At 65.0% G+C, this 56,009-nt stretch carries 55 protein-coding genes (1 of these 55 running past the window's edge); 29 read left to right on the top strand and 26 right to left on the bottom strand.

Annotated elements, in window-relative coordinates; translation table 11 throughout:
- Positions 1 to 139: 139 nt before the first annotated feature.
- From LY284_RS06815 to LY284_RS06790, 6 genes are all read left to right on the top strand, one after another.
- Positions 140 to 631 (top strand): hypothetical protein, encoded by a 492-nt coding sequence (locus LY284_RS06815; RefSeq protein ID WP_233385367.1) that lies wholly within the window; start codon positions 140 to 142, stop codon positions 629 to 631.
- A gap of 12 nt (positions 632 to 643) precedes the next feature.
- Positions 644 to 886, top strand: a complete 243-nt coding sequence (locus LY284_RS06810) for a hypothetical protein (protein WP_233385359.1) — start codon at positions 644 to 646, stop codon at positions 884 to 886.
- Entirely contained in the window at positions 883 to 1,455 is a 573-nt protein-coding gene (locus LY284_RS06805; protein ID WP_233385357.1) for a hypothetical protein, read from the top strand. The genes LY284_RS06810 and LY284_RS06805 overlap by 4 nt, the downstream gene beginning before the upstream one ends.
- Before the next feature lie 10 nt (positions 1,456 to 1,465).
- Entirely contained in the window at positions 1,466 to 1,717 is a 252-nt protein-coding gene (locus LY284_RS06800) for a hypothetical protein (RefSeq protein WP_233385354.1), read from the top strand.
- 11 nt (positions 1,718 to 1,728) lie between these two features.
- Positions 1,729 to 2,670, top strand: coding sequence for a hypothetical protein (locus tag LY284_RS06795; RefSeq protein ID WP_233385346.1), 942 nt, complete (start codon positions 1,729 to 1,731; stop codon positions 2,668 to 2,670).
- 74 nt (positions 2,671 to 2,744) lie between these two features.
- Positions 2,745 to 5,066, top strand: a complete 2,322-nt coding sequence (locus LY284_RS06790; protein WP_233385344.1) for a hypothetical protein — start codon at positions 2,745 to 2,747, stop codon at positions 5,064 to 5,066.
- 54 nt (positions 5,067 to 5,120) lie between these two features.
- Here LY284_RS06790 and LY284_RS06785 read toward each other — a convergent pair whose 3' ends face one another.
- A complete protein-coding gene (locus tag LY284_RS06785) occupies positions 5,121 to 6,125 on the bottom strand; it encodes a site-specific integrase (protein ID WP_233385336.1) in 1,005 nt (334 codons plus the stop codon).
- A gap of 127 nt (positions 6,126 to 6,252) precedes the next feature.
- Between LY284_RS06785 and LY284_RS06780 the strand changes: the two genes are divergently transcribed.
- Positions 6,253 to 6,726 carry an HNH endonuclease gene (locus LY284_RS06780; protein ID WP_233385334.1) on the top strand — a complete coding sequence of 158 codons (474 nt, stop codon included), beginning with the start codon at positions 6,253 to 6,255 and terminating at the stop codon, positions 6,724 to 6,726.
- Positions 6,727 to 6,873: 147 nt separating this feature from the next.
- Here LY284_RS06780 and LY284_RS06775 read toward each other — a convergent pair whose 3' ends face one another.
- From LY284_RS06775 to LY284_RS06765, 3 genes are all read right to left on the bottom strand, one after another.
- Positions 6,874 to 8,130: a site-specific integrase gene (locus tag LY284_RS06775; RefSeq protein ID WP_233385325.1), complete on the bottom strand. Its 1,257-nt coding sequence runs from the start codon at positions 8,128 to 8,130 to the stop codon at positions 6,874 to 6,876.
- A gap of 232 nt (positions 8,131 to 8,362) precedes the next feature.
- The gene (locus LY284_RS06770) at positions 8,363 to 8,779 is read right to left on the bottom strand and encodes a hypothetical protein (RefSeq protein WP_014191074.1); all 417 of its coding nucleotides are present in this window, start codon (positions 8,777 to 8,779) and stop codon (positions 8,363 to 8,365) included.
- A gap of 142 nt (positions 8,780 to 8,921) precedes the next feature.
- Positions 8,922 to 9,812: a LysR family transcriptional regulator gene (locus LY284_RS06765; RefSeq protein WP_014191075.1), complete on the bottom strand. Its 891-nt coding sequence runs from the start codon at positions 9,810 to 9,812 to the stop codon at positions 8,922 to 8,924.
- A gap of 102 nt (positions 9,813 to 9,914) precedes the next feature.
- Between LY284_RS06765 and LY284_RS06760 the strand changes: the two genes are divergently transcribed.
- Complete coding sequence (locus LY284_RS06760; protein ID WP_014191076.1) at positions 9,915 to 10,328, top strand: DoxX family protein; 414 nt, start codon at positions 9,915 to 9,917, stop codon at positions 10,326 to 10,328.
- Between the two features lie 3 nt (positions 10,329 to 10,331).
- Here the strand turns inward: LY284_RS06760 and LY284_RS06755 are convergent, their stop codons facing one another.
- The gene (locus tag LY284_RS06755; protein ID WP_014191077.1) at positions 10,332 to 11,255 is read right to left on the bottom strand and encodes a LysR family transcriptional regulator; all 924 of its coding nucleotides are present in this window, start codon (positions 11,253 to 11,255) and stop codon (positions 10,332 to 10,334) included.
- 24 nt (positions 11,256 to 11,279) lie between these two features.
- Positions 11,280 to 12,095, bottom strand: coding sequence for an IclR family transcriptional regulator (locus LY284_RS06750; protein WP_014191078.1), 816 nt, complete (start codon positions 12,093 to 12,095; stop codon positions 11,280 to 11,282).
- Positions 12,096 to 12,276: 181 nt separating this feature from the next.
- Between LY284_RS06750 and LY284_RS06745 the strand changes: the two genes are divergently transcribed.
- Genes LY284_RS06745 through pcaC form a run of 6 tightly spaced genes read left to right on the top strand, consistent with a single transcriptional unit; the run spans position 12,277 to position 17,418 of the window.
- Entirely contained in the window at positions 12,277 to 12,981 is a 705-nt protein-coding gene (locus tag LY284_RS06745; RefSeq protein ID WP_014191079.1) for a 3-oxoacid CoA-transferase subunit A, read from the top strand.
- A gap of 11 nt (positions 12,982 to 12,992) precedes the next feature.
- Positions 12,993 to 13,649, top strand: coding sequence for a 3-oxoacid CoA-transferase subunit B (locus LY284_RS06740; RefSeq protein WP_014191080.1), 657 nt, complete (start codon positions 12,993 to 12,995; stop codon positions 13,647 to 13,649).
- 20 nt (positions 13,650 to 13,669) lie between these two features.
- Complete coding sequence (pcaF, locus tag LY284_RS06735; protein WP_045450449.1) at positions 13,670 to 14,872, top strand: 3-oxoadipyl-CoA thiolase; 1,203 nt, start codon at positions 13,670 to 13,672, stop codon at positions 14,870 to 14,872.
- Positions 14,873 to 14,876: 4 nt separating this feature from the next.
- Complete coding sequence (locus LY284_RS06730; protein WP_014191082.1) at positions 14,877 to 16,238, top strand: 3-carboxy-cis,cis-muconate cycloisomerase; 1,362 nt, start codon at positions 14,877 to 14,879, stop codon at positions 16,236 to 16,238.
- A 5-nt stretch (positions 16,239 to 16,243) separates the two neighbouring features.
- Positions 16,244 to 17,032 carry a 3-oxoadipate enol-lactonase gene (pcaD, locus tag LY284_RS06725; protein WP_014191083.1) on the top strand — a complete coding sequence of 263 codons (789 nt, stop codon included), beginning with the start codon at positions 16,244 to 16,246 and terminating at the stop codon, positions 17,030 to 17,032.
- Between the two features lie 2 nt (positions 17,033 to 17,034).
- On the top strand, positions 17,035 to 17,418 hold the full coding sequence (gene pcaC, locus LY284_RS06720) for a 4-carboxymuconolactone decarboxylase (RefSeq protein WP_014191084.1): 384 nt from the start codon (positions 17,035 to 17,037) through the stop codon (positions 17,416 to 17,418).
- A gap of 64 nt (positions 17,419 to 17,482) precedes the next feature.
- Here pcaC and LY284_RS06715 read toward each other — a convergent pair whose 3' ends face one another.
- Together LY284_RS06715 and LY284_RS06710 are read right to left on the bottom strand one after the other, a co-directional pair.
- Positions 17,483 to 18,769, bottom strand: a complete 1,287-nt coding sequence (locus LY284_RS06715) for a DUF3443 domain-containing protein (RefSeq protein ID WP_014191085.1) — start codon at positions 18,767 to 18,769, stop codon at positions 17,483 to 17,485.
- Positions 18,770 to 18,779: 10 nt separating this feature from the next.
- Complete coding sequence (locus tag LY284_RS06710) at positions 18,780 to 19,241, bottom strand: DUF2844 domain-containing protein (RefSeq protein WP_014191086.1); 462 nt, start codon at positions 19,239 to 19,241, stop codon at positions 18,780 to 18,782.
- Between the two features lie 405 nt (positions 19,242 to 19,646).
- Between LY284_RS06710 and bamC the strand changes: the two genes are divergently transcribed.
- Entirely contained in the window at positions 19,647 to 20,858 is a 1,212-nt protein-coding gene (bamC, locus tag LY284_RS06705) for an outer membrane protein assembly factor BamC (RefSeq protein ID WP_014191087.1), read from the top strand.
- Positions 20,859 to 21,325: 467 nt separating this feature from the next.
- Positions 21,326 to 21,616, top strand: coding sequence for a putative quinol monooxygenase (locus LY284_RS06700; RefSeq protein WP_014191088.1), 291 nt, complete (start codon positions 21,326 to 21,328; stop codon positions 21,614 to 21,616).
- On the opposite strand, the gene LY284_RS06695 is transcribed toward LY284_RS06700, so the two are convergent.
- The 3 genes from LY284_RS06695 to LY284_RS06685 form a co-directional block, all read right to left on the bottom strand.
- Positions 21,617 to 21,877, bottom strand: coding sequence for a hypothetical protein (locus LY284_RS06695; protein WP_014191089.1), 261 nt, complete (start codon positions 21,875 to 21,877; stop codon positions 21,617 to 21,619).
- Between the two features lie 163 nt (positions 21,878 to 22,040).
- Positions 22,041 to 23,651, bottom strand: a complete 1,611-nt coding sequence (gene aceB / locus LY284_RS06690; protein WP_014191090.1) for a malate synthase A — start codon at positions 23,649 to 23,651, stop codon at positions 22,041 to 22,043.
- Positions 23,648 to 24,475: a haloacid dehalogenase type II gene (locus tag LY284_RS06685; RefSeq protein ID WP_045450450.1), complete on the bottom strand. Its 828-nt coding sequence runs from the start codon at positions 24,473 to 24,475 to the stop codon at positions 23,648 to 23,650. Before LY284_RS06685 ends, aceB begins: the two co-directional genes overlap by 4 nt.
- 137 nt (positions 24,476 to 24,612) lie before the next feature.
- Here LY284_RS06685 and LY284_RS06680 point away from each other — a divergent pair, with 137 nt between their 5' ends.
- Entirely contained in the window at positions 24,613 to 25,518 is a 906-nt protein-coding gene (locus tag LY284_RS06680) for a LysR family transcriptional regulator (RefSeq protein WP_014191092.1), read from the top strand.
- A gap of 76 nt (positions 25,519 to 25,594) precedes the next feature.
- On the top strand, positions 25,595 to 26,029 hold the full coding sequence (locus tag LY284_RS06675) for a universal stress protein (RefSeq protein ID WP_014191093.1): 435 nt from the start codon (positions 25,595 to 25,597) through the stop codon (positions 26,027 to 26,029).
- A gap of 115 nt (positions 26,030 to 26,144) precedes the next feature.
- Here the strand turns inward: LY284_RS06675 and aceA are convergent, their stop codons facing one another.
- From aceA to LY284_RS06660, 3 genes are all read right to left on the bottom strand, one after another.
- Positions 26,145 to 27,452, bottom strand: coding sequence for an isocitrate lyase (aceA, locus tag LY284_RS06670; protein WP_014191094.1), 1,308 nt, complete (start codon positions 27,450 to 27,452; stop codon positions 26,145 to 26,147).
- 393 nt (positions 27,453 to 27,845) lie between these two features.
- The gene (locus tag LY284_RS06665) at positions 27,846 to 29,486 is read right to left on the bottom strand and encodes a DEAD/DEAH box helicase (protein WP_014191095.1); all 1,641 of its coding nucleotides are present in this window, start codon (positions 29,484 to 29,486) and stop codon (positions 27,846 to 27,848) included.
- A 468-nt stretch (positions 29,487 to 29,954) separates the two neighbouring features.
- Positions 29,955 to 30,224 (bottom strand): acyl-CoA-binding protein, encoded by a 270-nt coding sequence (locus tag LY284_RS06660; RefSeq protein WP_014191096.1) that lies wholly within the window; start codon positions 30,222 to 30,224, stop codon positions 29,955 to 29,957.
- A 176-nt stretch (positions 30,225 to 30,400) separates the two neighbouring features.
- Between LY284_RS06660 and tsaB the strand changes: the two genes are divergently transcribed.
- The 4 genes from tsaB to LY284_RS06640 are packed head-to-tail and all read left to right on the top strand — an operon-like array spanning position 30,401 to position 33,576.
- A complete protein-coding gene (gene tsaB / locus LY284_RS06655) occupies positions 30,401 to 31,204 on the top strand; it encodes a tRNA (adenosine(37)-N6)-threonylcarbamoyltransferase complex dimerization subunit type 1 TsaB (RefSeq protein WP_014191097.1) in 804 nt (267 codons plus the stop codon).
- Positions 31,201 to 31,695 carry a ribosomal protein S18-alanine N-acetyltransferase gene (gene rimI / locus LY284_RS06650; RefSeq protein WP_014191098.1) on the top strand — a complete coding sequence of 165 codons (495 nt, stop codon included), beginning with the start codon at positions 31,201 to 31,203 and terminating at the stop codon, positions 31,693 to 31,695. Before tsaB ends, rimI begins: the two co-directional genes overlap by 4 nt.
- Positions 31,682 to 32,599 (top strand): uracil-DNA glycosylase family protein, encoded by a 918-nt coding sequence (locus LY284_RS06645; RefSeq protein ID WP_014191099.1) that lies wholly within the window; start codon positions 31,682 to 31,684, stop codon positions 32,597 to 32,599. The genes rimI and LY284_RS06645 overlap by 14 nt, the downstream gene beginning before the upstream one ends.
- The gene (locus tag LY284_RS06640) at positions 32,599 to 33,576 is read left to right on the top strand and encodes a DUF1853 family protein (protein WP_014191100.1); all 978 of its coding nucleotides are present in this window, start codon (positions 32,599 to 32,601) and stop codon (positions 33,574 to 33,576) included. The genes LY284_RS06645 and LY284_RS06640 overlap by 1 nt, the downstream gene beginning before the upstream one ends.
- A 12-nt stretch (positions 33,577 to 33,588) precedes the next feature.
- Here the strand turns inward: LY284_RS06640 and thiD are convergent, their stop codons facing one another.
- The 4 genes from thiD to lplT are packed head-to-tail and all read right to left on the bottom strand — an operon-like array spanning position 33,589 to position 37,210.
- The gene (gene thiD / locus LY284_RS06635; RefSeq protein WP_309243193.1) at positions 33,589 to 34,395 is read right to left on the bottom strand and encodes a bifunctional hydroxymethylpyrimidine kinase/phosphomethylpyrimidine kinase; all 807 of its coding nucleotides are present in this window, start codon (positions 34,393 to 34,395) and stop codon (positions 33,589 to 33,591) included.
- A gap of 10 nt (positions 34,396 to 34,405) precedes the next feature.
- A complete protein-coding gene (thiE, locus tag LY284_RS06630) occupies positions 34,406 to 35,053 on the bottom strand; it encodes a thiamine phosphate synthase (RefSeq protein WP_233385313.1) in 648 nt (215 codons plus the stop codon).
- A 2-nt stretch (positions 35,054 to 35,055) separates the two neighbouring features.
- Positions 35,056 to 35,868 carry a hydroxyethylthiazole kinase gene (gene thiM / locus LY284_RS06625; RefSeq protein ID WP_014191103.1) on the bottom strand — a complete coding sequence of 271 codons (813 nt, stop codon included), beginning with the start codon at positions 35,866 to 35,868 and terminating at the stop codon, positions 35,056 to 35,058.
- Between the two features lie 34 nt (positions 35,869 to 35,902).
- The gene (lplT, locus tag LY284_RS06620; RefSeq protein WP_014191104.1) at positions 35,903 to 37,210 is read right to left on the bottom strand and encodes a lysophospholipid transporter LplT; all 1,308 of its coding nucleotides are present in this window, start codon (positions 37,208 to 37,210) and stop codon (positions 35,903 to 35,905) included.
- Positions 37,211 to 37,491: 281 nt separating this feature from the next.
- Between lplT and alr the strand changes: the two genes are divergently transcribed.
- The 3 genes from alr (at position 37,492) to LY284_RS06605 (ending at position 40,441) form a co-directional block, all read left to right on the top strand.
- Positions 37,492 to 38,562: an alanine racemase gene (gene alr / locus LY284_RS06615; protein WP_014191105.1), complete on the top strand. Its 1,071-nt coding sequence runs from the start codon at positions 37,492 to 37,494 to the stop codon at positions 38,560 to 38,562.
- 52 nt (positions 38,563 to 38,614) lie between these two features.
- The gene (radA, locus tag LY284_RS06610; RefSeq protein WP_014191106.1) at positions 38,615 to 40,000 is read left to right on the top strand and encodes a DNA repair protein RadA; all 1,386 of its coding nucleotides are present in this window, start codon (positions 38,615 to 38,617) and stop codon (positions 39,998 to 40,000) included.
- A gap of 177 nt (positions 40,001 to 40,177) precedes the next feature.
- On the top strand, positions 40,178 to 40,441 hold the full coding sequence (locus LY284_RS06605; RefSeq protein ID WP_014191107.1) for a DUF2866 domain-containing protein: 264 nt from the start codon (positions 40,178 to 40,180) through the stop codon (positions 40,439 to 40,441).
- Here the strand turns inward: LY284_RS06605 and LY284_RS06600 are convergent, their stop codons facing one another.
- Positions 40,442 to 41,458: a CaiB/BaiF CoA-transferase family protein gene (locus tag LY284_RS06600; RefSeq protein WP_014191108.1), complete on the bottom strand. Its 1,017-nt coding sequence runs from the start codon at positions 41,456 to 41,458 to the stop codon at positions 40,442 to 40,444.
- Between the two features lie 14 nt (positions 41,459 to 41,472).
- Positions 41,473 to 43,398: an ATP-binding cassette domain-containing protein gene (locus tag LY284_RS06595; protein ID WP_014191109.1), complete on the bottom strand. Its 1,926-nt coding sequence runs from the start codon at positions 43,396 to 43,398 to the stop codon at positions 41,473 to 41,475.
- Between the two features lie 158 nt (positions 43,399 to 43,556).
- Between LY284_RS06595 and LY284_RS06590 the strand changes: the two genes are divergently transcribed.
- Positions 43,557 to 44,039: a glutathione peroxidase gene (locus LY284_RS06590; RefSeq protein ID WP_014191110.1), complete on the top strand. Its 483-nt coding sequence runs from the start codon at positions 43,557 to 43,559 to the stop codon at positions 44,037 to 44,039.
- A gap of 6 nt (positions 44,040 to 44,045) precedes the next feature.
- On the opposite strand, the gene cls is transcribed toward LY284_RS06590, so the two are convergent.
- From cls to dapC, 6 genes are all read right to left on the bottom strand, one after another.
- Complete coding sequence (gene cls, locus LY284_RS06585; RefSeq protein ID WP_014191111.1) at positions 44,046 to 45,536, bottom strand: cardiolipin synthase; 1,491 nt, start codon at positions 45,534 to 45,536, stop codon at positions 44,046 to 44,048.
- Between the two features lie 126 nt (positions 45,537 to 45,662).
- Complete coding sequence (prmB, locus tag LY284_RS06580) at positions 45,663 to 46,547, bottom strand: 50S ribosomal protein L3 N(5)-glutamine methyltransferase (protein WP_014191112.1); 885 nt, start codon at positions 46,545 to 46,547, stop codon at positions 45,663 to 45,665.
- 29 nt (positions 46,548 to 46,576) lie between these two features.
- Positions 46,577 to 47,713, bottom strand: a complete 1,137-nt coding sequence (gene dapE / locus LY284_RS06575) for a succinyl-diaminopimelate desuccinylase (protein ID WP_014191113.1) — start codon at positions 47,711 to 47,713, stop codon at positions 46,577 to 46,579.
- 95 nt (positions 47,714 to 47,808) lie between these two features.
- Complete coding sequence (locus LY284_RS06570) at positions 47,809 to 48,180, bottom strand: ArsC family reductase (protein ID WP_014191114.1); 372 nt, start codon at positions 48,178 to 48,180, stop codon at positions 47,809 to 47,811.
- A 1-nt stretch (position 48,181) separates the two neighbouring features.
- Positions 48,182 to 49,009, bottom strand: a complete 828-nt coding sequence (dapD, locus tag LY284_RS06565) for a 2,3,4,5-tetrahydropyridine-2,6-dicarboxylate N-succinyltransferase (RefSeq protein ID WP_014191115.1) — start codon at positions 49,007 to 49,009, stop codon at positions 48,182 to 48,184.
- 41 nt (positions 49,010 to 49,050) lie between these two features.
- Complete coding sequence (dapC, locus tag LY284_RS06560) at positions 49,051 to 50,268, bottom strand: succinyldiaminopimelate transaminase (protein WP_014191116.1); 1,218 nt, start codon at positions 50,266 to 50,268, stop codon at positions 49,051 to 49,053.
- 192 nt (positions 50,269 to 50,460) lie between these two features.
- Between dapC and LY284_RS06555 the strand changes: the two genes are divergently transcribed.
- From LY284_RS06555 to LY284_RS06545, 3 genes are all read left to right on the top strand, one after another.
- Entirely contained in the window at positions 50,461 to 51,447 is a 987-nt protein-coding gene (locus LY284_RS06555) for a DMT family transporter (RefSeq protein WP_014191117.1), read from the top strand.
- Between the two features lie 130 nt (positions 51,448 to 51,577).
- Positions 51,578 to 55,093: a chromosome segregation protein SMC gene (smc, locus tag LY284_RS06550; RefSeq protein ID WP_014191118.1), complete on the top strand. Its 3,516-nt coding sequence runs from the start codon at positions 51,578 to 51,580 to the stop codon at positions 55,091 to 55,093.
- A gap of 149 nt (positions 55,094 to 55,242) precedes the next feature.
- Positions 55,243 to 56,009 carry the 5' portion of a cell division protein ZipA C-terminal FtsZ-binding domain-containing protein gene (locus LY284_RS06545; protein WP_014191119.1) on the top strand. The gene runs 505 nt beyond the window's last position, so only the first 767 of its 1,272 coding nucleotides appear in the window; the start codon lies at positions 55,243 to 55,245; its stop codon lies beyond the right edge, outside the window.

Genomic DNA, 56,009 nt, shown 5'->3' with positions numbered 1-56,009 from the left:
GGCAAGGCTGCGCAGCCCGCACCGCCGAGGAAGAAGCCGCTGACCGTACAGCAGGTGAGTCGCCCGTCATCGTGTGATGGCCGCAGGCCCGGAGCGACATCCGGGCATTCCAACCAACAGACAATCTAAGGAACATCACATGGCACGCAAGCCCGAACTGAATTTCAATCTCCCGAGCGACGAGGCGGCAGCGCGGCAACGCATGATCGAACTCGGCACCATCATCAACGATACGAAGCCGCTGGCGGAACAGCTTAAGCGCCTGCTGGACGCTGCGGACGTGCTTCGCGCAGCGGAGGCGGAAGCAGCCTTCATCAATGAAAATCTCGACGGCATCCGGCGCAACGACTTCGAACGTGCGGCATCCGGCTATCAGATCGAGCGCATCGAGTACGCCCCGCCGCAGTCTGATGCGCTGGCGAATGCCCTGCGGCAGTACCGAGTCGTCGGCACCTACAAGGGCGTCCCTCTCGACGGCAAGCTGCTCAGTAGCGGCGACCGTGTGATGTGGGCGGCTGTGGCCGCACAGCCCGCGCTTATCCCGGCTGACGTGCGCGGGCGCGATGCTGACCCCATGACCGCGTTGGAGAAGCATTATCGCGACCACGCTCGCGGATACATCAGCGCCTAAGCGGGGCTCGGAATGACAAACAAGAGTGACGAAAACATGCCGACTCGCACCGAACCTGACCGGATGCTGGTTACGCGCTTGTTCCTATGTGGCGCGAGTGTCGCGACCATCGCAGCGACCGTTGACATCGAAGCCAGTGAGGTAGAGGCCATTCTGAGGCTGGCCCTAGTCTTCGCGCAGGTGGAACAGGCGATGACGCTCCCGCAGGCCGAAGGCGCTCCCGGCATTGCCGAGTCACTGGCGGCGATTCCGTGAGCCTGCCTCCCGGCGCAAGGCGGCACCGCGAGCGCGGCCTGTGGCAGATCGCGCCGTACGCTGCCAAGCTGACGCGCCAACACCGAGACGCGGCCCGCGCTGACCATGCCTTCGAGCGGGCGCTGCGTGAGCAGACACGCTACCCGGAGCGCATCGACGCGCTGATCGCAGGCCGCACATGGTTCGACGGGAAGCTGTGCGAGCGGTGCGACACGACCCGGCGAAGGGTCTACGACTCCGCGTGCTGGACTTGCCAGCGGAAGCGCACGCACTTCGAGACGGACGGGCGTGGTCGATGCGTGACGCGCTGGACGGCGAGCCAATCCCGCGACGGCTATCTAGCACGACAAGACGAGCGACGCCGCGAGCGCGCTGGCGATTTCATCGAGTACCACAGCGGCGGATGGCGCGCACGCTCCTATCCCGGTGGACGCCTTGCCGTGCGATGCGAGCACGCGCACATCAACAACGAAGACTTTCGCGACGTTCCCGGCTGGCGTGTCTTCGAGCTTTGCAACCAATATCCCGACCTGATCGCATTGCTTCGGCTGGCGGGTTGGTCAATCTAATGAGGAAACAATGAGCATCAACTACATCGGAGAGCCTTCGCGCATGCCAGTAGGTCGGACGCTTGTCGAACTTGCAACCGAGGCGAACAAGCACGCTCGCAATACCGCAGAAGGCGAAGCGAAGCTGGCCGAATTCATGGGCTTGGTAATCATCCGACCCGGACATCCAGCGCGCCCCGAAGTGCTGGCGTACCTAACGCAATACGGACGCGGCGCGATGCTAGGGCTTATCCCGGTGATCGCGTCCGCGACAATTCATTAAAGGAGAACCTTATGTGTCAATTCGTTCAGATGATCGTGGGCGCTGTGTCCGGCGTCTATCAAGGCACGATCCTGAATGCGCAGAACAATGCGCAGTACACGGTGGACTCAGCCAAGACCGACGCCGCTAACCTGCTCTCGCAGGATCAGGCGGCTAACGCCAACAAGCTGCGCGAGGCCGGTAACGGCTTTGCAGCAGCGCAGGCGAATCTGGCGAACACGCAGCGCTCGATCAGCAACAGTGCCAAGGCAGCGGCGGCTGGTGCGCAATGGAACACCGCGCAGGTGAATCAAGCCCGCGTTCTAGACTCGATGATCCGGGGCAACGTCGAGCAGCAGATTCAGGCTGCACAGGCACTCGGCGCGATCAACGCAGACAACGCAGCACGCGGCGTCGGCGGCACCAGCGCAGACATCATGCGCGCCACGATGAAGGGTCGCAATGCGCGCCTCACGACCGGGCAGGCCACGAAGATGCAGCAACAGACGTTCGACAACGTGATGATGAATAACGGGCTGCGCTCGAATCTCATCATGTCACAGGACTACGGCGAGACGGTGGCGAACATGAACTACCAAGCCGCGATTCCTACTACCTACATCAAGCCCGCGAAGCAGCCCGACCTCACGGCGGCGCAGATGGCCCTGATGGGCGCGGCTGGCGGCGGTGGCTTCAGCCAGTTCCGAAACAGCGGAGGCGGCGGCACGTCAGTCGGCTACGGCTCGGACAACAGCACCGGCAGCGGCGGCGTCGGGCAGACGAACGGCTACTCGTCCAACGCGGTCATCAACGGCGTCAACTCCGTGGGCGACACATGGACGAGCACGAACGCGAGCGGCGGCAACAGCTACGGCTTCAACAGCGGCCAGTCCAGCGGCAACGATTGGAACCTCGGCGGTAGCGACAGCAGTAGCAGCGGCGGCTTCAACTTCACATTGTCGGGCGACGTTTGATCGGGTAGCGGCTTGCGCCGTCGCTCACCTTCTGAACGTTTCAATCAACAGACTAACGATAAGGAGTACCATGTATGGGAATGAATTTTAGCCTCGACAACAACGGCGGCGTAGTCGTCCAGCAAGGCAGTGGTGTGACCGGAAGCTCCACCACGTTCAGCGGCGGCGGGTCGTACGCGCAGCAGTCCAGCGGACAGGTGGCGCAGGGCGGCACGGACATCGCCGCGTTCGCCAACGCGCAGCGGCGGCAGGGCGTGCTTGGATCAGGCATCGACATCGACAGCCTTAACAAGCTGACGAACGGTGCTATCCAGCCGTACATCGACCGGGCCAAGAAGGAGCAGTACGCGGACGGTATGGCGCAGGCCGCGCAGGGCAAGTCGCTTATCGAGATCGAGAACGACCAGCCGTGGTACACGAAGCTGTACGGCCCGGACGCCACGGTGCAGGGCGCGCAGATGTTCAACGTCAATGCGGCGATGAACGATGCGCAGACTCAATTCATGCAGGCCATGCCGCAGTTGCGCGAGAAGTCGCCGGATCAGGTGCGGGCGTACGTCGTGCAGAAGATGTCGCAGGTGCCGCAAACGGGCGACCAGTGGACGGACGCGATGGTGCAGCAGAAGCTCGCGGAGCAGATGCCGCAGATGCTCTCGCAGCACATGCAGCAGTACGTGCAGTACACGCAGGAGCAGAACTACAACGGTTTCACGAACATGGCGACGACTGCGGCCAAGGCAATGCAGACGACGGCAGGTGCCAGTTCCAACCTGACGGACGACGACATTGCGCAGATGCACGAGAACTACCGCCAGCAGATTCAGCGCCCGGAGAACATGGACCTGTCCTCGTACCAACGAGCGCTGCGAGACGTTACGGTATCCAACGCAATGACCGGGAACTGGCAGGCCGTGCGCGCTATCAAGCAGCAGCCTGAGTACCAGTCCCTCGACGCAGGCATGAAGGCGGAACTGGAGGACAAGATTCCGCGCCTTGAGGCGCAGTGGGCCATGAAGAACCCGGACAACGTACGCACGCTCGATGATGTTCATACGTTGGAGTTCCGCATGACGCAGGGCATCAGTCCGTACGCTACCTCGGCGGAAGGACATGCAGCCGCGATTGCTCAGATGGATAAGGTGAACGCGGACTGGAAGCTGAAGAATGGCGACGCCACTGTTCCCTTCACGCCCGAGAAGATCGCGCAGACCTTGCAGAAGATGGACGTGAACAATCTGCGGCAGCAGCGCGTTTTGCAGCGAGCGCAGTTGGGGCTGCTCAACTACGAGCAGGGACAGACGCTCGTCGGCAACGCATGGGCCTCGGACAAGCCAGAAGCGCTGAAGGGATTCCCGATCCCGGAAGGCGCGCAGGTGACGATGCTGAATGGTGCATGGCAGGACGCGCTGAAGGCGAAGCTGGCGAACGGTGACGGCGATCCGACGTGGAACACCTTCATGGCGCACGCCAGCGCTAACGCCAAGGAGAAGGACATGCACCCGCCGATGCTGCAAGGCTACATCGACAGCACGATGGGGAACATGTTCGACGGCGTAGGCCCGGCGACACCGCAGCAGCGCGACGTTATGGGGCTGGCGCAGAAGCTCCGCGAAGGGCCGGGCGGTGCAGGGGCGGTCAAGGCGTACTTCGGTGATAACGCGGAGTCCGTACTTTCCATCCTCGACAGTAACGCGGACCTCACGGACCCGCAGCAGTTCGACATGATCCGGGCACAGCGCAATCGCGGGCGGCTCGCGCAGGCGAACGCAGCCGACAAGAAGGAAGCGCTCACGTACGTGAACAGCCAGTCGGGTCCGTGGTGGAATCCGTTCCGGCAGGGCAGTCTGTCGGCATGGGACATCAGCGACGGCAACAAGAGCCTTCTCGCAGGCAAGATCGCTGACCGCATGGCGCAGAAGAAGGCGGCGTTCGGTCTGTCGGACGATGACGCGGCGCGCATGGCGTATCAGGAGGTGGTCGGCTCGGCCACGGCTGTACCCGGCGCTCTGATCCCTGAAGACAAGGGCAAGTGGGGCAAGGGCCAACTGTTCAAGGACTACGTGACGAAGGTTCCCGGCGCTACCGCGTCGCAGGACTCGAAGCTCTACCAAGACTCGATGCGCGAGGAGATCGCTGACCTCTCGCGTGAGGCAGTCAAGGGGCAGGGAGGCGACATGTCGAACTTCAATCCCGACGACTGGCATGTGCAGTGGGGCCAGTACATCGGCGGCGGCAACTTGAACCTCAACCTCTACCGCAAGGGCGACCACGCACCGTTGAACATCACGGTGGACGCGGCGAGCTTCGGTAAGCGTATGGCGAAGAAGTCGCTGGACTCGTCGTACGGCAACAAACCCGGCGATGTGCTTGGCGACCCGGTAGCGGGCGTCTTCTAACAGCGCGGCGTGGCAGTGGCTTCTCACGAGGCTGCTGCCGCGCCAGCGTTGCGATTATCCGAGCTTCTTCACAAGCTCCCTAGCGCGAAGGTGCGTGTACCGGTGGAGCATGGAAAGCGTCTTGTGGCCGGTAATAGCGGCTACTTCGACCGGATTCAGGCCGAGTTCGGTTAGCCGCGATGTCGCCTCATGCCGCGTATCGTGAAAGCGAAAGTCTGAAAGACCGGCGCGCTTCCTCGCCCTCCTAAATGCCAGCTTGACGGCGTTGCGTGTGACTCCGGGAAATACCGGCCCGCGTTTCGGCACGCCTTGCTTACGGTGAAGCGCTTCGAGCACCGACATGCATTTCGTATCTAGCGGTACGGTCCGCGTGGTCAGAGTCTTCGTTGCAGCGGCAGGCAGGAGGGCGGTGTGGTCCGTCCAATTGACGTTCTCCCATTGCAACGTCCTAATCTCCGACTGCCGCATACCCGTCTGGAGAGCCAGTTCGACCATCGACGCGAGCCACCACGACCGGGCGCGGTGACATTCCGTCATCAGCACGGTTTGCTCGTCGGCAGGAAGGCGACGCTCGCGTGGTGGATTCGACCTTGGACGCCGTACGTCGTCAACAGGATTCTTACGCAGCGCGACATCCCACTCTTTCCGGGCAACCTCAATGACATGCCGCAGGATCGTTAGCTCGCGATTTACGGTCGATCCAGAGACGGCGCGCAGTCGCCTATCCCGCCACGCTGCGATGACTGAGGCCTTCAGCGCCGCGAAGGAGTAGTCCGCTAATGGATCACGCTGCATCGCTGCCAGCCGTATGCGCTCGTCGGCAGCGCCGCGCTTCGGCGTTGATACCTCCTCGGCATAACGTGCGAAGGCTTCCCGCAGAATCATTTTGCGGGCGAGCGTTGTGTCAACGAAGCAGTCCCGCGATATCTCGGCTTCTGTCTCCGTGATCCAGCGCTGTGCGTCTTTCTTCGTAAGGAATGTCCTCGACTGGGCGGGATAGCCGTGCCGACGAATCTTGCCAGTCCAATTGCCGTTCGGACGTTTCTGAAGCGTACCCATACCTTGCTCTCCGATAGTTGATCGAATGCAGGTACTAGGGCGGTCAGTGTCCCCGTTCCTCGGCGGAGACAGTGTGGCACGGACAGATGCTGACCATCAATCACAACCTAATAAGGAGAATTTCTAGTTGCAAATCCTGACAATTAAGGACATCGAATCACGCTGTATCCAGAACGAAAGCGGCTGCTGGCTCTGGAGCGGCTATCGGAATCGGCATGGTTATGGCTGCGCGAAGCACGAGGGCCGCGCAACCGAATTGCATCGCCTCGTGCTGACGCTGGCTGAAGGCCCGCCGCCCACGTCCGAATATCAGGCGGCGCACGGTGCCTGTCACACGCGGCATTGCTGTAACCCGGCGCACTTGACGTGGAAGACGCCGAGCGAGAATCAGCGCGACCGTGCTCGCGACGGAACCGACAGCCGGGGCGAACGCAGTACTCACGCGAAACTGACCGCCGAACAGGTCAGATACATCCGGTCCGTCTACACGCCGTACAGCCGCGAGTACGGCCCTGCTGCGTTGGCGCGCAAGTTCGGTGTCTCCGCGAACGCGGTGAGCACTGCGGGACGCGGCCTTCACTGGCGACACCTAACAGCTTAGGCTATCCTGCTGACGAGAGGACAATGACATGCAACCACCTTTACTGAATGAAGGGCAGCGACTATGCCCGCGCTGCGGCGGGCGGGGCTTCCTCGACTCGCTTATGCAGCAAGTGTGCCAACGCTGCAAGGGCGGCGGCGCAGTCGCTCAGGCGCGCCAGCGGTCGGGCAACGTCAAGCCGTGCACGCGGTAACGCTGCATTGCATCGACCAGGGGCGCGAGCGGATACAACGTCGCGCCGTACCTGCGCCCCACTGATCCCGACGCATGGCCCGTGATCGCGTCGGACACCTCCTCACTGATACCGCACTCGCGCATCGTATGCTTGAGCAGATGGCGGAAGGAATGGAACACCATTCGTCTGTCCGAGATACCGAGCTTGCGAATCTGCTTGCCGAACCACTTGCCGAACAGCCCGCCCTCGCGCCCATCAGAATCCATCTTGAGCAGGGGAAAGAGCCGCGCACCCTGCACGCTTTGCGCATAGTCGATGAAGCCGAGCGAGATCAGGTCAGCATGTACAGGCACGCGGCGGCGAGATGTCGCCGTTTTCACCTCTTGCCCTTCGCCAATGTCGCTGATGCGTACGATCCACGCGCTCTGCTGCGTGCCGCTGGCGTCGATGTACGTCGCCTGCTGAATGTCGTCGGGGCTTAGTTGCGCAAGTTCTTCGAGCCGTGCGCCGGTGTAGAGGGCGAGCAGTGGCATCCAGTACGTCGCCGCGCCGCCGCCACCTGCGGGATGAATGCGTTCCGTGTACACAGGCGACGAGAAGATGCGCTTCAGGGCGGGGAGATCGAACGGTAGACGGACCGCCTTTGCGTTGCGCCTCTCTCCAACACGCACACCCTTGGACGGGTCCGCCGGTATCCACCCTTGGTTCATGGCGTACGCCATCATCGTGCGCAGCATCGTCAGTTGCTTGTCGGTATTCACCGCAGTCTGTCCGGACTCAAGCAGCGCGTTCTTGAAGGCGATGACGTGCTTGCGCTGGATGTCCGAGACAAGCATTTTCCCGACCATCTGGCGAAATCGGTTAATGGTCTTCTCGACCATAGCGACCGTGCGCGGCTGCGGCTTGCGCTCCTTCGCCCACGCGTCCACAACATCTGCGAGATCGCGCACATCGGCGGTTGCATGGCGGGGCTGTTTGGCAGGCTTCGAAGCCGCTGGCGTCGAGACGGTGACGGTGAGCCTTTCCGGGCGGTGCGGCTTGCCTCGCAGTGCGTCCCATTCGGCATCCATGCGTACACCTTCCAGACGGCAGCGCAAGACTGCTTCAGCGCGATTGGACGTGCCAAGGGCGCGCATGACCTCTTGCTTTCCGACGATGGCGACTAGATCGGCAGGGACGCGGCGGCGGATGCTGTAACGGGCACCACGGCGAATCAGATGGGTACACATTGCTGGCCTCGACTGTGTAGCAACCACATCGAGCAGCGGGATCGAAGCAGGAAGAAACGTAGCAGATACAGCCGCTTAATAGCTAGGCCAATGAGGATTTGAACCTCCGACCACCTGCACCCCATGCAGGTACGCTACCAGGCTGCGCTACGCCCCGAAAGAGCAAAAGTATATCAGAGGGAAACGAATAGTAGAACTGCTTCGATGCATTTCGCCATAGAACTCGACAAATTCACTCGCGCGGCGTGAGCGCATCGATGCCGATAGGAGCGAAGCGGCGCCTGGAACGGCCCCAGGCAGTGCCGCGTTCATCCCTATTCGTGCGTCCGAGCGCGAACTGCTGACGCCTGCGGAACCGCCATGCCAGCAAGAGCGAGATCGCACATGGGATCAGATACGCGGGGATGCGCTCGCCCCACGCGAGCCGCGAGCCGAACGTGTCGTACTGGTTGCGCTCGTGGAAGTGAGCGGACGCGAAGACCATCGTCAGCGTGAAATCCAGCAGCATCGCCGCGATGCACAGCACGAGAAAGATCAGCGCGCCGTTCCACGTCAACGAAGCCTGACTCGCGTTCAGCGTGCGGCAGATGAAAAGCGCCATGCCCAGCAATGCCAGATTGAACGCCAGGGGAAGCAGGGGAAAATCCATTTCGCGCGGGCCTCGCGTGCGGGTGACAGGAACGATCCCGGCGGCGCGAAGTTGACATTTTTTGTGGCACCTCGATCGCCTGAGCCGAAAGCGGCGCGATCATGACACGCGGAAAACGACGCTAGAATAAGAGTATTCCTAATCATATTGGCCGATCGGCCAGCGACTCCGACAGAAAGTCGATGAACGTCCGCACCTTCGTCGTCATGTATTTGCGGCTCGTGTACACCGCGTAGACGGACGGTGCGAAGGCCGTGTAGGCCGGCAGCACGCGCACGAGCGTGCCCGACGCCAGTTCGGGCTCGACGATCCACGCCGGAAAATACGCGAGCCCGAGTCCCGCGCGCACGAGCTGAAGCGCCATCGACGTATCGTTGGTCTTGAGCACGGCCTGATTCTTCACGACGAACGCGCCATCCGGACCGGTCAGCGTCACCGAATCGATGTTCGTGTAAGTGGGCAGCACGAAGCGATGCCGCGCGAGATCGTCGGGATGCCGCACGCGGCCATGCTTCTCGGAATACGTCTGCGAGCCCGCGAGCACGAAGGGCATCTTGCACAGAGGCCGCACGATCAGCGAGGGCGAGGGCTCGGACGTCGCGCGTATCGCCATGTCGTAGCCTTCCTCGACCAGATCGACGAAGCGGTTTTCCAGCCGCAGATCGACGAGCACGCCGGGATAGCGCGCCTGATACGCAACGAGCAAATCCGCGAACTTGCGATTCGCGAACCAGCCCGGCGCGGTCACTTTCAGCACGCCCTGCGGCTGCGCCGTCTGCACGCCGACGGCCGCCTCCGCGGCCTGAAGAATATCGAGTGCCTCGCTGCACTGTTCGTAGTACACGCTGCCGGCTTCGGTGAGACTCAAATGGCGCGTCGTGCGGTTCAGAAGGCGCACGCCCAACTGCCGTTCCAGATTGGCGACGTGCTTGCTCGTCATGGCCGTCGAGATATCGAGCCGCTCGGCGGCCTTGACGAAGCTGCCCGCCTCGACGACCTCCCGAAACACGCGCAAGCTGGTCAGAGCGTCCATCGATCATTTCCTGTCTGGAAACAAAACGCTAATGTTAGCCGGATTTATCGACGGGCGATGGTTGCATAGACTGCCGCAATCCACTTCCAAGGAGCGTTTGCAATGTCTACTGAATTCCGTTCGGCTTCGGCCGGCGCGCCGGCGCTTGCCGGCTATGCGCACGCGCTGCTGCGAATCGTCGCGTCGTATGTCGTGCTCACGCACGCGAGCGCGAAGCTCTTCCACGTTCCGCACATCGCGATGTTCGACGGCTTGCCGCTCTTTTCGCTGCTCGGCGCGGCGGGTGTCATCGAACTGGTCGGCGGCGCGCTCGTGCTGATCGGCCTGTTCACGCGCGCGGCGGCGTTCGTGCTGTCGGGCGAACTGGCGTTCGCGTATTTCATCGGTCACGCGCCGAAAGGCAACTTCTTGCTGCCGCTTCTGAATGGGGGCGAGCCGGCCGTGCTGCTGTCGTTCATCTATCTGTTCATCGCGGCGGCGGGGCCGGGCGCATGGAGCATCGACGCCCGGCGTTGACGATCACTTCGGCCACTCGTCGAGCGCGTCGTTGAAAAGCGACGCGACGACGCCGCGCAGCCACATCGTGCGCGCGTCGTTGTGAAACTTGCGATGCCAGTGCTGCTTCAGATCGAAGCGCGGAAGCGGCAGCGGCGGCTCGGCGAGCGTGATCGACGCATGCTCGGCGACGTAGGCGAAGCCGATCGCATGTGGCACCGTCGCGATCAGATCGGTGCGCGAGAGGATGAACGGCAAGCTCATGAAATGCGGCGTCTCCAGCACGGCGCGACGCCGGACGCGCTCCTTGTCGAGGTGATTCTCCAGAATCTCCTGGCTGCGGCCCTCGGCGCGCACGACCGCATGGCCGCATGCAAGAAAGCGCTCGAGCGTGAGCGGCTCGTTGGCGAAGGGATGATCGCGCCGCATCAGACAGATGAAGCGATGCGAGAACAGCCGCTGCTGAAAGAAGTTGTTGCCGCGCAGATCGGGAAAGTAGCCGACCGCGAGATCGATCTCGCCCGCTTCGAGCCCGCGTTCGACATCCCCGTGCGACGCCGACACCGAACGCAGATTCGCGCCCGGCGCGTGCTTCGCGAACGCCTGCAGGAGCCGCGGCAAAAACACGATCTCGCCGACATCGGATAGCGCGATCGAAAACGTGTCGGTGCTCGTCGACGGATCGAAGTGCTGCCGGTCGAGCAGGCCGCGCTCGATGCGCGCGAGCGCCTCGCGCGCCGCGGGCACGAGCGCGATAGTGCGCGGCGTCGGTTCCATGCCGCGCGACGTGCGCACGAAGAGCGGATCGTTGAAGTACTCGCGCAGGCGCGCAAGCGCCGTCGACACGCGCGGCTGACTCACGCCGAGGCGTTCGGCGGCGCGGCTTACGTTGCGCGTCTCGTCGATGGCGACGAGGTAGGGAATCAGGTTGAGATCGAGATCGTTCATGCTGGCTCGCGCGTGGTTGGAGCGTCAGCCGCGCCGCGCGACCATGTCCGATACGCGTTGCGCGGCTTCCTGAAGCGGCTCCAGAAATGCCTTCACCATCTGCTTCGCGTTCTTGCGCTGCGCGTTGCCGCTGATATTCAGCGCCGCGATCACGCGCCCCTGGCGGTCGCGGATCGGCGCGGACATCGAAATCAGACCTTCCTCCAGTTCCTGATCGACGATCGCCCAGCCTTGCCGGCGCACGACGGCGATCGCCTCCTTGAGCGCGTCCTTGTCGACGATGGTGCGCGGCGTGCGTGCGACGAGCGAACTCGCGTCGAGCGCATCGTCGAGCCGCGCGTCGTCGAGCGCGGCGAGCAGCACGCGGCCCATCGACGTGCAGAACGCGGGCAGACGGCTGCCGATCGACAGATTCTGCGTGATGATCTTGTGCGTCGGCACGCGCAGCACGTAGACGATTTCCGCGCCGTTCAGGACCGCCGCCGAGCAGCTCTCATGCACCTGTTCGACGAGATCCTCCATGACCGGTTCGGCGAGGTTCCAGAAGGGCATCGACGTTAGATAAGCGAAGCCGAGATCGAGAATTTTCGGCGTCAGTTGAAAGAGCCGCCCGTCCGCCTCGACATAGCCGAGCGCCTGCAGCGTCAGAAGAATGCGGCGCGCGCCGGCGCGCGTCAGGCCGGTGGCGGCGGCGACGTCGGTCAGCGTCTGTGCGGGGCGGTTCGCATCGAAGGAGCGGATCACGGCAAGCCCGCGCGCGAACGACTGCACGTAGGCATCGCCCGGACGCGACGGAGCGTCTTGCGCTTCGACTTCGCTGACTGGAGTTGAATTTTTCATAAGCCTCGATTCAATACACCGGTAAAAACCCGTACTTCGCACTTGCTTCGTTGACACGACAACGAATGCAGGACTACCATGCCGATGTTCGCTAAACGAATCCATGTTCGCATGACGAACATTTCAGCGCAAGTGTGCTGACGAGCAGGTAACCCCCAGTTCGAGACAGACAGGAACGGCAATGATCAACAAGATTTTCGATTCGCTCGCCTCGGCCGTAGCCGACGTCAATGACGGAGCGACCATCATGATCGGCGGATTCGGCACGGCGGGTATGCCGTCCGAGCTGATCGACGCGCTCATCGAGCAGGGCGCGCGCGAACTCACGATCGTCAACAACAACGCCGGCAACGGCGACACGGGCCTGGCCGCCTTGCTGAAGGCCAAGCGCGTGCGCAAGATCATCTGCTCGTTCCCGCGCCAGACCGATTCGCACGTGTTCGACGCGCTCTACCGCGCGGGCGAAATCGAACTGGAACTCGTGCCGCAGGGCAATCTGGCCGAGCGCATCCGCGCGGCGGGCGCGGGCATCGGCGGATTCTTCACGCCGACGGGTTACGGCACCAAGCTCGCGGAAGGCAAGGAAACGCGCGTGATCGACGGCAAGCATTACGTGCTCGAAGCGCCGCTGCACGCCGATTTCGCGCTCGTGAAGGCCTACAAGGGCGACCGCTGGGGCAATCTGGTCTATCGTAAAACTGCGCGCAACTTTGGCCCGATCATGGCGAGCGCCGCGAAGACGGCGATCGTGCAGGTGTCGAAGGTCGTACCGCTCGGCGAGCTGGACCCCGAAAACATCGTGACGCCGGGCATTTTCGTGCAGCGCGTCGTGGAAGTGCCGCAAGCCGCTCATGTGGACCAACTCGCCGCAGAACTCGCAGCCTAAGGAACTAAGCCATGAAGAAACTCACTCGTGACGAAATGGCCAAGCGCGTGGCCGCGGACATTCCCGAAGGCGCGTATGTGAACCTGGGCATCGGCGTGCCGACGCTCGTCGCCAATCATCTCGCGGCCGACCGCGAAATCTTCCTGCACAGCGAAAACGGTCTGCTCGGCATGGGCCCCGCGCCCGAGAAAGGCGCCGAAGACGACGAACTGATCAACGCCGGCAAGCAGCACGTCACGCTCCTGACGGGCGGCGCGTTTTTCCATCACGCGGATTCGTTCGCGATGATGCGCGGCGGCCATCTCGATTTCTGCGTGCTCGGCGCATTCCAGGTCTCGGCCACGGGCGATCTCGCGAACTGGCACACCGGCGCGCCCGACGCGATTCCGGCGGTCGGCGGCGCGATGGATCTCGCGATCGGCGCGAAGCAGGTCTACGTGATGATGGAACTGCTCACGAAGCAGGGCGAAAGCAAGCTCGTCGATGTCTGCACGTATCCGGTGACGGGCGTCGAATGCGTGAACCGCGTGTACACGGACCTCGCCGTCTTCGACGTGACGCCGGAAGGCTTCGTCGTGCGCGAGATGGTGGAAGGCTTGTCGTTCGATGAATTGCAGAAGCTGGCCAAGGTGCCGCTTCAATACGCGCCGCTGTCCGAGGCCGCCTGAGAGAACTGGAGACATAAACAATGAAAGAAGCATTCGTATGTGATGCGATCCGCACGCCGATCGGCCGCTACGGCGGTTCGCTCTCGTCCGTGCGCGCCGACGATCTCGGCGCGGTGCCGCTGCGTGCGCTCGTCGAGCGCAACAAGGAAGTGGACTGGGAAGCCATCGACGAAGTGATCTACGGCTGCGCGAATCAGGCGGGCGAAGACAACCGCAACGTCGCGCGCATGTCGGCGTTGCTGGCGGGTTTGCCCGTCGGCACGCCCGGCTCGACGGTGAACCGCCTGTGCGGCTCGGGCATGGACGCGATTGGCGTCGCCGCGCGCGCGATCAAGGCGGGCGAGACGAGCCTCATGATCGCGGGCGGCGTCGAAAGCATGAGCCGCGCGCCCTTCGTGATGGGCAAGGCAACGAGCGCGTTCTCGCGTTCCGCCGACATCCACGACACGACCATCGGCTGGCGTTTCATCAATCCGCTGATGAAGAAACAGTACGGCGTCGATTCGATGCCCGAAACCGCCGAGAACGTCGCGGACGACTACAAGATCAGCCGCGCCGATCAGGACGCGTTCGCATTGCGCAGCCAGCAGAAGGCCGCGCGCGCGCAGAAGGACGGCACGCTTAGCGCAGAAATCGTCGCGGTGACGATTCCGCAGAAAAAGGGCGATGCGCTTGTCGTCGATCGCGACGAGCATCCGCGTGAAACGAGCCTCGAAGCGCTCGCGAAGCTGAAGGGCGTCGTGCGCCCGGACGGCAGCGTGACGGCCGGCAACGCGTCGGGCGTGAACGACGGCGCGGTCGCCATGCTGATCGCCGACGAGGAAACCGCGAAGCGCAACGGCCTCACGCCGCGCGCGCGCATTCTCGGCCTCGCCACCGCCGGCGTGCCGCCGCGCGTGATGGGCATCGGTCCGGGTCCGGCGTCGCAGAAGCTGTTGAAGCGCCTCGGCATGACCATCGACCAGATGGACGTGATCGAGCTGAACGAAGCCTTCGCCTCGCAAGGGCTCGCCACGCTGCGCATGCTCGGCGTCGCGGACGACGATCCCCGCGTCAATCCGAATGGCGGCGCGATCGCGCTCGGCCATCCGCTCGGCGCGTCGGGCGCGCGGCTCGTGACGACCGCGAGCTATCAGCTCCAGCGCACCGGCGGCCGCTTCGCGCTGTGCACGATGTGCATCGGCGTGGGCCAGGGCATCGCGATGATCATCGAGCGTGTCTGACGGCATGTTCGACGCCAACGGACGTTTGACGGATCTGATCTGCGGCAACGCCGCGGCGAACGCCGTGTGGTCGCCGCGCGCGACCGTGCAGGCGATGCTCGACGTCGAAGCCGCGCTCGCGCGCGCGTCGGCGCTGCACGGCGTGATTCCGGCGAGCGCGGTGGACGCCATCGTGGCCGCGTGCAACGCCGACAACCTCGACGCCGACGCGCTGATGACCGGCGCGGCCGCGGGCGGCAATCTCGCGATTCCGCTCGTCAAGCAACTCACCGCCGTCGTGAAGGCGCGCGATGCCGAAGCCGCGAAGTACGTGCATTGGGGCGCGACGAGCCAGGACATCATCGATACGGGCGTCGTGCTGCAACTGCGCGCGGCGCTCGATCTGATCGATGCGGATCTGCGTTCGCTGTCGGGCGCGCTCGCTCAACAGGCGCAGGCGCACAAAGCGACGCCGATGATCGGCCGCACGTGGCTTCAGCAAGCGCTGCCGATCACGCTGGGTCTCAAGTTCGCGCAATGGCTCGATGCGGTGACGCGTCACCGTGCGCGGCTCGATGAACTGAAAGCGCGCGCCCTCGTGCTTCAGTTCGGCGGCGCGGCGGGTACGCTCGCGAGCCTGCGCGACAAAGGTTCATTGGTCGCGCAAGCGCTCGCGGACGACCTGAAACTCACGCTGCCCGCGTTGCCGTGGCACACGCAGCGCGATCGCATTGCCGAGGCCGCGTCGTTTTTCGGCATGCTGACGGGCACGCTCGGAAAGATCGCGCGCGACGTCTCGCTGATGATGCAGACCGAACTCGGCGAAGTCGCGGAACCGGCGGCGGCGGGCAAGGGCGGCTCGTCGACGATGCCGCACAAGCGCAATCCCGTCGGCTGCGCGGCCGTGCTGACCGCGGCGACGCGCGCGCCGAATCTCGTGGCGACGATCTTCGCCGGCATGGTTCAGGAGCACGAGCGCGCGCTGGGCGGCTGGCAGGCCGAATGGGAAGCGCTGCCCGATCTCGCGCGTCTGACGGCGGGCGCGTTGAGCAACATCAACGCGATCGTTCCGTCGATGGAAATCAACGCCGAACGGCTCGCCGCGAACCTGCGCATCACGAATGGCCTGATTCTCGGCGAAGCGGTGATGCTCGCGCTCGGCGACGCCATCGGCCGGCTGGATGCGCACAAGCTGGTGGAAGGCGCATCGAAGGCGTCGGTCGCGAACGGCACGCCGCTCTTCGACGCGCTCGCCGCCGATGAAACCGTCGCGCGTCATCTCTCGCAGGATCAACTCAAGTCATTGCTCGACCCGGCGAACTACGTCGGCCAGGCCCAGGCCTTCGTCGACGCTGCAATCGCCCATTCGAAAAAACAGGAGCGGTAAAAACCATGCCTCTTGCCGAAGTCAACGGAACGCGAATTCACTATCGCGTCGATGTCACCGCGGGCGACGACGCCCCGTGGCTCGTGCTGTCGAATTCGCTCGGCGCCGATGTCTCGATGTGGACGCCGAACATCGAGGCGTTCGCCAAGCACTATCGCGTGTTGCGCTACGACACGCGCGGCCACGGCCATTCTGACGTGCCGCCGGGGCCGTACACGATCGATCAACTGGTCGGCGACGTGATCGGCCTGATGGATCATCTCAAGATCGAGCGCGCGAATTACTGCGGCCTGTCGATGGGCGGGCTGACCGGTATCGGCCTGGCCGCCCGTCATCCGGCGCGCTTCGCACGTGTCGTGCTCTCGAACACCGCCGCGCTGATCGGCTCGGACGCCGTCTGGACGCCGCGCGCGGCGAAAGCGCGCGAGCCGGGCGGCATGCCCGCGCTGACCGACGCCGTCATCGCGCGCTGGTTCACCGCGCCGTTCATGGAACGCGAAGCGCTCGAAATGACGAATATCCGCGACGTGTTTCGCCATACCTCGGGCGACGGCTACGCGTCGAACTGCGAGGCGATCCGCGACGCCGACCTGCGCGGCGAAGCGAAGACGATCACGCTGCCGGTCCTCGTGATCGCGGGCACGCACGATCTCTCGACGACGGCCGAGCAGGGCCGCGAACTCGCGGGCTATATCGAAGGCTCGCGCTATATCGAACTGGACGCGGCGCATCTGTCGAATATCGAAAAACGCGACGACTACACGCGCGCCGTCCTCGACTTCCTCGGAGAATAACGATGACCGACGACGAACGTTACGAAGCCGGTATGAAGGTGCGCCGCGCGGTGCTGTCCGACGCGCACGTGGACCGCTCGCTCGAGAACCGCACGGAGCTGACGACGGAGTTCCAGAATTTCATCACGCGCTATGCGTGGGGCGAAATCTGGACGCGCGACGGCCTGCCGCGCCACACGCGCAGCCTTCTCACCATCGCGATGATGGTCGCGCTCAATCGCAGCGAGGAACTCGCGCTGCACTTGCGCGCCGCGAAAAACAACGGCGTGACGCAGGACGAGATCAAGGAAGTGCTGCTGCAGACGGCGGTGTATTGCGGCGTGCCGGCCGCGAATTCCGCCTTCCATCTCGCGCAGAAAATCTTCGACGAAGAACGCAAGGCGTAAGTGCTGACTTCTGCTGGTCGATGAAGCCGTCTGCGCGGTGTGCGCAGACGGCTTTTCTGCATCTTCAGAACGCGTAGTAGGGACCGGCGCCGGCGGGCGTCGGCCGTCCGGCGAGCGCCGTGAACACGCGGCGTCCGTAGAAGAACGGCAAGCCCCAGTCGAAATAGCCGCTGGCCGGCCCGGCGAGATTGTCGAAGGCGTAGTTGCCGGTGCCGAAGAGCGCCGACGATTGCGCGACCGTGAAGCGGACCGCGCTTTGCGCGCCGCTTTGCGAAACGATGGTCGCGGCGAGCGTTTGCGATGACGAAGGGCAATACCACACGCCGCAGCGGGTGAGCGCCGTCGAGGGGAAGAAGACGCCGTTCGATCCGCTGTCGATGAAGCTCGACCGGTACTGACTGCCGTCGAACTCGGTCGTCACGTAACCGGACGACGAACTCGACTTGAGCACGACCGCCGAGCCGAGCAGATTGTTCGACTGCGAGCCGATGCCGAAGGTCATCGTTCCTGTCACCGACGAAGCGCCGCCGTCCGGCACGTCCGGCAACTCGATCAGCACGCCGTTGTTGTCGGCGGCGAAATTCGCGACCGGATTCGTCACCTGCTGGGTCACTGCCAGCGTGGTCGCGACGCAATTGCCCGAGGTGCAGCTGTAATACCAGCGCGGCATCGCGGACGCCGCGCAGCCTGCGCCACAGTCCGCCGTGAACGGCCCGACGCCGAGAATGCCGTTGCCGCGCAGCGAGGACGCGCCGAGCATCGGCAGGCCGGACTGGCTGCAGTCCTGCGCGGCGTTCGGCGCGGCGCTGTCGGCGATCAACTGCACGGATGTGGAACTCGCGACGTGACCGGCCATGCGCACATCGGCCTTGCGCACCGCGCCCCACGTATAGCCCGTGCCGAACACCGCGCATTCCGCGATGACGGCGTTCGCGTTGCTGCCCGCGACGAGCGGCAGCGCGATCGACGGATTGAGCGCGGACGCCAGCACGCGCAGCCCGTGCGAACCGGTATCGACCTGAATATTGTCGATGGTCTGACAGTTGCTCGTGCCGGGCACGCAGATCGTCACGCTGGTTTGCAGCATGTTGCGCGTGCTGGTGGCCGTGCGCGTGACCTGGATTGGCTGGACGTTGGGCGTCGTCGATTGCACCACGGTCGTGTCGGTATTCGGCGCCGATGCCGGGCTTGCGGGCGCGGGCGCGCTTGCCGCCAGGGGCGCGCTCGCGGTGGCCGCCGGGGCAGCCGGCGTGGCCGGGGTCGAGGAGCCGCCGTTCGAGCCGCCGCCGCCTCCGCAGGCCTGGAGCAGGGCGCAAAGCGCGATCGTCGAGAGCAGGGAGCGTGTGATCATCGTCGGTCTCCTACTCGATATCCGCGGTGCTCACGCCCGGCGGCAGCGCGCTCGTGAGCCAGGCGCGGCCGCTGAACTCGCGCAGCCGCACGTGGTTCTCGACGACGAGATCGCCTCGCACGACGTGCGCCGTATGCAAACCGGCATCGCCCGCCGACGTACTCGCGCCTTCGCGGAACGTTTCGAAATACGTGCCGAGCAGCGCCTGGACATTCGCCATCGCGGGGCCGCGCCAGGAAACCGCGTAGACGTCGCCGTTCGAATCGACGTATTCGCGCACGACGATGCCATGCGCGTCGGTCGCCTCGTGATATTGCACGAGCCCGCCCTGAAGCCGGACCAGGGCATCGCCCTGCGGCCCGTTCACGGTGCGCCCGGTCGCACCGAGCTGAGCGTGGGCGGGCAATGTCACGCCAATCGCCAGCATGCTGAGGCCGGCCGCCGCGTAGTAAGGAATGCTGTTTTTCTTCACTGCTTTCTCTCCGTTATTTAGGACTCTTTTTATTTTGAGATGAAATTCTAGTGGGAAGAGCAAGCAAAGCGATACAGAGGGACGCGTGCCCGCAAAACGTGCCCGGATGCGAGGGAGAGCGGAAAGCCCGTTACGAATCAGCAGGTTGCGGGAAACGAAAGAGCAAATTGCCGATTTCGTTGAATGTCACAAATTGTCATTTCAACCAGATAAGTCTTAAATAAGAGACGTGGGTGCGCCAAGTGATTGCGCGTCGTCATATTTTTGCGTCTGAAAGCAAGTTAGCAAAAGGAGCGGCGAGCGTGGCCGCCGGACCTCTTTTTTTCACGGCGCGGCGCGGGACCGGTAAAATAACGGGTTGATCCACGGAAGAACGCCCGTGGCGTAGCGGAAGGACTTCTCCAAATGACAGATTTTCGTGTGACCAAGCGGATGGCTGCGCTGTTCGCGGTGGCTGGAATCGTGGCGGGATGCGGCTCGTCCAATCCCAACGCATTCAATTACAAGAGCGATCAGCGTTCGAAGCAGGTGTCTCTCGCCGTGCCGCCGAATCTGCTCGACGAAGCGGCCGACCAGCGTTCGCTGCCGCCGCAGGGCGGTCAGGCAACGCTGTCCGATCTGCAACAGATTCAGAAAGTCGCACCGAACGCGCCCACGGTGGTGCCGCCCGTCTCGGGCATGCACGTTCAGCGCGACGGCACCGAGCGCTGGCTCGTCATCGACGGCAAGACGCCCGATCAGGTCTGGCCGCAGGTCCGCCGTTTCTGGCAGGAGCAGGGCTTTCTGCTCGTCGTCGATCAGCGCGACAAGGGCGTGATGGAAACGGACTGGAACGAAACCCATCCGCAAATTTCCGACGGCCTGATTCGCGACACGCTCGCGAAGGCGACCGGCAACTCGTATGTCACGGCCGAGCGCAACAAGTACCGCACGCGCCTCGAAACCGCGCCCAGCGGCGGCACCTACGTGTTCATCAGCCAGAAGGGCATGCGCGAAGCGCTGACTGGCGTGAACAACGATTCGAGCCAATGGCAGGCGCGTCCGAACGATCCGGCGCTCGAGAACGAATACCTGAAGCGGCTGATGTCCTCGCTCGCGCTGGCCGACCAGCGCGTGGCGTCAGGCGGCGCGACGCCGCTGGACGCACCGGCACCGGCGCCGGCCGCCGGCGCGCAAGCCTCTAAGGGCGGCGATGCGAAGGCCGCGTCGGTCGCGGCGCAGAACGTCGCGCTCGCGGGCAACTCGCCGATCCGAAACGAGGTCGTGCCCGAAGCCACGACGTCGCAGCTGACCTTGCCGGAAGCTTACGATCGCGCGTGGCTGCGCGTGGGCATCGCGCTCGATCGCGCCAACTTCACGGTGGACGACCGCGACCGCAACAAGGGCGTCTACTACGTGCGCTACGTGGATCCGACGGACAAGTCGTCGGCGGAGCAGGGCTTCTGGAGCCAGGTCTTCCACGGCCGCAAGGAAATGAAAGCGAAGCAGTATCAGGTCAACGTGCGCGCCGTCACCGAGCAGCAGACGCGTATCGCGGTGGTCGACGACAAGGGCGATGTCGATTCGTCGCCGCAAGCGCGTCAGATCATGGCCTTGCTCGCGGACCAAATCAGCTAATCGTTCTTCCGGGCACGATTTGAAACGAACCGCCTCCTTCGCGAGGCGGTTTTTTTGCGTCTTTTTTCTCGCGCAAACGATGGTCGCGAGCATCTCTTCAGCATGCACAGAAATGCGAGACTCGCCCGCGAATTGCGCAGACAATTCTTTCTATCGTCGAATGTGCGCAAAAGCTTATAGAAATCGGCGCATGGACAGTACATTGCATCAATGGCGCGACACGCCGCCCGAACGTTCACCGAAAGCGCGCTGACCCGGCGCGCCACCGCCTAGACAAGCAGATGATCGGTTCGCCACGCGCGAACCCCGATGGCCCCGTCGCCTATCCTCGTAGGGCGACGGTTTTCGCCCGCGTTTCAATTGGAACGCGGGCTTTTTCTTTGAATTTTCCTGGCGCGTTTCAGCGGGCTCCGGCGAGCGCCGTTATGCTCCTGCTTTCATCTTCAATCGGATAGAGGAGAAACGCCATGTCGGAAGTCGCCGTCGTCGCCATTCTGGTCGCGAAGCCGGGCAGGGAAGAGGAATTGAGGCAGGTGCTCGAAGCCAACGTCGCGCCGACGCGAAAGGAGGCGGGCGCGCTGCAGTACGACTTGCACCGCGACATCACGGAGCCGCGGCGCTTTATTTTCGTCGAGCGCTGGGAGAGCGAGGCCGCGCTCGCGAAGCACGGCGAGTCGGCGCATATTCAGGCGTTTCGCGCAAAAGCGCCCGATCTGTGCGAGCACACCGAAGTGCGCGTCGCGAGCAAGATTCTCTGATTAGTGCGTTTCGTGCGGAACGTCGAGAATCAGGACGATGGTCCAGTCGGCGTCGCCGTCGTGATGATACTGGCGCTCCGCGACGATGAACGGCTGCTGCTTGCCGGCCGGTCCGAGAAAAAGCACGTCGCCTTCCACCGGCAGGCACTCCACGGGCGGCAGCGCCAGAAGCGCGTCCTTGTTCGCGTTGCGCGGCATCAGTTTCTCGATTTTGCGCGATGCCGCTTCGGTCCATTCGATATCGAGCTGGATATTGCTCATGCTGTCGTTCGCACGGTGAGTGCGCTCCACGGTTGAATCGTTGAAAAGACGATGCGCAATGTAGCACACGCCGTGCGCGATCCATGAGGCGCGTCGAACGAAAAAGCGGCCCGCGGGCCGCTCGTTTCACCGTGCGCCGAAGCGCCCGCAACACGCAGTTCGCTCAGATCGCTTCGTAAAGCGGCAGCGTCAGAAACTCGGTGAAATCCGCCGAGGTCGACATGTCCTCGAAGATCTTCGCGGCGCGATCGTACGGCTTCGTGTCGGCGCCCGACGCCTTGACGCTTTGCTTCACCTTCTCCAGTTCGTCGACGGTGATCTCGCGCACCATCGCGGCCGTGACCTTGCGGCCGTCGTCGAGCTTGCCCTTCGGCGAGCGGATCCACTGCCACACTTGCGAGCGCGAGATTTCGGCGGTCGCGGCGTCTTCCATCAGATTGTGGATCGGCACGCAGCCATTGCCCGCGAGCCACGAACCGAGATAGTGGATGCCGACGTTCACGTTGTTGCGCAGTCCCGCTTCGGTGATCGGCTCTTCCGGGCGGAAGTCGAGCAGGTCGTGCGCGGTCACTTGCACGTCGGTGCGCTGCTTGTCGATCTGATTCGGCCTGTCGCCGAGCACCTTCACGAATTCTTCCATCGCGAGCGGCACGAGACCGGGATGCGCGACCCAGCCGCCGTCGTAGCCGTCGGTGGCGTCGCGGGCCTTGTCGGAGCGCACACCGCTCATGGCGCGGTCGTTCGCGGCGGGATCGTTCTTGATCGGAATCAGCGCGGACATGCCGCCGATTGCCGGCGCATTGCGCTTGTGGCAGGTTCTCAGCAGTTCGAGCGCGTAGGCGCGCATGAACGGCGCGGTCATGGTGATCTTCGCGCGGTCCGCGAGGCAAAAGTCCGTGTCGTTTTTGAACTTCTTGATCGCCGAGAAGATGTAGTCCCAGCGGCCCGCGTTCAGGCCGGAACTGTGCTCGCGCAGTTCATAGAGAATCTCGTCCATCTCGAACGCGGCGAGAATCGTTTCGACGAGCACCGTCGCGCGAATCGTGCCGCGCGGAATGCCCACGGCCTCCTGTGCCGCGACGAAGATATCGTTCCACAGGCGCGCTTCGAGATGGCTTTCCATCTTCGGCAGATAGAAGTACGGGCCGCTGCCGCGCGCGATCAGTTCCTTCGCGTTATGAAAGAGAAAGAGCGCGAAATCGAAAATGCCGCCCGAGACGCGCTGGCCGTCGACGCTCACGTGCTTTTCATCGAGATGCCAGCCGCGCGGGCGCACGATCAGCGTCGCGACCGTGTCGTTGAGCTTGTACGACTTGCCATTCTGTTCCAGCGAAATCGTGCGGCGCACCGCTTCCTTCAGGTTGATCTGGCCGACGATCTGGTTGTCCCAGTTCGGCGCGTTCGAATCCTCGAAGTCGGTCATGTACGAATCCGCGCCGGAGTTGAGCGCGTTGATGATCATCTTGCGCTCGACAGGGCCGGTGATCTCGACGCGGCGGCATTGCAGATCCTTCGGCAGCGGCGCGACTTTCCAGTCGCCTTCGCGGATCGACTTCGTTTCTTCGAGAAAGCCCGGGCGTTCGCCGGCATCGAGACGCTTCGTGCGCTCGACGCGCGCCGCGAGCAATTGCTGGCGGCGCGGCTCGAACTGGCGATGCAGCGCGGCGACGAATTCGAGCGCCTCGGGCGTCAGAATGGCCTCGTAGCCGGGCTTGATGTCGGCGGGGATTGCCATGCCTTTCGGAAGCGAAAGCGAGTTGGAGGGATGCGTCATGGTTTTCTCCTTGGTCGGTCAGACGGTTTTGCTGGTTTTGACTTGGGTGTTGCCGATGCGGCGTTGCGGCTTGCGCAGCCGCTTTCGATGAAGGCGATGAGTTCGTCCATGCCGCGCCCGCTGGCGTCCGGCGCAACGCCGAGTTGCTCCACGGGCAGCGCGGCGCGGTTGATCCAGAACGTCGTGTAGCCGAACCAGGCCGCGCCCGCGATGTCCCAGCCGTTCGACGACACGAACACGAAGTCGCGCGCCTGAAGCTCGGTCGCGCCGAATGCACGCGTGCCGAGCGCGTAGGCGGCCGGGGCGGGCTTGTAGGCGCGCACGGCATCGACGGAAAGGACGTGATCGAAGAGGCCGCTCATGCCGGCGCTTTTCACGGCGACGTCGAGCATCGGCGGATTGCCGTTCGACAGAATCGCGAGCGGCACATCGAAGCGTTCGCGCAATTGCCTGAGCGCGGGCACGGTGTCGGGGAAGGCGGACAGGCACGCGTATTCGTCCATCAGGCGCTTTTCGGCGGCGGGCGTCAGCGCGCCGGCGAGATCGAGCCGCGCCGCGGCGTGCCGCAGCGCATCGATCGTGACGGTCCAGAACGGCGTGTAATGCGCGCCCGCCGGATCGGCGAGCGTGCGCAACTGCGCGTATTCGATCTGCTTTTGGCGCCAGAGCTGCGAGAGCGCGTCGCCGTGGCCGGGAAAAAGCTGCTCGGCGGCTGCGACGACCGAATGGACGTCGAAGAGCGTGCCGTAAGCGTCGAAGAGGACTGCGCGGGGCCGGACGATATAAGCGGATGAAGATGATGCGGTTGTCGTTATGGCCGACATTGCCTTGCGCTCCGTGTAGAGGTCGGTTGAATTGTATTCGTGATCTGAGTGATGGAAAAAGGCTCGCTGAATCACTTGATCTTTTACTTTTCGACACCTAATCTGAGCGCTAGCGACCACATTGACGACGAACACGCATGGATCGATTCAAGCAGATTGAGACTTTCGCCTCCGTCGCGGCGAAGGGCAGCCTGTCGGCGGCGGCGCAGGCGGAGGGCATCGCGCCGGCGGTCATCGGACGGCGGCTGGATGCGCTCGAAGAGCGGCTCGGCGTGAAGCTGCTCGTGCGCACGACGCGCAAGATCACGCTCACGTTCGAAGGCTCCGCGTTTCTCGAAGACTGCCAGCGCATCATCAACGACATGCAGAACGCGGAGGCGAGCGTGTCGGCGGGCGGCGTGAAGGCGAGCGGGCATTTGCGCGTCTCGGCCCCGGCGGGTTTCGGGCGGCGGCACGTCGCGCCGCTGGTGCCGAAATTCACGACGGTGCATCCGGATGTGTCGGTGAGTCTCGATCTGACCGACCGCATGGTCGATCTCGTCAACGAAGGCTTCGATTGCGCGGTGCGCCTGGGCGAACTGCCGGATTCGTCCCTCGTGTCGCTCAAGCTGGGGGAGAACCGGCGCGTGTGCATCGCGTCGCCGGACTATCTGACCGCGCGCGGCGAGCCGGCCGATCTCGCCGCGCTCGCGCATCACAACTGTCTCGCGCTGGGCGCGTCGGCGAATCAGCAGCGCGGGTGGGTGTTCCAGCAGGACGGCAAGGTCGTGACGATCAAGGTCTCCGGCACGATGGAATGCTCGGACGGCGCGGTGCTGCACGAATGGTGCCTCGAAGGCCGCGGCCTTGCGTGGCGCTCGTGGTGGGAGGTCGGCGAGGATATCGGCGCGGGGCGTCTTCTCAGCGTGCTCGATGCGTTCGCCGCGCCGCCCATTGGCATCCATGCGGTGTTTCCGCAGAGAAGGCACTTGCCGTTGCGCGTGCGGCTCTTTCTCGATTTGCTCAAGCATACGTATAACGCGACCGGATATTGGGGCGATTAGGCCGTTCGGAATCCTATGTACGCGCGCTGCGCGTTACTACAATGCAACCATGCACTCACGTTAAGAAGAGGACGCCATGTTCAAACACATCCTCGTGCCGACCGACGGCTCGGAACTGTCGCAAAAGGCCATCGACGGCGCGATCGATCTCGCGCAATCTGTCGGCGCGCGCATCACGGCTTATGCGTGTCTGCCGCAGTATCCGTATTCGCCGTTCGCCGATGTCGCCGTCGAGCCGCCCGACGACTTCCACGCGCGCGCCGAAAACGAAGCCCGCGAACACCTGCGCGCCGTCGAGCGCGCCGCCGAAAGCGCGGGCGTGCCCTGCGCGAGCGTGACGAGCATCGAAGCCGCGCCGTATATCGGCATCATCGAAGCGGCGGAGCAAAACGGCTGCGACGTGATTCTGATGGCCTCGCACGGGCGGCGCGGTCTCGGCAGCCTGCTCATCGGCAGCGAAACGCAGCGCGTGCTCACGCACACCAAGATTCCCGTGATCGTGTACCGGTGAGGTCCAAACGGAAGCGCACCTGCGATGCGCTTTCGTTTGAACGGCGGCGGTGGCGCATTGCTGCATGCGTCACCGCCGCCGTCCTGTTCACCGCTCTCCCTGATTCAGCCTGCTATCAAGCCACCTTCTTGTCGAAGAACTGCTCGTCTTCGGTCGAGCCGTGCAGCGCGGTCGTCGATGCGTCGCGCTCCACCGTCTGCGTGACCGCATCGAAATAGCCCGTGCCCACTTCGCGCTGATGCTTGACCGCCGTGAAGCCCTTGTCGGCGGCGGCAAACTCGGCCTGCTGCAACTCGACGAACGCGCTCATCTGCGAACGCGCGTAGCCGTGCGCGAGGTTGAACATCGAGTAGTTCAGCGCGTGGAAGCCGGCCAGCGTGATGAACTGGAACTTGTAGCCCATCGCGCCCAACTCGCGCTGGAACTTGGCGATGGTCGCGTCGTCCAGATTCTTCTTCCAGTTGAACGACGGCGAGCAGTTGTAGGACAGCATCTTGTCCGGGAACTGCTTGTGGATCGCCTCGGCGAACTTCTTCGCGTATTCCAGATCCGGCTTGCCCGTTTCGCACCACACGAGATCCGCATAGGGCGCGTAGGCGAGGCCGCGCGACACCGCCTGTTCCAGGCCCGGCTTGGTGCGGAAGAAGCCTTCCACGGTGCGCTCGCCGGTGAGGAACGGCTTGTCGTTGTCGTCGATGTCGGAGGTGACGAGATCGGCGGCTTCGGCGTCGGTGCGGGCGACGAGCACGGTCGGCACGCCGCACACGTCCGCCGCGAGACGCGCGGCCGTGAGCTTCGCGACGTTTTCGCGCGTCGGCACGAGCACCTTGCCGCCCATGTGGCCGCACTTCTTGACCGAGGCGAGCTGGTCTTCGAAGTGCACGCCCGCGGCGCCGGCTTCGATCATCGCTTTCATCAGTTCGAAGGCGTTCAGCACGCCGCCGAAACCGGCTTCGGCATCGGCCACGATCGGCGCGAAGTAGTCGATATACCCTTCGTCGCCCGGATTCTTGCCTTCCGACCACTGAATCTGATCGGCGCGCGTGAGCGTATTGTTGATGCGCTTCACGACGAGCGGCACCGAATTCGCCGGATACAGCGACTGGTCGGGATACATTTCGCCCGCGACGTTGGCGTCCCCAGCCACCTGCCAGCCCGACAGATAAATCGCCTTGAGGCCGGCCTTGACCTGCTGCATCGCCTGATTGCCGGTCAGCGCGCCGAGCGCGTTGACGAAGGGCTCCTCGTTGATCGACTCCCACAGCTTTTCGGCGCCGCGGCGTGCGAGCGAGTGCTCCTGATGCACCGAGCCGCGCAGACGCACGACGTCCTCCGCCGAGTAGCCGCGCTTGATGCCTTTCCAGCGCGGATCGGCTTCCCATTGCTGCTGGAGTTGCTGAGCTTGTTGTTGACGTGAGGTCATAGCGTTTCTCCTTGAGATTGGACTGAACGACGAATGTTGAATCGATGTTCCTGACGACTTGAGCGCCGTGAGCCGGATTCGGCTGTCTGCGTTTGCTCAACTCTTATATAAGAGTCTAGGCAAATGCCCTCTCGCGAGACACCCCTCGGGCGGAGATTTTCGGATTATTTTTCCTCATTGAATTCAATGATATACAGGCGTTATATCGTATCGTGGAATGCCTTTTTCTATCTTGCAACGGGCGGCATGGTGCCGCGCAGCACATCTTTTGCGACGCAAAAGACCATTCCATATCGTGAAATATGGCGACAAGGCGAAAAAAACCGATGCGCGAGGCATCGGTTTCTTTCGAGGCTGAGGAAAGCGGTGTGGAAACCGCCTTCCGGCTGCCGCTTAGCTGCCGCGGCGCGGCGCGCGCGGGCCGTCGTTGCGGCGTGCGCTGTAGCCGTCGCGCTGGCCGAAGCCGCCTTCACGGTTGCCGCCGCGATAGCCGCCATCGCTGTTGCCGCCGCGGTAGCCGCCGCCTTCGCTGCCGCGATAGCCGCCGTCACGGAAGCCGCCGCCTTCGCGCGCACCGGCGCTCGGCTTGTTGCCGTAACCGCTGGCGTTGCCCGGACCGTAGCCACGGCCGCTGCCGTTGCCACCGCCGTTGCCGCCGAAGCGACGACCGCCGCCATTACCGCCCGGACGGCCGCGTCCGCCGCCGAAACCGCCCTTGGGCGGTGCCTTGCGCGGCTCGAAGCCGGCAACGGTATTCACCGGCAGCGGTGCACGGACAAAACGCTCGATGCGCTTGAGTGCGCCCATTTCGGCGTAGTGCACAAGGCTGACCGCGGTGCCGCTGCGGCCCGCGCGGCCGGTGCGGCCGATGCGGTGCACGTAGTCTTCGGCGAACTTCGGCAGGTCGTAGTTGAACACGTGCGTGATGCCCGGAATGTCGATGCCGCGCGCGGCGACGTCGGTGGCGACCAGCACGCGCACACGCTTTTCGCGCAGCGCACGGATCGTGCGGTTGCGCGCGCCTTGCGGCAGGTCGCCGTGCAGCGCGGCGGATTCGAAACCGGCGTCGGCGAGACGATTGGCGATGAGATCGGCATCGCTCTTCGTCGCCGTGAAGACGATCGCCTGATCGAGCTCATCGGCTCGCAGCAGATGATCGAGCAGACGATCCTTGTGATCGCGGTCATCCACATAGTGCACGGTCTGCGCGATGTTGCTCTTCGCTTCGAGCCTTTGCACGATCTCGATGCGCTCCGGGTCCTTCAGCAGGCGGCCGGTCAGCGACGTGATCTTGCTGTCGATGGTCGCGGAGAAAAGCAGCGTCTGGCGGGAAGCGGGCGTCGCGTCGACGATCGTCTCGATGTCTTCGATGAAGCCCATGTCGAGCATGCGGTCGGCTTCGTCCAGCACGAGCATGTTCAGTTCCGACAGGTCGATGCGGCCGCGCTCCAGATGGTCGATCAGACGGCCCGGCGTCGCGACGAGAATTTCGGGGTTCTTCGCGAGCAGCATCAACTGCTGGCCATACGCGACGCCGCCGAGAATGCTGACGGTGCGCAGGCGGCGCAGATGCTTGCCATACGTCGTCGCGGCGGTGGACACCTGCATCGCGAGTTCGCGCGTCGGCGTGAGCACGAGCAGCTTCGGGCGCGCGATCGGCTGCGGACGGCGGCCGGACTTTGCGTTCGGATCGCGCGGCGCGCGCGGTTGCTGCGCTTCCTGCTTTTGCATTTGCGCGAATTTTTCGATGGCCGGCAGCATGAACGCCGCGGTCTTGCCGGAGCCGGTCGGGCTCGAGACGAGCAGATCGCGGCCGGCGAGCGCTGCGGGAATCGCGCGCTCCTGCACGGGCGTCGGGTTTTGATAGCCGGCTGCGGTCAGCGCGGAGACGATTTCGGCCGAAAGACCGAGGGATTCGAAACTGGGGCCGGCGGGCTTTTCGACTGCGGGAGCGGCCGGGGCGTCCGACGCGGGGGTCATGCCAATGTTTGCTGCGAGGTTGTCCAACGGGCTAGCGGTAAAGCTCGAAGTCATGTCGATCCTTGAAACGGGGAATAAGGCGTCGGCGCCAATCGGCATACCCAAGTCGTTGGATTCAGCGAGCGAAGAAACAGCGGGCAAATCGAAAAACGGGGGCCGCTCGCGCGAACATGCGGCGAGCATCTTGGTTAGAAGCTGTATCGGATTCACGGCAGGCCCGGTCGTTCGCGAGAACGGCAAGCGCTGACGTCAGCCTGATGCATGACGGGCCGTGAAACAAACTGCGCGCAATACAACCGCGCAATGGCCTGGCAGGAAGGGGACAGTTTCTAAACTGGATTGGGGCGAAACGCTACGAGGCGCCTTGCTGCGTGCGGCTTCGAGCGGGTTTGACCCGTCGGGCATGCCGCTCGCAATCGAGCGCTAGCCGCTAGTATATCGGAATTTGCTGCACTGCGCCACATTTTGGCGCATGCGCCATCTCTGGGCATCAGGATGGCGCAGGTGCGGAGTGCGTCGATATCAGGCGGCTTCGCCGCGCTTCAGCGCTTCGACGAGTTCGACGTAGCGCGCCTTGGCGTCGTCGGTGGGGGTGCCCTGGAGCGCGGCCCACGCTTCGTATTTGTATTTGCCGGCGATGTCGGTGAAACCGGGTTTTTCACCTTCGACGTCGCCGATGCTCGCCTGCTTGAAGAGCGCGTAGAGGCGCAGCAGCGTGAGATTGCCGGGGCGCTCCGGCAGTTGCGTCACGTCGGTCTGGGCCTGGGCGAATTGCTGGTCGATGCCGGTCATGCATTCTCCGTTGTTATCAAGATGGCGAGACAAGAGCGGTCGATCTTAGCAAGCGAGGCAAGCGCCGCCTCTCGAGGCTTTCCTCCAACCGAGGACGCCTTCCAGACGCCTTTCGGAAGCCGCCGCTTGTATGGATCGCGCGAATGCGGCGCATGTCCCGCATTACAATACGGCCTATGACACGCACCGTTTTGCTCGCCCTCGACACTTCGACGGAATTTTGCTCCGTCGCGCTCCTGCTCGCCGACTCCGCTTCTGCTTCCGTTGCCGTTCCCGACCCCGCTCCCGTTCAGTCCGCCGTCGCGCCTCATTACGCGAGCGGCGGCGTTCGCGTCTGGTTCCGCCACGAAGCGACGGGCGCCGTCTCGAGCACGCGCCTCTTGCCCGCCGTGCGCGAGCTTTTCGACGAGGCGGGCGTCGCGCTCGCCGATTGCGCCGCGATCGCGTTCGGTGCGGGCCCGGGCTCGTTCACCGGCCTGCGCACCGCAACGGGCGTCGCGCAAGGGCTGGCGTTCGGCCTGAACGTGCCGGTCGTGCCGGTCAGCACGCTGCTCGCGTGCGCCGAAAGTGCGCGGCTGAACGATCCGTCGATCCCGCCGCGCGTGCTCGCGGCGCTCGATGCGCGCATGGACGAGGTCTACTGGGCCGACTACGAATTCGATGCCGCCACCGGCGAATGGCGCACCTTGCATGCGGCGTCGCTCGATGCGCCCGCTGCGCTGCCGCTGCCGGATGCGCCTTTCGCGCTCGCGGGCAACGCCGCGGCTGCGTTCGGCGAGCGCCTGCCGGCGGTGTCGGCGGCTGCCTGCGTCGATCGCGAAGCGCTGCCCCACGCGCTGCCGGTCGCGCTCATCGGCTTGCGCGCGTTGCGGGCGGGCCGCACGGTCGCGCCCGAGCATGCCGCGCCGGACTATGTGCGCGACAAGGTCGCGCAGACCACCGCAGAGCGCATGCAGGCTCGCGCGGAGGCGAGTCGGTGAGCGGCGTGCTGCTGGCCGATCGGTATCTCACACCGATGACCGAAGGCGACCTCGACGAAGTCGCCGCGGTCGAAAAGCTTGCCTACGAGTTTCCTTGGAGCCGCGGCAATTTCCAGGATTCGCTGCGCAACGGCTATTACGGCGTCTGTTTGCGGCACGTGACGGGCACGCTGATCGGCTATTGCGTGCTGATGCCCGTCGTCGACGAAATGCATTTGCTCAATCTGTGTGTTGCACCGTCGGCGCAGCGGGCGGGCGCGGGTCTTACGCTCTTGCGCGAAGCGGTGCGCATCACGCGGGCGGAGAAGCTCGAAGGCGTGCTGCTCGAAGTGCGGCCGTCCAATCCGCGCGCCATCCAGCTTTACGAGCGCTTCGGCTTCGCCGCCATCGGACGCCGCAAGAATTATTACCCCGCGCGGCATCGCTCGCGCGAGGACGCAATCGTCATGCGTCTGTCGTTTTCGAAGGAGAGTGCGCATGGCGCTCGATGAATCGCTGGTGGAGGAGTTGGGCTTCGGGCCGGTCTGGGTCCGTCGCGGAGTCACGGCTGTGCCGGCGCGCGAGGAAGTGATAGACGCGCCGGCTGCCGTCGAGGCGCCGCGTGTGACGGAAGCGCCTGAAACGCCGACGCCCGTCGAACTGCGCGCGGAGCCGAAGCCTGCGCAAGCGCCGCCGCCCGCTGCACAGCCCGAATCCGACATCCCGCCGCTCGACGCCTACGACGATCTCCCCTGGACCGACGAGGCGCCGATCCACGTCGAGCCCGCCTTGGTCGACGCGCCGAGCGACGTCCACACGCTCGACTGGGACGCGCTCGCCGAACGCGTCGCGAACTGCGAACTGTGCCGCCTGTGCGAGCGCCGCACGAACACGGTCTTCGGCGTCGGCGATCGGGAAGCCGACTGGATGCTGATCGGCGAAGCGCCCGGCGAGAACGAGGACAAGCAGGGCGAGCCGTTCGTCGGCCAGGCGGGCAAGCTGCTCGACAACATGCTGCGCGCGCTCGCGCTGTCGCGGCAGACGAACGTGTATATCGCCAACGTGATCAAATGCCGGCCGCCCGGCAACCGCAATCCCGAACTCGATGAAGTCGCACGCTGCGAGCCGTACTTGCAGCGCCAGGTCGAGCTCGTGAAGCCGAAAGTCATCGTCGCGATGGGCCGCTTCGCCGCGCAAAGCCTGCTGAAGAACGAAGCCAGCATCGCGTCGATGCGCGGGCGCGTGCACGCGTATCGCGGCGTGCCGGTCATCGTCACGTATCACCCGGCGTATCTGTTGCGCAGCCTGCAGGACAAGTCGAAGGCGTGGGCCGATCTCTGCCTCGCGCGCAACACCTATCGCGAGGCGCTCGCCGCGCTCGGCGTCGAGCAGGGAGCGCAGAAGGACGGCGTCTGATGGCCGCGCCGCCAAGCGGGCTCGCGCGCCTTATCGACGGCTTCGACGACGTCACCGTGCGCGATCTCGCGTGGCTGCTCTTCGCGCCCGATCTGCTTCGCGAGGGCGACATCGCGCTGGCGCGTCCGCTCGCGACGGACACCGAGCGCGACGCGACGCTCGCGTGGCTTCGCGCGCTCGACGCCGCGCCGCAATCGCTGCACGATCACGCGCGCAATCCCAAGTTCACGCGCCTGGGCATCTACGCCGAAAGTCTCGTCCGCTATTTTCTGGCGCACGGTCCCGCGGCGCGCCTGGTCGCGGCGAACGTGCCGTTGCGGCGTCAGCGGCGCACCATCGGCGAATGCGATTTTCTGCTCGAAGCGGCGAACGGCGCGCGCCTGCATTGGGAACTCGCGGTGAAGTTCTACCTGCATATCGGCGATGGCGACGCATCCCGCACGGCGCGTCTGTCGGACTATGTCGGGCCGAATCTCCAGGATCGCTTCGATCTGAAGCACGCGCGGCTCGTCACGCATCAGCTCGCGCTTACCTCACGCGCGGAATTCGCCGCGCTCGGCTTCGAAGGGCCGTGGCGCGCGCAATTGTTCATCAAGGGACGGCTTTTCTATCACGGCGTCGAAGGCGAGCGGACCGAACCCGCGCCCGAGATCGGCGACGATCATCTGCGTGGATGGTGGCTGACGGCGTCGGAGTGGCGCGAGGCGCGCGCAAAAGCCCCCGCCGATGAACGCGCGTGGGTCGTGCAGCCGCGCATGGCGTGGCTCGCGTCGCGCCAACTCGATGCGGCGGCGGCCGCAACGCTCCTCGCGGAATCCGACGCCATTCGAACGCGTCTGGAAAGCACGGCCGCGCCGACGATGATCGCGGCCTACGCACGCGACGACGCGGGCGGCTGGACGGAGGAATCGCGCGGCTTCATCGTGCCGGACGGCTGGCCCGAAGCGGCGCGCGCGTTCGCGGCATCGGCCGGCTGAGCGCCGCCGCGCCTACCACCAGCGGTAGAAGTGATGCACCGGCCCGACGCCGTGGCCGACGTCGAGCCGCACGCTCGCCTCGATCGCGCCGGTCAGATAGCGCTTTGCTTCGGCGGTGGCGCTGGCGAGATCGCCGGTCTGCGGGATCAGCGCCGCGATCGCCGACGACAGCGTGCAGCCCGTGCCGTGCGTGTTCTTGAGCGGCACGCGCGCGCCGCCGAGCCTGAGCGATCCGCCTTCTTCGATGAGCCAGTCCGGGCTGTCGTTCGACGCGAGATGGCCGCCTTTCATCAGCACGGCGCGCGCGCCGAGCGCACGCAGCGCTTCGCCCTGGCGCACCATCGCGTCTTCGTCGGCGGCGCTGTCGGTGCCGAGCAAGGCGGCCGCTTCGGGCAGATTCGGCGTGACGAGCGTCGCGAGCGGCAGCAGTTCGTCGCGCAACGCGGCGACCGCTTCCGGCGCGAGCAGCGCGTGATGGCTCTTGGAAATCATCACGGTGTCGAGCACGACATGCCGCGGCCGATGCCGCGCGAGCGCGGCGGCGACCGCGCGCACGATGCCCGCGTTCGCCAGCATGCCGATCTTCACGGCGTCGATGCGGATATCGTCGAACACGGCGTCGAGCTGGGCGGCGACGAATGCGGGTTCCGGCGCGTGCACGGCCGTCACGCCGCGCGTGTTCTGCGCCGTGAGCGCCGTGATGACGCTCGCGCCGTATGCGCCGAGCGCCGAGAACGCCTTCAGGTCGGCCTGAATGCCCGCGCCGCCGCTCGAGTCGGAACCGGCGATCGTGAGCACATTGGGAATGGGTTTCGTGATTGCCATGAGCTTAGTTGCGTGACTGCGCGATGGTGGCCGCAAGCGAAGCGGCTGCTTCGCGCGGATCGGGCGCCTTGCAGATCGCCGACACGACGGCGAGCCCGGCGGGTTCGGCGCGCATGACCTCGGCGGCGTTATGCGCCTGGATGCCGCCGATCGCCACGGTCGGCAGGCGCGTGGCCGCGCGGATCGCGGCGAGGCCGTCGATGCCGCAGGGCGCGGACGCGTCGGTTTTGGTGGGCGTCGCGTAGACCGGGCCCGCGCCGAGATAATCGACGATGCCCGCGCGCGCATCCGCTTCGGCCGTTTCGTCGAGATTCGAGACCGACAGGCCGATCAGCGCGTCGGGACCGAGCAGCCGCCGCGCGATCTCGGCGGGCAGGTCGCGCTGGCCGATATGCACGCCATCGGCGCCTACCGCGAGCGCGACATCGACATGATCGTTGACGACGAACGGCACGCCGTGCGCGCGCGCGAGTGGCGCCAGCTCGCGCGCCAGATCGAACCACGCGCGCTTGTGCCATTCGGGCGCGCGCAGTTGCACGAGCGTCGCGCCGCCTTCGAGCGCGGCGCGCGCGACCGCGAGCGCGGCGTCGTGGCCGCCGCACTGCACGGGGTCGAGCACGAGATAAAGCGAAAGATCGAATGCGGCCCGCATGATCAGCCCGCGACGATGTCGCGCTGCACGAGCGTCTTGCCAAACGCTTCGGCGTCGAGCGAGGCGAGCCGGTCCAGATACGCGACGGCAAAGCTGCCGGGCAGGGCGGCGTCGCGCGCGGCGAGCTCGCCGGCGATGGTCGAATACGCGATCGCGGCCACCGTCGCGCTCAGAAACTCGTCGCGGCCCAACGCCGTGCCGACGAACGCCGCGATCGTCGCGGACAGCGCGCAGCCGATGCCCGTCACGCGCGTCATGAGCGGCGAGCCGTTGGAGAGCGCGACCGTGCGCCGGCCATCGGTCACGTAGTCGGTTGCGCCCGTCACGCCGACGACCGCCCCCGTTTTCAGCGCGAGAATCTGCGCGGCGTCGAGCGCGGCGTCGGTGGCGGCGGTGCTGTCGACGCCGCGTCCGCTCGCCGCGCCGCCCGACAGGCTGATGATCTCCGACGCGTTGCCGCGAATCACCGCGGGCTTCGCATCGAGCAGATCGAGCGCGAACTCGGTGCGAAACGACAGCGGGCCGACCGCGACCGGATCGAGCACCCACGGCTTGCCCGCGCCGTTGGCGGCCTCGACGGCGGCGCGGATCGCGCGGCTTTGCGGCGCGTCGAGCGTGCCGAGATTGACCGACAGCGCATGGGCGAGCGGCGCGAATTCGGCGACTTCCTCGCGCGCGACGACCATCGCGGGCGCGGCGCCGAGCGCGAGCAGCACGTTGGCCGTGAAGTTGGTGACGACGAGGTTCGTGAGGCAATGCACGAGCGGCGCGCGCTCGCGCACGCGGCTCACGAAGGAGAAAAGATCGGCGGGCATGATGCGGACAGAGTGAAACGGCGCGAACGCGGCGTCAATGCCGCGCTTCGCCGATCAGCGCGACCGAATCGAAGGCGCGCTGATTGGCCTGATGCCGGCGCATCACGAAATACATCATGAGGCACACGAACGAGCCGAACATGACGATGACGAGCTGGATCGGCACGTCGAGCCACACGAGCGCGGCGTACAGGCACAGCATGATGAGCACCGACAGGTTTTCGTTGAAGTTCTGCACCGCGATGGAATGCCCGGCGGAGAGCAGCACGTGCCCGCGATGCTGGAGCAGCGCGTTCATCGGCACGACGAAAAAGCCCGACAGGGCGCCGACGACCATCAGGAACACATACGCGATCAGCAAGTAGCCCGGGAAGTGCATCTTGCCGAAATAGATGCCCCAGTGCGCGGGAAAGAGGTGGCGCGTGTAGAACGCCATCAGCATGACGGCGACGCCCATGATGATTCCCACGGGCAGCACGGTGAGCGAGCGCTTGAGCGGCACGCGCGCGGCGGCGAGCACGGCGCCCGCCGCGACGCCCACGGCGATCACCGCCTGCAGAATCGCGGCTTGCGAGAGCGTCATGCCGAGCGACACTTCGGCCCACTTGAGCACGATGAACTGGAGCGTCGCGCCCGCGCCCCAGAAGAGCGTCGTGACGGCGAGCGAGATCTGGCCGAGCTTGTCGCGCCACAGCACGAGAAAGCAGTCGGCGAAATCGGTGATGAGCTTGAGCGGCCGCGTTTCCTGTTTCGGATAGCGCGCGCCGGTATCGGGAATGCGCAGATTGAAGATCGCGGCGATCACGTACATCAGCATGATGACGAGCATCGCGGCCTCCGCCGGGGTGCTGATCCGCGGGATGTGCAGCGCGAGCAGGTGCCCCGCGATATGCGGACTGATGAGCGCGCCGCCCATGACCGTGCCGAGAATGATCGAACCGACCGTCGTGCCTTCGATCCAGCCGTTCGCGGCGACGAGCCGGTCGGCGGGCAAAAGCTCGGTGAGAATGCCGTACTTCGCCGGCGAATAGGCCGCCGCGCCGAAGCCCACGATGCCGTACGCAAGCAGCGGATGTGCGCCGAAGAGCATCGTCACGCAGCCGACGACCTTGATCGTGTTGGTCACGAACATCACGTGACCCTTGGGCCGGGAATCCGCGAAAGCGCCGACGAACGCCGCGAGAATCACATACGACAGGACGAAGAACAGCTTGAGCAGCGGCGTCATCCAGTTCGGGGCGTGAAGGTCTTTCAGCAGTGCAATGGCAGCGATCAGTAGAGCGTTATCGGCCAGCGACGAGAAAAACTGCGCGGCCATGATGGTGTAAAAACCTTTTTTCATCTGATCCGAAGCTTTCCTCACTGCGGGTGATCCGCCCCGAACGCCGGGTAGGCGTCCGGGCTTATGCCTTTCGAAATGGGTTGTGCGCACGGCTTTATAACACGAAAATAGGCTCATTCTGACTAGCAGTAATCTCGATCGCGCGAGAAATGACACGCTCGTGCACGACTTTCCTCATAAGATACTGATTCGCGAGGCGCCGTGGCGGGCGCAGCGGGACGCCTCCCGCTGGCGTATGCTCGCCTTTTCGACCGCGATTTTTGCAATTCCACCAAACGCTCATGCCGCGCCCCCTATCCGCAACGATCCACACCGCCGCACTCGCCAACAACCTCGCCATTGCGCGCAAATACGCGCCGAAATCCAAAGTCTGGGCTGTCGTCAAGGCAAATGCGTATGGCCACGGGCTCGCCCGGGCGTTCCCCGGACTGCGCGCAACCGACGGCTTTGGCCTACTCGACCTCGAAGAAGCCGCGAAGTTGCGTGAATTGGGCTGGGCGGGGCCGATTCTTTTGCTCGAAGGCTTCTTCCGGCCGACCGATATCGACGTGATCGACCGCTACAGCCTGACCACCGCGGTGCATTGCGACGAACAATTACGCATGCTCGAGATGGCGCGCCTGTCGAAGCCCGTCAACATCCAGCTCAAGATGAACAGCGGCATGAACCGGCTCGGCTACACGCCGGCCAAGTTCCGCGCCGCCTGGGAGCGCGCCCGCGCCGTGCACGGCGTCGGCCAGATCACGCTCATGACCCATTTTTCCGATGCCGACGGCCCGCGCGGCATCGCGCATCAGCTCGAAGCGTTCGAACGCGGCGCGGAGGGCATCGCGGGCGCGCGCAGCCTGGCCAATTCGGCTGGCGTGCTGTGGCATCCGGATGCGCATTTCGACTGGGTGCGGCCCGGCATCATGCTCTATGGCGCATCGCCGTCGGGCGTGACGGCCGATATCGCCAGCACCGGTCTCAAGCCCGCCATGACGCTCCAGTCCGAACTGATCGCGGTGCAGACGGTCGACGCGGGCAGCAGCATCGGCTACGGCTCGACCTTTACAGCGGGCGAATCGATGCGCATCGGCGTGGTCGCGTGCGGCTACGCGGACGGCTATCCGCGCATCGCGCCGGAAGGCACGCCCGTGATCGTCGATGGCGTGAGGACGAAGCTCGTCGGCCGCGTGTCGATGGACATGCTCACCGTCGATCTGACGCCGTGCCCGGGCGCGGGCATCGGTTCGCGCGTCGAGCTGTGGGGCGCGAACCTCCCGGTCGACGACGTCGCGAGCGCCGCCGGCACGATCGGCTACGAGCTCATGTGCGCAATCGCGCAGCGCGTGCCGGTGCGCGCGGAATAAGGCAGACGGGCTTTCGGGCCACGAATAACGAGAAATCAGGCAAGGCTTCGGTGTGGCAAAAGTAGCGAAAGCAAAGACGCTGTACGTATGCAGCGAGTGCGGCGGGGAATCGCCCAAGTGGACCGGCCAGTGCGCCGCATGCAACGCGTGGAACACGCTCACGGAATCGGTGGCGCAGAGCGCGTCGAATCACCGCTTTCAGGCGCTCGCGAAGAGCTCGCCGGTGCGCCGGCTGGCCGAAATCGAGGCGTCGGACGTGCCGCGCTTCACGACCGGCGTCGGCGAATTCGACCGCGTGCTGGGCGGCGGCCTCGTGCCGGGTGGCGTGGTGCTGATCGGCGGCGATCCGGGCATCGGCAAATCGACGCTGCTGCTGCAATCGCTCGCGGAAATCGCGCGCGAGCGGCCCGCGCTCTACGTGAGCGGCGAGGAATCGGGGGCGCAGATCGCGTTGCGCGCCCAGCGGCTCGGTCTCATCGGGGAGGCCAGCGCGGCGGGCGATCTCGCGCTGCTCGCCGAAATCCAGCTCGAAAAGATCCAGGCGACCATCGACGAGCAGCGGCCCGAAGTCGCGGTCATCGACTCCATTCAGACGGTCTATTCGGAAGCGCTCACGTCCGCGCCCGGTTCGGTTGCGCAGGTGCGCGAGTGCGCGGCGCAACTGACGCGCATCGCGAAGCAGACGGGCACGTCGATCATCATGGTCGGCCACGTGACGAAAGAAGGCAGCCTCGCGGGGCCGCGCGTGCTGGAGCATATCGTCGATACGGTGCTGTATTTCGAGGGCGACACCCATTCGTCGTTCCGGCTCGTGCGCGCGTTCAAGAACCGCTTCGGCGCGGTCAACGAGCTCGGCGTGTTCGCGATGACGGAAAAGGGCTTGCGCGGCGTGGCCAATCCGTCGGCGCTTTTTCTGTCGCAGCACGAGCAAAGTGTTGCAGGATCGTGCGTGCTCGTGACGCAGGAAGGCTCGCGCCCGCTGCTCGTCGAGGTGCAGGCGCTCGTCGATACCGCGCACGTGCCCAATCCGCGCCGGCTCGCGGTCGGCCTGGAGCAGAACCGGCTCGCGCTCCTGCTCGCCGTGCTGCATCGGCACGCGGGCATTGCATGCTTCGATCAGGACGTGTTTCTGAATGCCGTCGGCGGCGTCAAGATCACGGAGCCCGCTGCCGATCTGGCCGTGCTGCTCGCGATCCATTCGTCCATGCGCAACAAGCCGCTGCCCAAGGGCCTCATTACGTTCGGCGAAGTGGGGCTCGCGGGTGAAATCCGGCCTTCGCCGCGCGGACAGGATCGTCTGAAGGAAGCGGCCAAGCTCGGTTTCTCGATGGCGCTTATTCCGAAGGCCAACGCGCCGAAGCAGGCGATCGACGGCCTGAAGGTGATTGCAGTGGACCGTATCGAGGAAGCGATCGACCGCGTCCGCGATCTCGACTAAGGGACGCTCACGCCGATGATGTGATCGGTCCCTTCGTAACGTCCCGTAAAAAAGCGGTTGCGCAATGTAACCCAAGCGGCGCGCGGTTTTTCTATCCTTACAAGGCTACGGACCCGGCCAACTTCGCTAAGGCGTTTCAAGAAGCGAAGTGACCGGAAGGATCGAGAGGACCACGCTTTGAAACACTTGAAATCAACCCGGCCGAAGCCCGCGTTTCATTTACGCGGTTGCCGCGTCTCCGCGCCGCTGCAGCAGCCCTGGGGCAGCGGCTGCCGGATCGTCGAATGGATCGACGAGCAGGGCCAGATCTCGCGGCGGGTCGTCGCGGCCGACATCACCGAGGACGAAGTCGTTGCGACCATTCGCCAGCACGTGACCGGTCGCAAACACGTGCTCATCGACGACGAGCGTCAGCCGCGCCAGGTCCTGCCGCGGCGCTGATCAGCGCTCAAAGAGGGGATGCGCCGCCGCTTCGGCGGGCGTGAGCACCGGCGCGACGCAGCAATCGAGCGGCTCCAGCAATGCCATCCATTCGTCGCGGGTGCGCTCGCGAAAGCAGGCGGCCAGTTCCGCCGACAATCGGGCGGCATCCGCGCCGCCGATCGCCTGTCCGAGGCTCCAGTGCTGCGCCGCCCAGTCCGGGCGGCCGAGCGCATTGCACAAGGTCTGCCAGAATTTCAGTTCGAGCGCGCCGACCGCAATGAAGCGGTCATCTCGCGTGCGATACACGTCGTAGCAGGGCGCGCCGCCGTTCAGCAGGCCTGCACCGGCGCGCGTCGAGGCCTCGTTCTCGTTGGCGAGCGCGATGTGCGCCATCACGTTATGCGTGTGGATCGCGTGGGTCATCGAGACGTTCAGGCAACGGCCTTCGCCGCCGTGCGCCACCTGCCAGGCTGCCGCGAGTATTTCCATGACGGCGGCGAGCGCACCGCCGAGCAGGTCCGCTAGCTGGAAATTCGGCGCGACGGGCGTGCCGTCGCGCGCCGCGAGTTGATCGAGCACGCCCGCATAGGCGAGGTAGTTCAGATCGTGGCCGGCCTTCTGCGCGAACGGCCCTTCGGCGCCGAAGCCCGTGATCGCGCAGTAGACGAGCTTCGGATTCGCCTCGCGCAGCACGTCGTAGCCGACCCCCAGACGCGCCATCACGGAAGGCCGGAAACTTTCGATCAACACATCGGCGTCGCGCGCGAGCTCGATCAGTTTTGCGCGGCCTTCGTCGGTCTTGAGATCGAGCGTGAGTTGCCGCTTGCCGCGATTGACGATGCGATAGAACGCGCTCGGCGTGCCGCTTTGCCGGTCGGCGTCGCTTTGCAGCATCGCGCGCGCGTAGTCGCCTTCGCCGGGCGGTTCGATTTTGAGCACATCAGCGCCGAGCTCCGCGAGCCGCAAGGTGGCGATGGGGCCGGGCAAAAGCCGCGTCAGATCCAGCACGCGCAGGCCGGTGAGAGAAGGCGTCACGTCGTTGATCTCCGTTATGAGCCGATTTGCTCCAGTTCTTCGTGGGCTTCGAGCCAATCCATTTCGAGCGTTTCGAGGCGCGCGTTCACTTCGCCCTGCCGGCGGATCGTCTCAGTGAGCTTCGCTTTCAGCGCCGCCTCGTAGCTCGCCGGATCGGCGACGAACGCGTCGAGGTCCGCTTTCTCCGCGTTGAGCTTCTCCATTTCCTTCTCGATCTTCGCGATGCGCGACTTGAGCGGCTTCGTCAGATGCGCGAGCTTTTGCCGCTCCTGCGCCTCCTGGCGGCGCTGCTCCTTTCGATTGATGCCGGCGTCCTGCACCTCGCCGGCTTCCTTCGCGGCGGCGCGCGTTTCAGCGGCGTGTTGCAGCAGCCAGTCGCGATAATCGTCGAGATCGCCGTCGAACGGGCTCAGCCGATGTTTGGCGACGAGCATGAAGGTATCGGTCGTCGCGCGCAGCAGATGCCGGTCGTGCGACACGAGAATCAGCGTGCCTTCGAACTGCGCGAGCGCCATCGTCAGCGCGTGACGGGTTTCGAGGTCGAGGTGGTTGGTCGGCTCGTCGAGCAGGAGCAGATTCGGCTTCTGCCAGATGATGAGCGCGAGCGCGAGCCGCGCCTTCTCGCCGCCGGAAAAGGGTGCGATTTTCGCGGTCGCCATGTCGCCCGAGAAGTTGAAGCTGCCGAGAAAGTCGCGCAGTTCCTGCTCGCGGGTGTCGGGCGCGAGGCGCGCGAGATGCTGGATCGCCGAGTCGTCGGGACGCAGCGTTTCCAGTTGATGCTGCGCGAAATAGCCGATCTGCAGGCCCTTGCCCTGGTGCACGCCGCCCGAAAGCGGTTCGAGCGTTTGCGCGAGCGTCTTGATGAGCGTCGACTTGCCCTGACCGTTCGCGCCGAGCAGGCCGATGCGCTGCCCGTTCTGGATCGACAGCGTCACGCCTTCGACGATCGGAATCTCGCCGCCTGCGTCATTGTGATAACCGCAGCGCACGCCTTCCATGACCATCATCGGATTGGGCGCGGCATCGGGCTCGCGGAATTCGAAGGTGAACGGCGAGCTCGCATGCGCGGGCGCGATCAGTTCCATCTTCTCCAGCGCCTTCACGCGGCTCTGCGCCTGCTTCGCCTTGGTCGCCTTCGCCTTGAAGCGGTCGATGAAGCTCTGCAGATGCGCGACCGTCTTCTGCTGCTTTTCGTAGGCGCTCTGCTGCAACGCGATCTGCTGCGCGCGCAGCACTTCGAACTGGCTGTAGTTGCCGCCGTAGCGCTTCACCTGGCGATTTTCCAGATGCAGCGTGACATTGCAGACGGAATCGAGAAATTCGCGATCGTGCGAGATGACGACAAGCGTGCCGGGATAGCGCCCGAGCCAGTCTTCCAGCCAGACGATGGCGTCCAGGTCCAGGTGGTTGGTCGGTTCGTCGAGCAGTAGCAGATCGGACGGGCACATCAGCGCCTGCGCGAGATTCAGGCGCATGCGCCAGCCGCCCGAAAAGCTCGATACCGGCTCGCGCGTCTGTTCGAGCGTGAAGCCGAGGCCGAGCAAAAGTGTTTCGGCGCGCGCGGGCGCGGTGTAGCCGTCGGCATCGGCGAAGGCGGCGTGGGCTTCGGCTTCGGCGGCGCCGTCGTGCGCGGCGGAGGCCGACGCGATGCGTGCTTCGATCGCGCGCAGATGCGTGTCGCCATCGAGCGTGTAGTCGAGCGCGCTGCGATCCACCGCCGGCGTTTCCTGCGCGACGTGGGCGATGCGCCACGACGGCGGCATCGAAAAATCGCCGCCGTCAGCGTGCAACTCGCCGCGCAGCACGGAAAAGAGCGTGGATTTGCCCGCGCCGTTCGCGCCGACGAGACCGGCCTTCTCGCCCGGATTGAGCGTGAAGCTGGTGTCTTCGAAAAGCGGCTTGGTGCCGCGGGACAGGCTGAACTGATTGAAGCGGATCACGTCGGAATGGCGGCGAAAGGAGCGCGGCTTGGAAGGAAAGCGCTATTTTAGACCGGACGGCCCGCGTCGCCGGGGTCGGCCGTTCGGCTAATGGCGGGCGAGCGCGCGTCGGGGTAGCATCGCCTGACTTTCTTCCGATTTACTTCCCGGAGCACGCCATGAGCAACGACATCTACGGTTTTTCGGCCGAAACACTCGACGGCGCGACCGTCGGCCTCGACACCTACCGCGACAAAGTGCTGCTGATCGTGAATACGGCGAGCGAATGCGGTTTCACGCCGCAATACAAGGGCTTGCAGGAGATCTACCAGCAATTCGCCACGCGCGGTTTCGCCGTGCTCGGCTTTCCGTGCAACCAGTTCGGCAAGCAGGAACCGGGCGACGCGCAGCAGATCGGCAGCTTTTGCGAAAAGAACTTCGGCGTCACGTTTCCGATGTTCGCGAAGATCGAAGTGAACGGCGCGAATGCGCATCCGCTCTACAAGTATCTGAAGGACAAGGAGCCGGGGCTGCTCGGCATCGAGGCGATCAAGTGGAATTTCACGAAGTTTCTCATCGATCGCAAGGGCAATGTCGTGAAACGCTACGCGCCGCAGACCAAGCCTGAAGCGATCGCCGACGAGATCGAAAAGCTCCTCTGAACGCGCTCAGAGAATCGGCGAGAAAAGCCGCGCGACGTGCATCGCCATGCGCCGCCAGAACGCTTTGCCGCGGTAGTCGTCGGCATCGATCTCGAAGGACTGCGCGAAGTCCGCAAGCAGCATGTCCTCGACCTGGCGCGCGAAGGCGCGATCGACCGTCAGCACCGTGATCTCGAAGTTCAGGCGGAACGAACGGTTGTCGAGATTGGCGCTGCCGATGGACGCGGCGATATCGTCGACGAGCACGACCTTCTGATGCAGAAAGCCCGGCCTGTAGCGGAAGATGCGCACGCCTGCCTGCACGAGATCGTAGGCATAGAGCCGCGACGCGGCGAACACCACGCGATGGTCGCGCCGGCTCGGAATCAGGATGCGCACGTCGACGCCGCGCATAACCGCGAGCCTCAGCGCGGAGAACACGGCTTCGTCGGGAATCAGATACGGCGACGTGATCCAGATGCGCTCGCGCGCCGCGTTGATCGCCTCGACGAAGAAGAGCGAGCACGTCTCCTGTTTGTCGGCGGGGCCGCTCGACAGCACCATGCAGTGCATGTTCTCGTCCGAATGCGGCGCCGGGCCGAGTTCGGGCAGACGCTGCGTCGCCCAGTACCAGTCTTCCGTGAAGACGAACTGGATGCTGGCGACCGCCGGGCCGCGCACTTCCACGTGCGTGTCGCGCCAGGGCGAAAGCCGCGGATTGCCGCCGAGATATTCGACGCCCACGTTATGCCCGCCGACGAACGCGCACTTGCCGTCCACGATGACGATCTTCCGATGATTGCGAAAGTTGATCTGGAAGCGATGCACGAACTTGCGCGTGGCCGCGAACGGATGCGCTTCGACGCCGCCGGCGCGCAGTGCGTTCACGTAGCGATGCGGCAGGTCGAAGCTGCCGATGCTGTCGTACAGGAAGTACACGCGCACGCCGGCCTGCGCCTTGCCGATCAGCGCGTCCTTGAGCTTCTCGCCGAGCGCATCGGCGCGCACGATGAAAAATTGCACGACCACATAGCGTTCCGCCGCCGCGATGGCTTCGAGAATCGCCGCGAAGGTGGCTTCGCCGTTGATGAGCACGCGCGCCGAGTTGCCGCGCAGAAACGGCATGCCGGAAAGCCGCTGCAACGTGCGGATGGTCGGATTGCCGAGATAGGCGGCCGGTCCCGGCGCGATCTCGCCGCGCACACCCGACAGATCGGCGAGCGCGGCGGTGTCGGGCGCATCGCTGCGCGCGCCCGACTCCCATTCGGCGGGCTTGGAGCGGCTGCGCAGGATATCGATCTCGAGCCGCCGCTCGTCGATATAGCCCGCGAACTTGCTGCGGCCGAGGAAGAGGTAGGGAATCAGCGTGAAGTAGGGCATCGCGACGAGCGACACGGCCCACGCGACCGCGCCTTGCGACGTGCGTGTGTTGATGACGGCATGGATCGCGGCGATCACGCCGAGGACATGCGCGGCCATCACGAGCGTGCCGAGATGGAGCCAGTCGGATGCTTGCATAGACGCCGGAAAGGGTTGGAAGGGCTTCGCGCTTGGCGATTTGCCATATTACCCAACCCTTTGGCGCGAAGTGTCGGAGAACGTTGCGGCGCTTGCGCCGCCGCAACGTGCGCCCGTGCGGGGCAATCAGGCCGGCAGGTCCGCGGCCTGGATGAGGAAGACGTTGTCGTCGCCCGCGCTCGTCGACAGCCACACGAGATCGAGGCCGCCCAGCGCCGCCTCGACATTGGGCCGCTCGTTGCCGATTTCGACCACGAGCACGCCGTCTTCCGTCAGCCACTTGCCCGCGTCGCGCACGATGCGCCGCACCACGTCCATGCCGTCCGCGCCGCCCGCGAGCGCGAGCTCGGGCTCATGCCGGTACTCTTCCGGCAGCGCCTGCATTGCGTGCGCGTTGACGTAAGGCGGGTTCGTGATGATGACCTCGTAGCGCTGTTGCGGCAGCGGCGCGTACAGGTCGCCTTCGTAAAGCGTCACGCGGTCGTCGAGACCGTAATCGTCGACGTTGCGGCGCGCGACCGCGAGCGCATCGGCGGAAATATCGACGGCATCGACATCGGCGTTCTCGAAGGCCTGCGCCGCGAGAATCGCGAGACAGCCGGAACCGGTGCACAGTTCGAGCACGCGCGTGACGTGGTCCGGGTCGGCCACATAGGGCTGCAAGCCGTCCTGCAGCAACTCGCCGATAAACGAACGCGGCACGATCACGCGCTCGTCGACATAGAAGCGGCGGCCGTGCATCCACGCTTCCTGCGTGATGTACGCGGCGGGAATGCGCTCCTTCGCGCGGCGCTCGATCACTTTCATGACGGCGTCGATTTCGGTGTCGAGCAGGCGCGCGTCGAGAAACGGTTCGAGCGTGTCGAGCGGCAGATGCAGCGTGTGCAGGATCAGGTACGCGGCTTCGTCGTAGGCGTTGGTCGAGCCGTGGCCGAACGACAGGCCCGCCTCGGTGAAGCGCGAAACGCCGAAGCGCAGCAGGTCGCGCACGGTGGTGAAGGGCAGCGCCATCGAAGGCTCCTTTTTATTGTGTTGAAATTTCAGGCGAGCAAGTGTTCCAGCACGCGCCGGTAGACGTTCTTCAGCGGCTCGATGAAACGCACTTCGACATGCTCGTCGATCTTGTGGATCGTGCCGTTCGGCGGGCCGAACTCCACGACCTGATCGCAGATCCGCGCGATGAAGCGTCCATCGGAGGTGCCGCCCGTGGTAGACAGTTCGGTGCGCACGCCGGTTTCATCGAAGATGGCTTTATCGAGCGCATCGGACAGCGCGCCGCGCGGCGTGAGAAACGGCAGGCCGCTCACGATCCACGTCAGGTCGTAGTCGAGGCCGTGCCGCTCGAGGATCGCGTGAACGCGGCTTTGCAGGCTTTCGACCGTGCTCGCGGTCGAGAAGCGGAAGTTGAACATCAGGTCGGCGTGGCCGGGAATGATGTTGGTCGCGCCGGTGCCGGAATGCAGATTCGAGACTTGCCACGTCGTAGGCGGGAAGTATTCGTTGCCGTCGTCCCATTTTTCCGCGACGAGTTCCGCGAGCGCGGGCGCAAGCAGATGCACGGGATTTTTCGCGAGATGCGGATACGCGATATGCCCCTGCACGCCCTTGACGACGAGCTTGCCGGTCATCGAGCCGCGCCGGCCGTTCTTCACCATGTCGCCGAGCGTGGCGTTCGACGTCGGTTCGCCGACGATGCAGTAGTCGAGCCGCGTGCCGCGCGCCTTGAGCGCTTCGACGACCTTGATCGTGCCGTCGGTGGCCGGGCCTTCTTCGTCGCTCGTGATGAGAAAAGCGAGCGAGCCGCGATGCGCCGGATGTCGCGCGACGAACTCCTCGCTCGACACGACGAACGCCGCGAGCGACGCCTTCATGTCCGCGGCGCCACGCCCGTAGAGCTTGCCGTCGCGGTGCGTGGGCGTGAAGGGCGGCGAGCTCCACTGTTCGAGCGGGCCGGTCGGCACGACGTCGGTATGGCCGGCGAAGGCGAGCAGTTTGCCTTGCGCGTCCGTGCCGCGCCTCACGGCCCAGAGATTCGTGACGCCGCCCGATTCAATCGTTTCGCATTCGAAGCCGATCGCCGCGAGCCGCTCGATCATGAGCGCCTGGCAAGCCTGATCGTCGGGCGTGACGGAGGCGCGTTCGATCAGCGCTTCAGTGAGAGAGAGTGTGCCGGACATGTTTCTTTTTCCACAGCGATAAAAAATGCCGGCGCGCGGGCCGGCACTCGTCTTTCATGTGCGATGACCGTCGGGTTCACAGTCATCGCGTCGGCTCAGGCGAAAAGCGTTTCGTACTGCTCGGCGGAAAACCCGAGCGTCTTCACGCGCCCGTTCACCACGACGACCGGCCGCTTGATGATCGACGGCTTGTGGATCATCAGCGCGATCGCGCCCGAGGTCGTGTCGGCTTCGGCCTTGTGCACGTCGGACAAACCGCGCCACGTCGTGCCGCGCTTGTTGATGAGCTGGTCGAGCGGCACGTCCTTCAGCCAGTCCTGAACCAGCTTCTCGTTCACGCCGGCCTTCTTGAAGTCGTGAAACTCGAACGGCACGCCGTGCGCTTCCAGCCACACGCGCGCTTTCTTCACGGTGTCGCAGTTCGGAATGCCGTAGACGACCGTGGTCGGGGTGGATCCGCGTGCCAAATCAGTCGCCTCGCAGCAGTTCGTTCAGGCCGACTTTCGCGCGCGTCTTGGCATCGACCTTCTTGACGATCACCGCGCAGTACAGGCTGTGCGAGCCGTCCTTCGACGGCAGGTTGCCCGCGACGACGACCGAGCCCGCCGGAATGCGGCCGTAGGTCACTTCGCCGGTTTCGCGGTCGTAGATCTTGGTGGACTGGCCGAGATAGACGCCCATCGAAATGACCGAGTTCTCTTCGACGATCACGCCTTCCACCACTTCCGAGCGCGCGCCGATGAAGCAGTTGTCCTCGATGATGACCGGGTTCGCCTGCAACGGCTCCAGCACGCCGCCGATGCCCACGCCGCCCGACAGATGCACGTTCTTGCCGATCTGCGCGCACGAGCCGACGGTGGCCCACGTATCGACCATCGTGCCTTCATCGACATACGCGCCGATGTTCGTGTACGACGGCATCAGCACGACGTTCTTCGCGATGAACGAGCCGCGGCGCGCGATGGCCGGCGGCACGACGCGAAAACCGCCCGCCGCGAAGTCTTCGGCGGTGTAGTTCGCGAACTTCGAGGGCACCTTGTCGTAGAACTGCGAGTAGCCGCCAGCGGGCATCGGCGCGTTGTCTTCCAGGCGGAACGACAGCAGCACGGCCTTCTTGAGCCACTGGTTCACGACCCAGTCGCCGTCGCGCTTTTCGGCGACGCGCATCTGGCCTTTATCGAGTTGCTCGATCGCATGCGCGACGGCTTCGCGGACTTCGGCGGGCGCGGCCTTGGGCGAGAGCTCGGCGCGGTTTTCCCAGGCGGTATCGATGATGCTCTGAAGTTGTTGCGACATAGTGGTATCAAGGATGGGTAGTTTTGGACCGGCAACGCGGGTCAGGATGTCAGCGTGCGGCAGAATTCGACGATGCGGCGGGCCCCTTCGACACATTCCGCGGTTTCGGCCACGAGCGCGATGCGCACGAAGCCTTCGCCCGGGTTGGTGCCGTGCGCGTGACGCGCGAGAAAAGAGCCCGGCAGAACCGTCACATTATAGTCGGCGTACAGTCGCGCCGCGAACTCGGTATCGGTCAGGCCGGTGCGCGAGACGTTCGCCCACAGATAGAACGCGGCGTCGGGCGAGCGCACGTCGAGCACCTCGGCGAGCATCGGCGTGACCGTTTCGAACTTTTGCACGTACTTGGCGCGGTTGTCGCGCACGTGCGTTTCATCCTGCCAGGCGACGACGCTCGCGCGCTGAAAAACCGTGGAGAGCGCCGCGCCGTGATAGGTGCGATAGAGCAGGAAATCCTTCAGGATCGCCGCGTCGCCGGCGACGAACCCCGAGCGCATACCCGGCACGTTCGAGCGCTTCGACAGGCTCGAGAGCATCACGAGACGCTCGAAGCCGCGCCCGAGCAGCCGCGCCGCTTCGAGACCGCCGAGCGGCGGCTTGTCTTCGTCGAAGTAGATCTCCGAATAGCATTCGTCCGAAGCAATCACGAAGCCGTGTTCGTCCGACAGCGCGAACAGCTCGCGCCAGTTGTCGAGCGTGAGCACCGCGCCCGTGGGATTGCCCGGCGAGCACACGTAGAGCAACTGCGTGCGCGCCCAGACGTGCGCCGGCACCTGGGCGTAATCGCAGGCGAAGTTGCGCGCCGGGTCGCTGTTGACGAAATACGGCTCGGCGCCCGCGAGCAGCGCCGCCCCTTCGTAGATTTGATAGAACGGGTTCGGACAGAGTACGATGGGCGGTTCGGCGGCATTCGTCGCTCGGCTGTCGATGACAGTCTGCGCCAGCGCGAACAGCGCTTCGCGCGAACCGGACACGGGCAGCACTTCGGTGGCCGCATCGATCGAAGCGAGGCCGTAGCGCGTTTTCACCCACGCCGCGATGGCCGAGCGCAACGGCTCGCTGCCGAGCGTGGCCGGATAGGAGGCGAGGCCGTCGAGCGCGTTCACCACGGCATCGCGGATCAGCGCGGGCGTCGGATGCTTCGGCTCGCCGATGCCGAAGCTGACCGGCGTGAATCCGGCGCGCGGCTCGATGCCCTTGAAGAGCAGCCGGAGCTTTTCGAACGGATAAGGCTGAAGTTTCTTGAGAAGTGGATTCACGGCGTGACCGGTAAGCAGTGAGCGATGCATGCGAGGCGCGGAAAATGCATGAAACGCCTGCGCAATCGCCATCGGAAGACATCGAACGGACGCGAAACGAACTCGCGATTATAGCGCGCGGCGCCGCGCCCGAAGCGGCTGGCGGCGCGCGCCACGAAGGACGAAAGTGCAGATGAAGAAGGGTGCAGTGCAATGACGGGCGGCGTGCGCAATGCATCGTCGCTATGGCCGACGCTCGCGATCATGCTGGGCGCGTCGGTGTGGGGCCTCGTCTGGTATCCGATGCGCATGCTCGCGGCGATGGGCCTTTCCGGCACCGCCGCCAGCGCGACAACGAGCGGCGCAGCGTGCATCTTCGTGCTGCTCGCGAAACGCCGCTCGATCAGCACGCTGTCGTGGCACTGGCTGCTCGTCGGGCTCGGCGTGGCCGCGGGCGTGACGAACATCGGTTTCGTGTGGGGCGCGATTCACGGCCAGGTGATGCGCGTGCTGCTGCTGTTCTATCTGACGCCCGCCTGGACCGCGATCTTCGCGCACTTCATCCTGAAGGAACGCCTGACCCGCGCCGATGCCGCGCTGTCGCTGCTCTCGCTCGCCGGCGCGGTGACCATGCTCTGGTCGCCCGAACTCGGCATGCCGCTGCCCGCCGATCTCGCGGAATGGGCCGGTCTCATGGGCGGCATGGGCTTCGCGATGAGCAACGTGCTCGTGGTCAAGGTCACGCGCACCTTGCCCGCGATGAAGGCCGAGATGCGCACCGCCGTGATCTTCGGCGGCGCGGCGCTGGTCGCCTGCGTCGTCACGCTGTTCGAGCCGATGCCCGCGCCGCCTACGGCCGCGCTCGTGCCTACCGTGACGTTCATCGTGATCGGGCTGGGCGTCGTGCTCGCGGTCAACAACATGATCGTGCAGATCGGGCTCGCGCGCGTGCCGGCCAATCGCGCGTCGATCATCATGCTGTTCGAGCTCGTCGTGACGGCGCTGTCGGCGTGGCTGTTCGCGGGCGAAGTGCCCGGTCCGCGCGAATGGGCGGGCGGCGCGTGCATCGTCGTCGCGTGCGTGCTTTCTGCATGGGTGCACCGGCCGCGCGCGCCGCGCCCGCCTGGCGCGACCGACGCGCCCGGCATCGCCGAAGACGCGCCGGAAAGCAAAAAGAAATCGACTCGCGCGATGGTATGATGGTGTCCGCTTCGCCGGGCCAGCGGGCCAGTTTCCTGGCACTCACTGCCGCTCGTCCGGTGTTCGACGGGCCGCGCTGCGGCCTGTCTGCTATTCATCCTCCGTCACTCATTAAAACAGCGATATCGCCGTGCGTCTGACCTCGATAAAACTCGCTGGCTTCAAGTCCTTCGTCGATCCCACGCATTTTCAGGTCCCCGGCCAACTGGTCGGCGTAGTCGGGCCGAATGGCTGTGGCAAGTCCAACATCATCGATGCCGTGCGCTGGGTGCTCGGCGAATCGCGCGCTTCCGAGTTGCGCGGCGAATCGATGCAGGACGTGATCTTCAACGGCTCGACGGCGCGCAAGCCCGGCAGCCGGGCGAGCGTCGAACTCATTTTCGATAACGCCGACGGCCGCGCCGCCGGCCAGTGGAGCGCCTACGGCGAAATCGCCGTGAAGCGCGTGCTCACGCGCGACGGCACCTCTAGCTACTACATCAACAATCTGCCCGCGCGCCGCCGCGACATTCAGGACATCTTCCTCGGCACCGGTCTCGGCCCGCGCGCCTACGCGATCATCGGGCAGGGCATGATCTCGCGCATCATCGAGGCGAAGCCCGAAGAACTGCGCGTGTTTCTCGAAGAAGCCGCGGGCGTGTCGAAGTACAAGGAGCGCCGCCGCGAAACCGAGAATCGTCTGCACGACACGCGCGAGAACCTGACGCGCGTCGAAGACATCATCCGCGAGCTGTCGACGAATCTCGAGAAGCTCGAAGCGCAGGCTGTCGTCGCGACGAAGTACAAGGAATTGCAGGCCGAAGGCGAAGAAAAGCAACGCCTTCTGTGGCTCTTGCGCAAGAAAGAAGCCGGCAGCGAGGCCGAGCGCCAGCAGCGCGCGATCCGCGAGGCGCAGGTCGAGCTCGAAGCGCAGACCGCGCGCCTGCGCGAAGTCGAAGCGCAACTGGAAACGCTGCGCGTCGCGCATTACAGCGCGAGCGACGCGATGCAGGGCGCGCAAGGCTCGCTCTACGAAGCCAATGCCGAAGTGAGCCGGCTCGAAGCGGAGATCCGCTTCATCGTCGAATCGCGCAATCGCGTGCAGGCGCAGATCGCCGCGCTCACCGCGCAGCGCGAGCAATGGCAGGCGCAGGCGCAAAAAGCGCACGACGAAATCGATTCCGCGACCGAAGCGCTCGCCGAAGGCGAAGAGAAAGCCGCGATCGCTCAGGAAAATGCCGCCGCGAAGCACGACGCGCTGCCCGCGCTCGAAGCCCGCTGGCGCGACGCGCAGGCGCAGCTGAACGAAGAACGCGCGGGCATCGCGCGCGCGGAACAGGCACTCAAGCTGGAAGCGGCGCACCAGCGCAACGCGGATCAGCAGCTTCAGCAATTGCAGCAGCGCCAGGAACGTCTGAAGAACGAAGCGAGCGGGCTCGATGCGCCCGACGAAGCGCAGCTCGAAGAATTGCGCATGCAGCTCGCGGAGCACGAGGAAGTGCTCGCCGAAGCGCAGGCGCGTCTTGCCGATGCGCAGGAAACCGCGCCGCGTCTCGACGCCGAACGGCGCGAAGCGCAAGAACGCGTCCAGAAGGAAAGCGCGCACATCCATCAGCTGGAAGCGCGTCTTGCCGCACTCAAGGCGTTGCAGGAAAGCGTGCAGACCGAGGGCAAGATCCAGCCGTGGCTCGACAAGCACGAGCTCGGCGCACTGCCGCGTCTGTGGAAGAAGCTGCACGTCGAGACCGGCTGGGAAGCGGCGCTCGAATCCGTGCTGCGCGAGCGTCTCGCCGCGCTGGAAGTATCGAATCTGGATTGGGTCAAGGCCTTCGCCACCGATGCGCCGCCCGCCAAGCTCGCGTTCTATTCGCCGCCCGCCGCGGGCAAGCCGGTCGAGACGCCGCAAGGCTTGCGCTCGCTGCTTTCGCTCGTGCGCATCGACGATCCGGGCCTACGCGCCGTACTGAACGAATGGCTGGCGACGACCTTCGTCGCGGATGACATCGCGCAGGCGCTCGCGTCGCGCAATCAGTTGCCGGAAGGCGCCGCGTTCGTCGTGAAGGCGGGACATATCGTCACGCGCGTGGGCGTGCAGCTTTACGCGTCGGACTCCGAGCAGTCGGGCATGCTGGCGCGTGCGCAGGAAATCGAGAACCTGACGAAGCAGGTGCGCGCGCAGGCGCTCCTTTCCGACGAAGCGAAGGCCAACGCAGTTCGCGCCGACGCCGCGCACACGCAAGGCACGCAGGCGCTCGCCGAAGCGCGCGCCGCCGCCGAACGCGCGACGCAGCGCGTGCACGCCTTGCAGATGGACGTGCTGAAGCTTGCGCAGGCGCACGAGCGCTACACGCAGCGCAACACGCAGATCGGCGAGGAACTGGAAGAAATCGCCGCGCAGGTCGACGAACAGCGCGCGCTGCGGGCCGAATCGGAAGCCGCGTTCGAGCGCCACGACGGCGAAATCGCGCAGTTGCAGGCGCGCTTCGAGGACAACCAGCTCGCGTTCGAGTCGCTCGACGAGGCACTGACGAGCGCCCGCCACGAACTGCGCGAACTGGAGCGCGCCGCGACCGACGCGAGTTTCGCCGTGCGCGGTCTGTCCTCGAAGATCGACGAATACCGGCGCAATATCGACACGGCGCAAGAGCAGAGCGAGCGCATCGCGGGCACGCTGGAAGACGCGCGCGCCGAACTCGAAACGATCAACGAGCAGACCGCGCAAACCGGTTTGCATGATGCGCTCGAAGTGCGCGCGGCACGCGAGGAATCGCTGCATGCGGCGCGCGTCGAACTGGACGATCTCACCGCGCGTTTGCGTCAGTGCGACGAACAGCGCCTGCTGGCGGAACGCTCGCTGCAGCCGTTGCGCGACAAGATCAACGAATTGCAGTTGAAGGAGCAGGCCGCGCGCATCAGCGGCGAGCAGTTCGTCGAGCAGTTGCAGGCGGCGGGCGTCGACGAAGCCGAGCTCGCGCAGAAGCTCACGCCGGACATGAAACCGTCGTATCTGCAGGGCGAAGTCACGCGCCTGAACAACGCGATCACCGCGCTCGGCCCCGTCAACATGGCCGCGCTGGAAGAACTCGCGTCGGCGACCGAGCGCAAGCACTTCCTCGACGCGCAATCGGCGGATCTGAACGGCGCGATCAACACGCTGGAAGACGCGATCCAGAAGATCGACCAGGAAACGCGCGCGCTCTTGCAAGGTACGTTCGACGAAGTGAACCGTCACTTCGGCGAACTGTTTCCGCGTCTTTTCGGCGGCGGGCAGGCGAAGCTCATCATGACCGGCGACGAAATCCTCGACGCCGGCGTGCAGGTGATGGCGCAGCCGCCCGGCAAGAAGAATTCGACGATTCACCTGCTGTCGGGCGGCGAGAAGGCGCTGACCGCCACGGCGCTCGTGTTCGCGATGTTCCAGTTGAACCCGGCGCCGTTCTGTCTGCTCGACGAGGTGGACGCGCCGCTCGACGACGCCAACACGGAGCGTTTCGCGAATCTCGTGCGCGCGATGTCGGCGAAGACGCAGTTCCTGTTCATTTCGCACAACAAGATTGCGATGGAAATGGCGCAGCAACTGATCGGCGTGACGATGCAGGAGCAGGGCGTGTCCCGCATCGTCGCGGTGGATATGGAAGCCGCGGCGGGTTTTGCGCAGAACGGCTGAAGGACTGCGCCGGATAGGAATCGAGTGAGAACCGGACGACGTTCCGGCAACGTGCGTCACGGCGCGGAGTGCGCGCATCGGCCAGACGGCGCGATGCGCGCGGCAGATCGCGCGGCGCTTCGTAACCCAAAAAGAATGATGGAGCCTGCATGGACGAGTTGACACTCGGTTTGATTGGAGCCGGAGCCGTGGTGGTGGGCGGCGTGGTTGTGTACAACGCGTGGCAGTCGGCCAAGGTGCGTCGCAAGATGCCGCGCCCGATGCCCGACGAAGCGGCCGACGCGCTCGCGCGTCAGGAAACCGACGACGAGCAGCCGTTCATCGAGCCCGTGCGCCAGTCGCGGCGCGAGCCGGTGGCGGGCGACGGCAACGCCGAGCCGCGCGAGGCGCGCGTCGAGCCAAGTTTCGGCGGCGCGAGCGCGTCGGCGGATTCGCTGGCGGAGACGCCGCCGGTCGCACCGGCCGATACCGCCGTCGATCTTCAGGCCGAGGCGACTTCGGCCAACGGCATCTCCGGAAGCGGCGAAAGCGATGAACGCGGCAGCGAGGAAGAACGCGCCGAGCCGGTGATGCCCGCCGCGACGACGATTTCGTCGGCGCCGCCGGCGATCGTCGACCGGCGCATCGACTGCGTCGTGCCGATTCGTCTCGCCGCCCCGGTCGCGGGCGATCGCGTGATTCCGCTCGCGCAGCGTCTGCGCCGCGCGGGCACGAAGCCCGTCACGATCGAAGGCAAGACGGAAGGCGATAGCGCGTGGGAACTGCCGCGCAACGGCGCGCGCTATGAAGAACTGCGCGCCGCCGCGCAACTCGCGAACCGCAGCGGCCCGCTGAACGAGCTCGAATTCTCCGAGTTCGTGACCGGCGTGCAGCGTCTCGCCGACGCCATCGACGGCGCGCCCGAATTCCCCGACAT

The sequence above is a fragment of the Caballeronia sp. PC1 genome (assembly GCF_021353155.1).
Lineage (GTDB): Bacteria > Pseudomonadota > Gammaproteobacteria > Burkholderiales > Burkholderiaceae > Caballeronia > Caballeronia cordobensis.
This window is presented reverse-complemented; position numbering and strand designations above follow the sequence as displayed.

Bases quoted from the DNA above. Each gene is read 5' to 3' on its own strand.
- LY284_RS06680 (WP_014191092.1), top strand. From the start codon at position 24,613: ATGGATCGATTCAAGCAGATTGAGACTTTCGCCTCCGTCGCGGCGAAG.
- thiE (WP_233385313.1), bottom strand. From the start codon at position 35,053: ATGCGGGCCGCATTCGATCTTTCGCTTTATCTCGTGCTCGACCCCGTG.
- pcaF (WP_045450449.1), top strand. From the start codon at position 13,670: ATGAAAGAAGCATTCGTATGTGATGCGATCCGCACGCCGATCGGCCGC.
- LY284_RS06800 (WP_233385354.1), top strand. From the start codon at position 1,466: ATGAGCATCAACTACATCGGAGAGCCTTCGCGCATGCCAGTAGGTCGG.
- LY284_RS06765 (WP_014191075.1), bottom strand. From the start codon at position 9,812: ATGGACGCTCTGACCAGCTTGCGCGTGTTTCGGGAGGTCGTCGAGGCG.
- aceB (WP_014191090.1), bottom strand. From the start codon at position 23,651: ATGACGCATCCCTCCAACTCGCTTTCGCTTCCGAAAGGCATGGCAATC.
- LY284_RS06660 (WP_014191096.1), bottom strand. From the start codon at position 30,224: ATGACCGGCATCGACCAGCAATTCGCCCAGGCCCAGACCGACGTGACG.
- LY284_RS06675 (WP_014191093.1), top strand. From the start codon at position 25,595: ATGTTCAAACACATCCTCGTGCCGACCGACGGCTCGGAACTGTCGCAA.
- LY284_RS06775 (WP_233385325.1), bottom strand. From the start codon at position 8,130: ATGTGTACCCATCTGATTCGCCGTGGTGCCCGTTACAGCATCCGCCGC.
- LY284_RS06555 (WP_014191117.1), top strand. From the start codon at position 50,461: ATGACGGGCGGCGTGCGCAATGCATCGTCGCTATGGCCGACGCTCGCG.
- dapD (WP_014191115.1), bottom strand. From the start codon at position 49,009: ATGTCGCAACAACTTCAGAGCATCATCGATACCGCCTGGGAAAACCGC.
- LY284_RS06785 (WP_233385336.1), bottom strand. From the start codon at position 6,125: ATGGGTACGCTTCAGAAACGTCCGAACGGCAATTGGACTGGCAAGATT.
- pcaD (WP_014191083.1), top strand. From the start codon at position 16,244: ATGCCTCTTGCCGAAGTCAACGGAACGCGAATTCACTATCGCGTCGAT.
- tsaB (WP_014191097.1), top strand. From the start codon at position 30,401: ATGACACGCACCGTTTTGCTCGCCCTCGACACTTCGACGGAATTTTGC.
- LY284_RS06745 (WP_014191079.1), top strand. From the start codon at position 12,277: ATGATCAACAAGATTTTCGATTCGCTCGCCTCGGCCGTAGCCGACGTC.
- prmB (WP_014191112.1), bottom strand. From the start codon at position 46,547: ATGGCGCTGCCCTTCACCACCGTGCGCGACCTGCTGCGCTTCGGCGTT.
- dapE (WP_014191113.1), bottom strand. From the start codon at position 47,713: ATGTCCGGCACACTCTCTCTCACTGAAGCGCTGATCGAACGCGCCTCC.
- LY284_RS06590 (WP_014191110.1), top strand. From the start codon at position 43,557: ATGAGCAACGACATCTACGGTTTTTCGGCCGAAACACTCGACGGCGCG.
- LY284_RS06755 (WP_014191077.1), bottom strand. From the start codon at position 11,255: ATGAACGATCTCGATCTCAACCTGATTCCCTACCTCGTCGCCATCGAC.
- LY284_RS06810 (WP_233385359.1), top strand. From the start codon at position 644: ATGACAAACAAGAGTGACGAAAACATGCCGACTCGCACCGAACCTGAC.
- LY284_RS06730 (WP_014191082.1), top strand. From the start codon at position 14,877: ATGTTCGACGCCAACGGACGTTTGACGGATCTGATCTGCGGCAACGCC.
- pcaC (WP_014191084.1), top strand. From the start codon at position 17,035: ATGACCGACGACGAACGTTACGAAGCCGGTATGAAGGTGCGCCGCGCG.
- LY284_RS06770 (WP_014191074.1), bottom strand. From the start codon at position 8,779: ATGGATTTTCCCCTGCTTCCCCTGGCGTTCAATCTGGCATTGCTGGGC.
- bamC (WP_014191087.1), top strand. From the start codon at position 19,647: ATGACAGATTTTCGTGTGACCAAGCGGATGGCTGCGCTGTTCGCGGTG.
- LY284_RS06740 (WP_014191080.1), top strand. From the start codon at position 12,993: ATGAAGAAACTCACTCGTGACGAAATGGCCAAGCGCGTGGCCGCGGAC.
- LY284_RS06750 (WP_014191078.1), bottom strand. From the start codon at position 12,095: ATGAAAAATTCAACTCCAGTCAGCGAAGTCGAAGCGCAAGACGCTCCG.
- LY284_RS06760 (WP_014191076.1), top strand. From the start codon at position 9,915: ATGTCTACTGAATTCCGTTCGGCTTCGGCCGGCGCGCCGGCGCTTGCC.
- LY284_RS06695 (WP_014191089.1), bottom strand. From the start codon at position 21,877: ATGAGCAATATCCAGCTCGATATCGAATGGACCGAAGCGGCATCGCGC.
- LY284_RS06645 (WP_014191099.1), top strand. From the start codon at position 31,682: ATGGCGCTCGATGAATCGCTGGTGGAGGAGTTGGGCTTCGGGCCGGTC.
- lplT (WP_014191104.1), bottom strand. From the start codon at position 37,210: ATGAAAAAAGGTTTTTACACCATCATGGCCGCGCAGTTTTTCTCGTCG.
- LY284_RS06665 (WP_014191095.1), bottom strand. From the start codon at position 29,486: ATGACTTCGAGCTTTACCGCTAGCCCGTTGGACAACCTCGCAGCAAAC.
- LY284_RS06815 (WP_233385367.1), top strand. From the start codon at position 140: ATGGCACGCAAGCCCGAACTGAATTTCAATCTCCCGAGCGACGAGGCG.
- aceA (WP_014191094.1), bottom strand. From the start codon at position 27,452: ATGACCTCACGTCAACAACAAGCTCAGCAACTCCAGCAGCAATGGGAA.
- thiM (WP_014191103.1), bottom strand. From the start codon at position 35,868: ATGCCCGCCGATCTTTTCTCCTTCGTGAGCCGCGTGCGCGAGCGCGCG.
- LY284_RS06700 (WP_014191088.1), top strand. From the start codon at position 21,326: ATGTCGGAAGTCGCCGTCGTCGCCATTCTGGTCGCGAAGCCGGGCAGG.
- LY284_RS06715 (WP_014191085.1), bottom strand. From the start codon at position 18,769: ATGATCACACGCTCCCTGCTCTCGACGATCGCGCTTTGCGCCCTGCTC.
- LY284_RS06795 (WP_233385346.1), top strand. From the start codon at position 1,729: ATGTGTCAATTCGTTCAGATGATCGTGGGCGCTGTGTCCGGCGTCTAT.
- LY284_RS06790 (WP_233385344.1), top strand. From the start codon at position 2,745: ATGGGAATGAATTTTAGCCTCGACAACAACGGCGGCGTAGTCGTCCAG.
- alr (WP_014191105.1), top strand. From the start codon at position 37,492: ATGCCGCGCCCCCTATCCGCAACGATCCACACCGCCGCACTCGCCAAC.
- LY284_RS06685 (WP_045450450.1), bottom strand. From the start codon at position 24,475: ATGTCGGCCATAACGACAACCGCATCATCTTCATCCGCTTATATCGTC.
- cls (WP_014191111.1), bottom strand. From the start codon at position 45,536: ATGCAAGCATCCGACTGGCTCCATCTCGGCACGCTCGTGATGGCCGCG.
- LY284_RS06640 (WP_014191100.1), top strand. From the start codon at position 32,599: ATGGCCGCGCCGCCAAGCGGGCTCGCGCGCCTTATCGACGGCTTCGAC.